This window comes from Ruegeria sp. CK2, assembly GCF_056536585.1.
The window spans coordinates 1-57,671 of the sequence record NZ_JBQFPW010000020.1 but is presented as its reverse complement, the minus strand read 5'-3'; the positions used below and the strand labels follow the sequence as shown (position 1 = coordinate 57,671).

At 55.0% G+C, this 57,671-nt stretch carries 48 protein-coding genes and 4 pseudogenes (1 of these 52 running past the window's edge); 22 read left to right on the top strand and 30 right to left on the bottom strand.

Annotation, left to right across the window (positions count from 1 at the left end):
- On the top strand, positions 1-758 hold the final stretch of the coding sequence (locus ACR0BU_RS22355) for an ABC transporter ATP-binding protein (RefSeq protein ID WP_300072465.1). It extends 1,027 nt beyond the left edge of the window; the window shows 758 of its 1,785 coding nt (coding positions 1,028-1,785); its start codon lies off the left edge, out of view; its stop codon occupies positions 756-758.
- A gap of 308 nt (positions 759-1,066) precedes the next feature.
- Here the strand turns inward: ACR0BU_RS22355 and bhcD are convergent, their stop codons facing one another.
- The 4 genes from bhcD to bhcA all read right to left on the bottom strand — a co-directional run bounded on the left by bhcD (position 1,067) and on the right by bhcA (position 5,427).
- Entirely contained in the window at positions 1,067-2,032 is a 966-nt protein-coding gene (bhcD, locus tag ACR0BU_RS22350; RefSeq protein ID WP_480739054.1) for an iminosuccinate reductase BhcD, read from the bottom strand.
- A gap of 61 nt (positions 2,033-2,093) precedes the next feature.
- On the bottom strand, positions 2,094-3,257 hold the full coding sequence (gene bhcC, locus ACR0BU_RS22345; RefSeq protein ID WP_480739052.1) for a 3-hydroxy-D-aspartate aldolase BhcC: 1,164 nt from the start codon (positions 3,255-3,257) through the stop codon (positions 2,094-2,096).
- A gap of 14 nt (positions 3,258-3,271) precedes the next feature.
- A complete protein-coding gene (bhcB, locus tag ACR0BU_RS22340) occupies positions 3,272-4,222 on the bottom strand; it encodes a beta-hydroxyaspartate dehydratase BhcB (RefSeq protein ID WP_480739050.1) in 951 nt (316 codons plus the stop codon).
- 14 nt (positions 4,223-4,236) lie between these two features.
- Positions 4,237-5,427 (bottom strand): L-aspartate--glyoxylate aminotransferase BhcA, encoded by a 1,191-nt coding sequence (bhcA, locus tag ACR0BU_RS22335; protein ID WP_480739048.1) that lies wholly within the window; start codon positions 5,425-5,427, stop codon positions 4,237-4,239.
- Between the two features lie 181 nt (positions 5,428-5,608).
- Between bhcA and bhcR the strand changes: the two genes are divergently transcribed.
- Complete coding sequence (bhcR, locus tag ACR0BU_RS22330; RefSeq protein WP_480739046.1) at positions 5,609-6,445, top strand: HTH-type transcriptional regulator BhcR; 837 nt, start codon at positions 5,609-5,611, stop codon at positions 6,443-6,445.
- Positions 6,446-6,536: 91 nt separating this feature from the next.
- Here bhcR and ACR0BU_RS22325 read toward each other — a convergent pair whose 3' ends face one another.
- Entirely contained in the window at positions 6,537-6,776 is a 240-nt protein-coding gene (locus ACR0BU_RS22325) for an integrase core domain-containing protein (protein WP_480739074.1), read from the bottom strand.
- Positions 6,777-6,803: 27 nt separating this feature from the next.
- A complete protein-coding gene (locus tag ACR0BU_RS22320; protein ID WP_480739045.1) occupies positions 6,804-7,505 on the bottom strand; it encodes an aldehyde dehydrogenase family protein in 702 nt (233 codons plus the stop codon).
- An 80-nt stretch (positions 7,506-7,585) separates the two neighbouring features.
- On the opposite strand from ACR0BU_RS22320, the gene ACR0BU_RS22315 reads away from it, so the two are divergent.
- Complete coding sequence (locus ACR0BU_RS22315; protein WP_480739043.1) at positions 7,586-7,738, top strand: hypothetical protein; 153 nt, start codon at positions 7,586-7,588, stop codon at positions 7,736-7,738.
- A gap of 318 nt (positions 7,739-8,056) precedes the next feature.
- Here the strand turns inward: ACR0BU_RS22315 and ACR0BU_RS22310 are convergent, their stop codons facing one another.
- The 3 genes from ACR0BU_RS22310 to ACR0BU_RS22300 are packed head-to-tail and all read right to left on the bottom strand — an operon-like array spanning position 8,057 to position 10,066.
- Entirely contained in the window at positions 8,057-8,932 is an 876-nt protein-coding gene (locus ACR0BU_RS22310) for a DMT family transporter (RefSeq protein ID WP_480739041.1), read from the bottom strand.
- Position 8,933: 1 nt separating this feature from the next.
- Entirely contained in the window at positions 8,934-9,056 is a 123-nt protein-coding gene (locus tag ACR0BU_RS22305; protein ID WP_298934574.1) for a hypothetical protein, read from the bottom strand.
- Between the two features lie 47 nt (positions 9,057-9,103).
- Positions 9,104-10,066 carry an EamA family transporter gene (locus tag ACR0BU_RS22300; RefSeq protein WP_480739039.1) on the bottom strand — a complete coding sequence of 321 codons (963 nt, stop codon included), beginning with the start codon at positions 10,064-10,066 and terminating at the stop codon, positions 9,104-9,106.
- Between the two features lie 47 nt (positions 10,067-10,113).
- Between ACR0BU_RS22300 and ACR0BU_RS22295 the strand changes: the two genes are divergently transcribed.
- Positions 10,114-10,617: an Lrp/AsnC family transcriptional regulator gene (locus ACR0BU_RS22295; protein WP_480739038.1), complete on the top strand. Its 504-nt coding sequence runs from the start codon at positions 10,114-10,116 to the stop codon at positions 10,615-10,617.
- 850 nt (positions 10,618-11,467) lie between these two features.
- Positions 11,468-11,761 carry a helix-turn-helix transcriptional regulator gene (locus tag ACR0BU_RS22290; RefSeq protein WP_480739037.1) on the top strand — a complete coding sequence of 98 codons (294 nt, stop codon included), beginning with the start codon at positions 11,468-11,470 and terminating at the stop codon, positions 11,759-11,761.
- 128 nt (positions 11,762-11,889) lie between these two features.
- Here ACR0BU_RS22290 and ACR0BU_RS22285 read toward each other — a convergent pair whose 3' ends face one another.
- Together ACR0BU_RS22285 and ACR0BU_RS22280 are read right to left on the bottom strand one after the other, a co-directional pair.
- Positions 11,890-12,093, bottom strand: a complete 204-nt coding sequence (locus ACR0BU_RS22285; RefSeq protein ID WP_480739035.1) for a hypothetical protein — start codon at positions 12,091-12,093, stop codon at positions 11,890-11,892.
- 407 nt (positions 12,094-12,500) lie between these two features.
- A complete protein-coding gene (locus tag ACR0BU_RS22280) occupies positions 12,501-13,241 on the bottom strand; it encodes a class I SAM-dependent methyltransferase (RefSeq protein ID WP_480739033.1) in 741 nt (246 codons plus the stop codon).
- A 217-nt stretch (positions 13,242-13,458) separates the two neighbouring features.
- Here ACR0BU_RS22280 and ACR0BU_RS22275 point away from each other — a divergent pair, with 217 nt between their 5' ends.
- Positions 13,459-13,824: a VOC family protein gene (locus tag ACR0BU_RS22275; protein ID WP_300072487.1), complete on the top strand. Its 366-nt coding sequence runs from the start codon at positions 13,459-13,461 to the stop codon at positions 13,822-13,824.
- A gap of 431 nt (positions 13,825-14,255) precedes the next feature.
- Here the strand turns inward: ACR0BU_RS22275 and ACR0BU_RS22270 are convergent, their stop codons facing one another.
- Positions 14,256-15,215, bottom strand: coding sequence for an NAD(P)/FAD-dependent oxidoreductase (locus ACR0BU_RS22270; protein ID WP_299084835.1), 960 nt, complete (start codon positions 15,213-15,215; stop codon positions 14,256-14,258).
- A gap of 9 nt (positions 15,216-15,224) precedes the next feature.
- Positions 15,225-17,585, bottom strand: a complete 2,361-nt coding sequence (locus tag ACR0BU_RS22265; protein WP_480739031.1) for a hypothetical protein — start codon at positions 17,583-17,585, stop codon at positions 15,225-15,227.
- Between the two features lie 529 nt (positions 17,586-18,114).
- Here ACR0BU_RS22265 and ACR0BU_RS22260 point away from each other — a divergent pair.
- Positions 18,115-18,291 carry a hypothetical protein gene (locus ACR0BU_RS22260; RefSeq protein WP_480739030.1) on the top strand — a complete coding sequence of 59 codons (177 nt, stop codon included), beginning with the start codon at positions 18,115-18,117 and terminating at the stop codon, positions 18,289-18,291.
- Between the two features lie 204 nt (positions 18,292-18,495).
- On the opposite strand, the gene ACR0BU_RS22255 is transcribed toward ACR0BU_RS22260, so the two are convergent.
- Entirely contained in the window at positions 18,496-19,335 is an 840-nt protein-coding gene (locus tag ACR0BU_RS22255) for a LysR family transcriptional regulator (RefSeq protein ID WP_480739028.1), read from the bottom strand.
- An 81-nt stretch (positions 19,336-19,416) separates the two neighbouring features.
- Here ACR0BU_RS22255 and ACR0BU_RS22250 point away from each other — a divergent pair, with 81 nt between their 5' ends.
- Together ACR0BU_RS22250 and ACR0BU_RS22245 are read left to right on the top strand one after the other, a co-directional pair.
- The gene (locus ACR0BU_RS22250) at positions 19,417-20,403 is read left to right on the top strand and encodes an aldo/keto reductase (protein WP_480739027.1); all 987 of its coding nucleotides are present in this window, start codon (positions 19,417-19,419) and stop codon (positions 20,401-20,403) included.
- A 122-nt stretch (positions 20,404-20,525) separates the two neighbouring features.
- A pseudogene (locus ACR0BU_RS22245) lies at positions 20,526-21,112 on the top strand (IS6 family transposase); the annotation flags it as partial.
- 170 nt (positions 21,113-21,282) lie between these two features.
- On the opposite strand, the gene ACR0BU_RS22240 reads toward ACR0BU_RS22245, so the two are convergent.
- From ACR0BU_RS22240 to ACR0BU_RS22220, 5 genes and pseudogenes are all read right to left on the bottom strand, one after another.
- Positions 21,283-24,483 (bottom strand): endonuclease/exonuclease/phosphatase family protein, encoded by a 3,201-nt coding sequence (locus tag ACR0BU_RS22240; protein ID WP_480739025.1) that lies wholly within the window; start codon positions 24,481-24,483, stop codon positions 21,283-21,285.
- 971 nt (positions 24,484-25,454) lie between these two features.
- Positions 25,455-25,796, bottom strand: a complete 342-nt coding sequence (locus ACR0BU_RS22235) for a hypothetical protein (protein ID WP_480739023.1) — start codon at positions 25,794-25,796, stop codon at positions 25,455-25,457.
- 588 nt (positions 25,797-26,384) lie between these two features.
- Entirely contained in the window at positions 26,385-26,915 is a 531-nt protein-coding gene (locus ACR0BU_RS22230; protein ID WP_480739021.1) for a hypothetical protein, read from the bottom strand.
- Between the two features lie 587 nt (positions 26,916-27,502).
- Positions 27,503-28,590, bottom strand: a pseudogene (locus ACR0BU_RS22225) (tyrosine-type recombinase/integrase); the annotation flags it as partial.
- A 313-nt stretch (positions 28,591-28,903) separates the two neighbouring features.
- A complete protein-coding gene (locus ACR0BU_RS22220) occupies positions 28,904-29,773 on the bottom strand; it encodes a MurR/RpiR family transcriptional regulator (RefSeq protein WP_480739020.1) in 870 nt (289 codons plus the stop codon).
- A gap of 104 nt (positions 29,774-29,877) precedes the next feature.
- Between ACR0BU_RS22220 and ACR0BU_RS22215 the strand changes: the two genes are divergently transcribed.
- The 7 genes from ACR0BU_RS22215 to ACR0BU_RS22185 all read left to right on the top strand — a co-directional run bounded on the left by ACR0BU_RS22215 (position 29,878) and on the right by ACR0BU_RS22185 (position 37,760).
- Entirely contained in the window at positions 29,878-30,663 is a 786-nt protein-coding gene (locus ACR0BU_RS22215) for an N-formylglutamate amidohydrolase (protein WP_480739018.1), read from the top strand.
- Positions 30,664-30,679: 16 nt separating this feature from the next.
- Positions 30,680-31,198, top strand: coding sequence for a TRAP transporter small permease subunit (locus tag ACR0BU_RS22210; protein WP_480739016.1), 519 nt, complete (start codon positions 30,680-30,682; stop codon positions 31,196-31,198).
- Positions 31,198-32,523, top strand: coding sequence for a TRAP transporter large permease (locus tag ACR0BU_RS22205; protein WP_480739014.1), 1,326 nt, complete (start codon positions 31,198-31,200; stop codon positions 32,521-32,523). Before ACR0BU_RS22210 ends, ACR0BU_RS22205 begins: the two co-directional genes overlap by 1 nt.
- A 73-nt stretch (positions 32,524-32,596) precedes the next feature.
- Entirely contained in the window at positions 32,597-33,628 is a 1,032-nt protein-coding gene (locus tag ACR0BU_RS22200) for a TRAP transporter substrate-binding protein (protein ID WP_298934589.1), read from the top strand.
- Positions 33,629-33,719: 91 nt separating this feature from the next.
- Positions 33,720-35,072 carry a glutamine synthetase family protein gene (locus ACR0BU_RS22195; RefSeq protein WP_480739013.1) on the top strand — a complete coding sequence of 451 codons (1,353 nt, stop codon included), beginning with the start codon at positions 33,720-33,722 and terminating at the stop codon, positions 35,070-35,072.
- Positions 35,073-35,164: 92 nt separating this feature from the next.
- Complete coding sequence (locus ACR0BU_RS22190; protein WP_480739011.1) at positions 35,165-36,547, top strand: aldehyde dehydrogenase family protein; 1,383 nt, start codon at positions 35,165-35,167, stop codon at positions 36,545-36,547.
- A gap of 67 nt (positions 36,548-36,614) precedes the next feature.
- Positions 36,615-37,760: an iron-containing alcohol dehydrogenase gene (locus tag ACR0BU_RS22185; protein WP_480739009.1), complete on the top strand. Its 1,146-nt coding sequence runs from the start codon at positions 36,615-36,617 to the stop codon at positions 37,758-37,760.
- A gap of 68 nt (positions 37,761-37,828) precedes the next feature.
- On the opposite strand, the gene ACR0BU_RS22180 is transcribed toward ACR0BU_RS22185, so the two are convergent.
- Both ACR0BU_RS22180 and ACR0BU_RS22175 read right to left on the bottom strand, forming a co-directional pair.
- The gene (locus ACR0BU_RS22180; RefSeq protein WP_300072520.1) at positions 37,829-39,061 is read right to left on the bottom strand and encodes an HlyD family secretion protein; all 1,233 of its coding nucleotides are present in this window, start codon (positions 39,059-39,061) and stop codon (positions 37,829-37,831) included.
- Between the two features lie 3 nt (positions 39,062-39,064).
- Complete coding sequence (locus ACR0BU_RS22175; protein ID WP_480739072.1) at positions 39,065-39,457, bottom strand: hypothetical protein; 393 nt, start codon at positions 39,455-39,457, stop codon at positions 39,065-39,067.
- A gap of 198 nt (positions 39,458-39,655) precedes the next feature.
- On the opposite strand from ACR0BU_RS22175, the gene ACR0BU_RS22170 reads away from it, so the two are divergent.
- Positions 39,656-40,729 carry an NAD(P)/FAD-dependent oxidoreductase gene (locus ACR0BU_RS22170; RefSeq protein WP_480739007.1) on the top strand — a complete coding sequence of 358 codons (1,074 nt, stop codon included), beginning with the start codon at positions 39,656-39,658 and terminating at the stop codon, positions 40,727-40,729.
- A complete protein-coding gene (locus ACR0BU_RS22165; protein WP_480739005.1) occupies positions 40,726-41,376 on the top strand; it encodes a DUF938 domain-containing protein in 651 nt (216 codons plus the stop codon). The genes ACR0BU_RS22170 and ACR0BU_RS22165 overlap by 4 nt, the downstream gene beginning before the upstream one ends.
- A 42-nt stretch (positions 41,377-41,418) precedes the next feature.
- On the opposite strand, the gene ACR0BU_RS22160 is transcribed toward ACR0BU_RS22165, so the two are convergent.
- The 6 genes from ACR0BU_RS22160 to ACR0BU_RS22135 form a co-directional block, all read right to left on the bottom strand.
- Positions 41,419-43,926 (bottom strand): GcvT family protein, encoded by a 2,508-nt coding sequence (locus ACR0BU_RS22160; RefSeq protein ID WP_480739003.1) that lies wholly within the window; start codon positions 43,924-43,926, stop codon positions 41,419-41,421.
- Between the two features lie 142 nt (positions 43,927-44,068).
- Entirely contained in the window at positions 44,069-45,061 is a 993-nt protein-coding gene (locus ACR0BU_RS22155; protein WP_480739002.1) for a hypothetical protein, read from the bottom strand.
- 94 nt (positions 45,062-45,155) lie between these two features.
- Positions 45,156-46,559 (bottom strand): FAD-binding oxidoreductase, encoded by a 1,404-nt coding sequence (locus ACR0BU_RS22150; protein WP_480739000.1) that lies wholly within the window; start codon positions 46,557-46,559, stop codon positions 45,156-45,158.
- Between the two features lie 93 nt (positions 46,560-46,652).
- A complete protein-coding gene (gene ggt, locus ACR0BU_RS22145) occupies positions 46,653-48,446 on the bottom strand; it encodes a gamma-glutamyltransferase (protein ID WP_480738998.1) in 1,794 nt (597 codons plus the stop codon).
- 113 nt (positions 48,447-48,559) lie between these two features.
- Complete coding sequence (locus ACR0BU_RS22140) at positions 48,560-48,961, bottom strand: GFA family protein (RefSeq protein ID WP_480738996.1); 402 nt, start codon at positions 48,959-48,961, stop codon at positions 48,560-48,562.
- A gap of 62 nt (positions 48,962-49,023) precedes the next feature.
- On the bottom strand, positions 49,024-49,383 hold the full coding sequence (locus ACR0BU_RS22135) for a 1-deoxy-D-xylulose-5-phosphate synthase (protein WP_480738994.1): 360 nt from the start codon (positions 49,381-49,383) through the stop codon (positions 49,024-49,026).
- Between the two features lie 858 nt (positions 49,384-50,241).
- On the opposite strand from ACR0BU_RS22135, the gene ACR0BU_RS22130 reads away from it, so the two are divergent.
- The 4 genes from ACR0BU_RS22130 to ACR0BU_RS22115 all read left to right on the top strand — a co-directional run bounded on the left by ACR0BU_RS22130 (position 50,242) and on the right by ACR0BU_RS22115 (position 53,945).
- Positions 50,242-50,577: a hypothetical protein gene (locus ACR0BU_RS22130; protein WP_480738993.1), complete on the top strand. Its 336-nt coding sequence runs from the start codon at positions 50,242-50,244 to the stop codon at positions 50,575-50,577.
- Positions 50,578-50,616: 39 nt separating this feature from the next.
- A complete protein-coding gene (locus ACR0BU_RS22125) occupies positions 50,617-51,450 on the top strand; it encodes a hypothetical protein (protein WP_480738991.1) in 834 nt (277 codons plus the stop codon).
- Positions 51,451-51,954: 504 nt separating this feature from the next.
- A complete protein-coding gene (locus tag ACR0BU_RS22120; RefSeq protein ID WP_299083146.1) occupies positions 51,955-52,470 on the top strand; it encodes a hypothetical protein in 516 nt (171 codons plus the stop codon).
- A 38-nt stretch (positions 52,471-52,508) separates the two neighbouring features.
- The gene (locus tag ACR0BU_RS22115; RefSeq protein WP_480738990.1) at positions 52,509-53,945 is read left to right on the top strand and encodes a hypothetical protein; all 1,437 of its coding nucleotides are present in this window, start codon (positions 52,509-52,511) and stop codon (positions 53,943-53,945) included.
- 312 nt (positions 53,946-54,257) lie between these two features.
- Here the strand turns inward: ACR0BU_RS22115 and ACR0BU_RS22110 are convergent.
- The 3 genes and pseudogenes from ACR0BU_RS22110 to ACR0BU_RS22100 form a co-directional block, all read right to left on the bottom strand.
- Positions 54,258-55,047 (bottom strand): annotated as a pseudogene (locus ACR0BU_RS22110) (arginase family protein).
- Between the two features lie 466 nt (positions 55,048-55,513).
- A complete protein-coding gene (locus ACR0BU_RS22105) occupies positions 55,514-56,074 on the bottom strand; it encodes a CHAP domain-containing protein (protein ID WP_480738988.1) in 561 nt (186 codons plus the stop codon).
- 1,270 nt (positions 56,075-57,344) lie between these two features.
- Positions 57,345-57,671 (bottom strand): annotated as a pseudogene (locus tag ACR0BU_RS22100) (hypothetical protein); the annotation flags it as partial.

Below are 57,671 nucleotides of genomic sequence, written 5' to 3'. Positions count from 1 at the left end.
GTCCGGGTGAGATCAAGTTGCGCGATGTCACCTTTGGTTATCACGGTGCGATCCCGGTTATTGAAAACATGAATTTGACCTTCCAGGCACGCAAAACCACTGCGCTGGTTGGTCAATCCGGCGGTGGTAAGTCGACCGTCTTTGGCTTGCTGATGCGTTTCTACGACCCTGACGAAGGCAGCGTCGAAATTGATGGTCAGGACTTGCGAGATGTGAGTTTCGCGTCATTGCGCCGGAAGATCTCTTATGTGGGTCAGGACACTTTCTTGTTTTCGACCTCAGTGATGGAGAACTTGCGCTGTTCTGCGCCGGATGCAACCGATGAAGAGGTCATCGCAGCAGCCAAAGCGGCCCATGCGCATGACTTCATCACTGACTTGCCTGACGGGTATGATACACAAGTTGGCGAGAACGGGACGTTCCTGTCCGGCGGTCAAAAACAGAGGGTTGCAATCGCCCGTGCCATTCTGCGCAAGGCCGAAATCCTGTTGTTGGACGAGGCAACCAGCGCGCTGGATGCCGAATCGGAAACCCTTGTCAAACAGGCGCTTGATGCGCTGACTCAGGATGTCACGGTGATCGTGATTGCGCACCGACTGTCTACGATCCTGGAGGCAGACAACATCATGGTCGTGCAGGATGGTGCGGTCGTTGAACAGGGAAATCTGGATGAGTTGATGCAGAACAACGGCCGTTTCCGCAACTTGTTCGACCAGCAGTTCAAAAAACACGAAGCCAAGTCAGAAGTAGCGGAATAAGCTCAATACCCGGAATCGCATATCCAGGGGGATCTGTCGCAAACTTTGACCTGAGTGACGCACGATGGAGTTGTGATGGTTTGACTGCGCCAATGCTCAGGAATGCCAATGCTCGGCTTCAAAAGCTTCATCCTACCCGCGGCGACACTCGCAGTGTATCGAAGCGGCAAACATGATCCGCAAGGCCCAACTCGGATCTTCGACAAACGGATTCCGCCAGTTTGCAGCGCTCGCTGGAGAATTGGGCCCAATCAAAGCGTTAGCTTCGAACCACGCCTAAGTTTGCGATGGATTCACTCGACCCGTCTTTAGAATTTGATGTCCATCGCTGTACCGGCAGCGCAGGCGCGCTCGACAACCGTGGCTGCAACGGCCAGATCTTGAAGGCCAACTCCTGTTCCGTCAAAAAGAGTGATCTCTTCCCTTGAAACACGTCCAGGATGCGCCCCGTTGATAACTGCTCCCAGTTCAATGATGTCAATTTCACGAAGCGAGCCATCGGCTACGGCATGCTGAGCTTCGCCGATCGTGATCGATTGCGCGATCTGGTCTGTAAACACACTGACGCGACCCATCAGCGCGGCATCTACCTCTTGTTTTCCCTTGGTATCTGTTCCCATACAGGCGACGTGAGTGCCGGGACGCACAAGGTGCGACGGAACGATAGGATCATGACTCGAGGTAATCGTTACAATGACGTCGGACTGTTCGCAGAGCCCCTCGACGCTGATGCTCTCAAACGGCAACCCAAGCTCATTTGACACTGCTTCCAGAGAAACAAGCTTTTCGGGCGATCGGTTCCAGGCCACGATCTTTTCAAACTTTCTTTGCTCTGCCACCGCGCGCAGTTGGAACGCAGCCTGATGGCCAGCTCCCAAAATGCCCAACACTCTTGCATCCGACCGCGCCAGATGCCCAACCGAAACCGCAGCAGCGGCGGCTGTGCGCAATGCTGTTAAGAGGTTGCCCCCGACGATGGCACTGCATTTTCCGGTATCGGCATCGAATAGAAACACCGTTGATTGGTGATTGGTCAGACCTTTTTCGGCGTTATCGGGCCAATACCCGCCAGATTTTAGGCCCAGGTTCAGCGCATTGCGATCAAAGCCGGACTTAAACCCGTAGAGCGCATCCGCATGGCCGATAGCCTCGCGGATCACCGGGAAGTTATAAGCTGTTTTTGCCGCCATAGAGGCAAAGACCTGCTCAACTGCTTCGAAACAATCGTCTCGACTGATGTGGTCACCAATGATGGCTTCGGGAATGACATACATGACTTTCGCCTTCGATAAAAATGGGGCGAGCAAGCTCGCCCCTCAGTCACAGGGAGATTCTTCAGTAGGCTTTGCCGCGGGCAGAAACCGGCCACAGAGTCTCAACCTTTCCGTCGCGCACACCGACATACCAGTCATGCACATTGGCAGTCGGATCGCAGTGACCGGGAACAAGCCGCAGTTTGTCACCAACGGCCAAGGCAGCATTCGGGTCTGCAATCACGCCATGCTCATCAGAGCATTTGATGTATTCAACATCGTAGCGCCCAAAAACAATAGGCAAACCGCTATCAACTGATTGCACCTTCAGGCCAGCATCAACAATGGCTTTATCGGTTTTTGCGTGGCTCATCACTTGGGTTAGGATAAAGAACGCATTCTCCCACTCGCTCTGGTCGATCCGATTGCCGTCCTTATCGAGAATTCGGCCGTAATCGGCATCCATGAAAGCGTAAGAGCCACATTGCAGCTCGTTGTAAACACCTGAGTTACTTTCAAAATAATAAGAGCCAGTACCGCCACCCGACACCAGTTCGCAGCCAATCCCTTCGGCTTTCAAACCATCAACAGCGTCCTGAACCATTGCGATGGCCAAATCGAGTTTCTCTTTTCGGGCTTCGTATGTGTCCATGTGCTGCATGGCGCCTTGATAGGCTTGGATACCCGTGAACTTTACGTTTTCAGCCGCCACTATTGCCTTGGCGATTTCGACAACGGCAGACGTTGTAGTGACCCCGCAACGCCCCGCGCCACAATCGATTTCCACGAAGATTTCCAGTTCAGTACCATGTTTTTTCGCTGCAGCAGAAAGGTCAGCAACGTTGGCTAGATCGTCAACGCAAACGATGATCCGCGACCCCAGTTTCGGCAGTTTTGCCAGGCGGTCGATTTTCTGCAGATCACGCACTTGATTTGAAACCAACACATCCTTGATGCCGCCGCGCACAAAGACTTCGGCCTCGCTGACCTTTTGGCAACATACGCCGATCGCACCACCAAGGCTTTCCTGGAGCTTGGCGACTTCAACCGACTTGTGCATTTTCCCATGCACCCGATGGCGCATCCCGTGTGCCTTGGCATAGTCACCCATCTTCTTGATGTTGCGTTCCAGCGCGCCGAGGTCGAGGACCAAACACGGTGTTTGGATGTCAGCCTCATCCATTCCAGGTAATGCCGGAACATCGAAACCCACTTCAAGATCGTCAAATTTTACAGGAACATTCATCGGTTTTGCCTCTTTCATTGGATCCAGGGAAGTTTGTCGAGATCGACATTGCCGCCAGTGATGATGACTCCCACGCGCTTACCTTTGAAAGCGTCGGGGTTTTTTAGAATTGTTGCCATCGGCACGGCACTCGACGGCTCCATGACCACCCTCAGGTGCTTCCAAATGAGCTTCATCGCATCGACAATTTCAGGGTCAGATGCTGTGAAGATCTCGGACACATGGTTGGATACGAAGTGCCAAGTCAAATCTTTCAATGGCACCAAAAGCCCATCAGCAATGGTCTTCGGTGCATCATCAGCGATGATGTGACCGGCTTTGAAACTGCGGTAAGCATCGTCTGCCTGATCTGGCTCGGCCGCGATGACCTGGCACTCGGGCGCCAGCGTCGCAAGTGTCAAGCAAGTACCTGAGATCATACCTCCGCCGCCAATCGGAGCCACAACGAAATCGAGCCCATCGCTTTGCTCCATCAGTTCTCGCGAACAGGTCCCCTGCCCGGCGATAACACGTGGATCATTGTAGGGGTGCACGAAATCACCGCCAGTTTCAGCTTGCACCCTGGCAAAGGTTTCTTCGCGCGATGTAGTTGAAGGTTCGCATTCAGTAATGTTTCCACCGTAGCGGCGAACAGTATCTTTTTTGGCCTGAGGCGCAGTTCGGGGCATCACAACATTACACGGAATACCGCGCAGCTTTGCCGCATAGCTCAGACAGGAAGCATGATTGCCCGAGGAATGCGTCGCCACACCCTTTTCGGCCTGCTCGTCGTCCAAACCGAAAACCGCATTTGTTGCACCGCGTACCTTAAAAGCACCCGGCTCTTGAAAGTTCTCGCATTTGAAGAAAATCTCTGCCCCGGTCAACTCGTTCAGATAATCTGAGCTCCGTACTGGCGTGCGACGAATATGCGGCTCGATCCTTCTATGAGCGGCAAGCATGTCTTCATAGGTAGGGATATACATCACCTTCGTCTCCGCTACGCTGCTTTGCACACATCTGCCGCCGGGTTTGAACGGAAGTATTCTTGAGCCGCGGCCACACCAGATCCAAGACGGACATCAAGTCCCAAATCCGCCATGCACATCTCTGCGGTCGCGATCCCGCTCAAGGTCATCACGTCCGTCAGGCTCCCCAGATGCCCGATCCGAAATACCTTACCTGCAACCTCACCGAGGCCCACACCGAAAGCCACGCCATAGGTATCCGCAGCATGGGTCACAATATCTGTCGCGTTGAACCCGTCCGGGGTGAGGATCGCGCTCACCGTGTCGGAATAGATATCAGGCGATGTCGCACAGAGCTCCAGGCCCCACGCCTTCACAGCATATCGCACGCCTTCGGCAATACGATGATGGCGCGCGAATACGTTATCCAACCCCTCGTCTAAGAGCATGCCGCATGCCTCATTGAGGCCATTAATTAACCCAACGGGCGGTGTGTAAGGAAAGGCACTGGCGGCATAACCGTTGGCCATATCATGGATGTCGAAAAATGAGCGTGGCGACTTCGCGGACTTTGTCGCCTCCATCGCCTTGGCGCTGAAGCCGACGATGGCCAGACCAGCCGACAACATAAAACCTTTTTGTGATCCGGTCACGGCAACGTCCACGCGCCAATCATCAAATTGAAAATCCATCGATGCGATCGAACTCACCCCATCGACAAGCAGCAAGGCTGGATGACCCGCGGCATCCAAGGACCGACGCACGCCAGCGATGTCAGATTTCACACCGGTGGCGGTTTCATTGTGGGTGGCCAGCACTGCTTTGATTTCGTGCGCTTTGTCTGCGGCAAGAATCTCCTCGTAGCGATCTACAGGCACGCCCTCTCCCCAAGGCGTTTCGACAATCTGAACATCCAGCCCGTGGCGCTTGCACATATCGATCCAGCGATGAGAGAACATACCGTTGCGCGCCGCTAAAACCTTGTCACCCCCAGACAAGGTGTTGGTCAGCGCGGTTTCCCAACCACCAGTGCCGGACGACGGGAAGAAAAATACTTCTGCGTCTCGGCTTTTCAGCACGCGTTGGACACCCTTTCTCGCCGGGTGAAGCATTTGACCAAACAAGGGTGACCGATGGTCTATCGTCGGCATGTCGCACGCTTTGCGCAGCTTTTCGGGGATGTTGGTCGGCCCCGGAATGAACACAGGATTCTGAAAACTCATTGAGTGCCTCGTTTGCGATGATTCTGGCTCTAGTATTGTGTGCGAGGCGCAAACTGGCAATTTTTTTGAAAAATATTTTCAAAACTGAAAGAAAGTATATTTATCTTTTTTTATAATGTGTTATATTTTTTCAATCCCATTACGACTATTGAAAAATTATCAAAATAGGAAAACCTGGGGAATGCCATCAGAAAAGCGTAAACGCGGGCGACCGAAAAGCTTCACCGACAAGCCAGAACAGAATACGAACCAGTCAATCGATAGAGCGATAGACATCCTTGAATCCCTTGCCTCGCAACCAGGGCTTTCGCTGTCGGATTTGGCCCAACGTTTGGACATGTCACCTGCCACGACCTACCGGACACTAAATACGCTTGAAAAGCGTCGTCTCGTAGACCTGGAACCAGAAAACCAGACGTGGCATGTCGGACCAGAACTGTTTCGTTTGGGTTCGGCGTTCCTCTATCGCAGCTCACTCGTAGAGCGCGCTCGTCCGATCATGCGCGGCTTGATGGAAGCCACCGGGGAAACCGCTAATATCGGCATAGAACGTGAAGGCCAGATCATCTTCTTAAGTCAGGTTGAAACACAGTCAAATATTCGTGCCTTTTTTCAACCTGGCACACGCACGCCACTTCACGCTTCTGGGATCGGAAAAGCGTTATTATCCTGCTATGATCGCGCGCGGATCGACCAGCTCCTTCCCAATGCGAGACTGGAGCAATTTACTATGAAAACGCTGTTTGACAAAGAAAAGCTGTTGGCTGAACTCGACCATAGCCGCCGCCGCGGATGGGCATTGGATGATGAAGAAAGAACTCATGGAATGCGCTGTGTCGCTGCCCCGATCATAGATTTTTTCGACGAGGCGGTCGGAGGCATATCTGTATCGGGGCCTGCGGATCGTATGCCCGACGAAAGGCTTGCTGAGATTGGCAATATTGTCCGAGGCGCTGCAAAGGAGTTGTCACATAGGTTGGGTGCGTCTGGTGCGAAAGTAGACGGCGAAGATGATTAGTCTTCGCCAATTGTAGCTTCGGTTTCAAGGGCGCTGCGCAAGTATACGGGCTGAGAAAGGCTCCGGAAAATGCACATAGCGGTTTACATATCTATAGGGATCTCAAGCGCCCTAGTTTCATGTTTCTGCCTTTTGTCTTGTCGGGTTCAACCAGTATAGTTTGGCTGCGGCCTGTGTAGACATCAGCGGGTGTCAGATTTGTGAAGCTCTCATGGCGGCGTTGATGGTTGTAGTAACCGACGAAGGCAACAACATGTGCTTCGGGATCGCCGGTCAGGAAGCCGTTCTCCAACGAGATGCGGTTCTTAAGTGTGTGATGCCAGCGCTCGATCTCTTCCCGCGTGAAATATGTTGGCCGTCAACCGGTCGCCGTCTGCACCCAAATGGTCTTTGTTTGCAGGTATTGCTCAAGCGCTTCCGTCCCATTGTCACGGGCGAGCGACCCGGATTGCTTGTAACCTCCAAACGGGGTCTTGATGTCGCCCTCGGAAAACCCATTGACCGAAACCGTGCCACAAGGCAGCGAGCGAGCCATGTGAAGGGCCCGGTCGATGTCTTGGGTGAAGACGGTTGCGTGCAAACCATAATCTGTGTCACTGGCAACGGTCAAAGCTTCCTCGGCAGTTTTCATGGGCATGATGCCCAGAACGGGTCCAAAAATCTCTTCGCGCGCGATTTTCATTTCCGGAGTAACACCCTGAAAAACCGTTGGTTCGACAAAGTAACCGGGAAGATCGCTGTCCCCGCCCATCGTCATCTGTGCGCCATCCGCGACGCCGCTTTGGATGTAGTTCATCACCAATTCTTTGTGATCCTTGCTGATCATCGAGCCGATGTCAGTGACCGGGTTTAGCGGATCGCCCAATGTGAAACCTTTCACCCGCTCGATGATGCGACCGGTAAACTCCTCAACCAAAGGTGCAGCGATCAGCTGGCGCATATTGGCAGAGCAATTCTGACCACCATTCCAGAAGGCAGACATGGCAGCATGTTCGATCAAGTCGTCGTTAAGTCTCGCATCCTCCAGCACGATGAACGGGCTTTCAAACGATTGCGCCAAAGGGGCTTGCTCTGGTCCCGGTCATTGTCGCGATGGGACAGTTTGGCTACGACCACCTCATTGCCCCTAAGCATCGCCTGGTGGAGTATCTTGACCGCGAAACCAAACAGTCGGTGCGCGTCGGATTTGTCCGCGAAGACGGGACGGTGCGACAGCTTCAAGATCTGGAGATTCGCGTCACACCCTCTGCCCATACCTCTGGATACAAGGCACCGCCCAGCCGCAAGCGTTAGTGACCATCGGCAAGCAACTCCGTCGCGTTGAAAAGAAAGTATGCAGCGAAGGCCTTTGGCCATGGTGCCCAGCAGACGCCACGCGCAAGACTTGGAATGGCAACTTCTTCTTCCTCTGCCCACCTTCCAAATACTCCGTTTGTGCTGATGCAGCTAGTATCGGGAATGCGGGCTGCGATTGCGGAATTCAGAAACAGTGCTAAAGGTCGGCTCTGGGCCGCCACAATTCCAGCTTTCGAGTGGAGCAAAGAGGTTTCTGCACCGCCTCGGGTGTCCGCTCAAAGCCCATAGCCAAAAAGTCCTGCACCGAAACGAACTTCAGCTTCTGGTTTTCAGACAGATGACCATCGTCGCCAATACAATGACAGCACACACGATGGCGGTCAGCGTGATCTGTTCTCCGAGAAAGAGCGCGGACCATCCGAGTGCGGTTAATGGTAAGAGAAGATTGATTTGGCCAATGCGGGCGATGCCGCCTAGCGCAAGCCCGCCATACCAGAGCACCGACGCCAGAAACATGCTGACCACTCCAAGATAGGCCAGTGACACCCAGCTTGCTGCCGAGATGGTCGAGGTATCGATTTGGCTGATCCGTGGCAACAGTGGGAGTATTGCGAAAGGGGTCAGGAAAAGCATCGACCAACTCAGCGTAACACTGCCGCTGAGTTCGCGCGACACGCGCCCGCCTTCGACATAGGCGATGCCCAAGCTCAGCATCCCCAGAAATAGCCAACCATCGGGAAGGGTCAGATGGCCGCCTCCGGCGTCGTAGGCGAAGTAGAGAACCGCACAGAACCCCGTCAAACATGCGATCCAGAACACGGGCGGCGGCCTCTCTCCCGTGCGCAGCACGGCGATGATCGCTGTTACAGCGGGTGCAAGACCTGTGACGACAGCCCCGTGCACGGCTGGCACGCTTTCAAGGGCCATCGCGAGAAAGAATGGATACCCAATCGCCAGACCCAATCCTATGACGAGGATTGGCACGAGGAAACGGCGTTCCGGTGGTTCGCATTGACCTGTGAGAATAAGGAACGCCGCGCCCAGACCGCCTGCCATGACAATCCGGGCGCAGGTGATGTCGAGAGGGGTGAAATCAACGACGGCGACGCGGGTCGCCACCAATGTGCCGCTGAAACCCAGCATTCCTAGGATGCCAAGAACGACTCCGGCTGATCGGTTCGGCATTGACATGCTAATGTCCAAAGCCTTCCGGCGTGATGACCTTGTGGGCGCTTGGGGTCACCTGAAACGCGTCACTATCGAGCTGGCTGAGAGTGCAGGGAAGCCGCAAAACCCACAACAGAAGCGAATACATGATTGTTCTCCTTTGAGACGTAAAAAGCTAGCCCGACACGTGGCCGGTTAGGCTCCATCCTCTTGAGCAGAGGTGGGAACCGGCATCGGCGCAGGCTTGTGGACGCCCACGCCGATCATCACAAGCGCCACGCCAAGCACGTCGATGGCGCTTGGAATCTGACGCAGGACGATAACGCCGATGATCGTGGCAGTCGCGGGCAACAGGGTCAGCAGAAGCGCGAAGCTGGCGCGTGGCAAACGGGCCATGGCCAGTTGGTCGCAAACATACGGTACGACTGACGAACAAATACCGACGCCGATCCCGGCGAGGACCAACAAGGGGACACCGAAGGCGTCGAGCGCCTGCAAGAAGCCGATAGGCATCACAAAGATGAATGCCGCCGTCATTGCTGCACCCAGGCGTTCCACACCGCCCGATGCACCACCTTCGGAAATCTTGTGGCCAAGGACAATGTAAAGGACGAACAGGGAGCCATTCAGCATTGCCCAGAACAAGCCTAGAAGGTCGGACGTGAGGTCTGGTCCTTCTGCTGCCAGAAGAGACGGCACGTCGATTACGAGGGCCACACCGATGATGGCAAATGCAAAGGCAAGATAGTTGCGCCCCGTACGCAGACCCCAAAGGGCGATCCCGATCGTGCCAACGAACTCGATGGCGGAAACCAGGGAGATCGGCAGCCGGTCGAGCGCCAAATAGAAAGAGCTGTTCATCACCGCAAGACAGCCACCAAGCGCGAGAAAAAGAAGACACTCACGGGGCGTTGATTTCTTGAAAGTGCGCCACGGCTTCGTGATGGGGGCGAAAATCAGAGCCGCAGACGCGATGCGGAACCAGGCCACGCCAAGCACGCCGATAAGGGGGAACAACAGAACCGCGAATGCAGGGCCGAGATAGTGGAAAACGGCAGAGACGCCGAACCATGCGTGAGGGGGAACGGCCTCGGACAGGCGGGACATGGTTCCGGGGGCTTTGGTGAGGGCCGGTTTTATAGAGGCTTGATCTGGCATAACATCACAATGCAAGGTGAGGGCGGCACTCGATATGGAGATCAGAAATGTCTTTCGAAGAATTAAGCTCAAGAAAGAAGGATATCGTGACCGAAAACCTTCGGTCTGAAGAAACTGGCCTCGACAATATCGACGCTGCGATTCTCCGGGCGCTTTGCGTGGATGCACGCATCCCGCGTGCCGAGTTGTCCCGCCGTGTGGGCCTCTCGGCCCCAAGCGTCGCTGACCGGGTGCGGCGTCTCGAAGATGTCGGCATCATCACCGGATATGGCGCACGCATCGATCCTGCCCATCTCGGTTATGGCCTGACGATCCTAATCCGTGCGCGTCCCCTACCAGGCGAAATGCAGAACATGATCGAAGCTATTCAGAAGACGCCCCAGATCGTAGCCTGTGACCGCGTGTCGGGAGAAGATTGCTTTGTCGCCCGCGCACATGTTCGCGACGTTGCTGAAATGGAAGCGGTTATTGACCAGATCGTACCATTTGGTGCAACGAACTCTTCAATCGTTCAGTCTTCACCAGTGGAAGAACGGTTGGTGCAACTCTGAGTCCAAAGCGGACACTAGTGCTGCTGCCCTTCTAAATCCAACGTGGTGGCCACCTTTCAATGAACGCGGCCACTCTCTCTTGCTTCATCGGTTTACCAGACTGTCGCTAGTCGCTCGATCTTGTCCTCTATGAGCTCGCCCGTGATCGCAGAGCCCAATAAACGGGCTAGCGTCTTCGCTTCGCCGACCGCACCCGTTGCCGCGGTAAGGAACGGGTTACTTGACTCTCTGTGGCTACGTGAAGCCGAGCCTCATCAATTACTTCCGCAACAAGGCCAATTTCACCTGGCTCTTTCGCGCTTATGACCTTCGCCGACATGAACAATCTTAGCGCCATACCTTCTCCTAAACGCGCAATCCGTAATGCAGCTCACATAACACCTGACATGCATATAAGGCTCCTGTCAGCTGCAATGACTGGTTCGAACCCCGCAAGGCTGTCTTCAACAGTGCGGTTGATGTTTCTTTGACAGAAGCCTTCGGAGGCGGATACGAAATGGCGACTTCATACATAGATTACGACTGCTACGCCTCAAATCCCCCCAGGTTGGGCTTCAGGAGTAAGTATTTTATTCGCTGCCACCTGTCGACGCCTGAAAGGACTTCCTATGCATCGGCCAGTTGCGGCACCCAGTGAGTGCGCTATACGGCAAGACCGCAATGTAGCCGTCTTTCGTGGCGTAGAATTTTCGATACTTGGGCATGATCTGCGGGTATCCTATTGGCGCTTTAGCGGGCGGAACGTCTCGCCCGCAAGGTGCTCTACCATGATGAAAGAAATGAGCCCTTCGAACATGGGCGCCTCGATAAGACAGCCCTGGCCGGTTCTGAGTTTCTGGAGGACCCCGCCATGACCGCCATGGCGCGTTGCAGTCTGTGTTCTGTTTGTCAGAGACGAGCTGATCTTTTTGAAGACACAAAGCGACGCGATGCCGAGGATCGTCAGAGCATTGCGAAGTCGGTTTTCGGTGTTTCCGAAGCGCAGATGTTGCTGGCTCGTCGTATCGCAAAAGGGGATAATCTGACTACCGCCTCAGAAACGCCCAGCATCAACATCGCTAGAACGCATCTTTCTCGAATCTATGCAAAGACTGGCATCAACTCTCAAACCTCCTTAGTCCGGAAATTGCTTAGCGTTGGCTGAATTCAGTTTCTCCGAACATCGAACGGACATCTCGATGTTCTCTGTAAACAGCAAGGTTGGTCCACATGCCGGATATTGTGCGATTGTTAAGAGCAAGGGCAGCGTGCTGCCCTTGCTTGGTCGGCTGCTCAGAACGGGAACCGATGGCGCAGAGGTGGTGGTCGCTCAATCTCTGGTGGGAGTCCGACGTCCTTCCTCAGGTAATCCGGCAGCTCAGATATCCTGCGCAGAACGGGCCGCTCTCCGTCGGGTCGCCGGGCCAAAATAGCCACCAGCCGCAGCAAGAGGCCACTTGATCGGTTGACGGGGATATAAAGTGATACGCTTGGCATTGTTCTCTCCATGAATGATGGAAAGCCGCCACATGAGGAAAACACAAAAAAGGCCGCTCACGAGGCGGCCTTCAGATCGGAAACCTGTCAGACCGCTTTAACGGGCTACTGCGCCTGTCGCGCGAAGCATTGATGTCTGACGATTCATCATATCCGATATCTCCTGTATCAGGGTTTCCAGTTCCGCAATCTACCAGACAGATTGCTTCGGTTCAACAACCCTTACATGTATTGGTCGAATTTCGCCGGATTGCGAACTCACGCCCATTTGCAGCGAACCAGCACTTTGTCCTGGTTGTCTCCATATACAACGCCTGGATACGGTGCTTCCGTCTGCCGCGCCACCTCTGAGGTCGGCTCAGAGCCGAGATGCACCGATGTTGAAATTTGCATCAACGTCCGCAATCTTAGAATTGAACGATAGGCTTTGTGCCCGCAACACTGGTTGCGCAGCCGAAAAAATGGCTTCTTGATGTCACCTCAAGGCCTGCCGCCTTGAGAGCGTCGGCCATCGCGTCACAGTCACCGAAATTGCGCGTATAAGTTCCGATCATGCTGAAGTCATTCGCGCCTCTGAGGAAATAGCGCTCTACTGTGGGAAGCACCTTGTCCAGATAGAAGCGGTAAAGCGGCCGCAATGCCCAGCCCTTTGGATCGGACGCTTCTATCAACGCAAAGCCGCCGCCAGGTTTCAAAATCCGCGCGATCTGCTTCGCCAATTCGGTCTGCTGCTCGGGGTTGAACGTTTTGAGGCCGAACGTGGATACTAGCAGGTCCGCGTGATTTGCTGGCAGGTCGGTTTGTAAGGCGTCGGCCTCAATATGCGTGATCCGATCGGCATACTCACCATGCAGGCGATCAACAGCCTCGAGATGCATACGATGGGAGATGTCTAGAGCGCAAACCGTATCCAGGTCTGGGAAACGGCGTAGCAGATACGGCCAAACCTCGCCAGTTCCAGCCATCAAATCGACAATGACGGGCCGGGGGTTTGACGCAGCGATCAAACGCGCGACGCATTGATGCCTCCACAACGCGACAAACCCAAAAGAGCTAACGGAACTCCACCTTCGATAGCTTGAAGAGCAGCGGTCAAAAAGATCCGCTACGAACTCGGGGTCATAGATATCAGTGTTTTGGTCGTTCATGGTCGGACCGCAGTTGCAGTGTTCGAAATGAGCAAGCTACCGAACTCTTGGTCATCTTGAAAGCGGTCATTCGTGCCGATGCAGCGAAAGCCCTGTTCGACAGGTCGCAATGCAGCATCAGGATAGCGTGTTGAGCGAGAACAAAGCGCCGCAGCTTATCAAATGCCACGGATTGAAGTAGCCTTCCATTGCAGTATAATCGGGTTTGAATTTGACAATGGAAAAAGTACTGGGATTTGGAGGGTTTTTCTTTAGGGCAGAGGATCCTAACGCTTTAGCGAGATGGTACTGCGACAACCTGGGCATTGATCTTGTGCCCAATGACTATGAAACGCCGTGCTGGACACAGGAAGCAGGTGAGACCGTATTCGCCCCGTTCGAAAAGGTAACAGAGTATTTCGGGAACCAAGAAAAGGCATTCATGCTGAATTTTCGTGTTCGCGACATCGAGAAAATGATCGCACAGCTCGAGTCCAAGGGTGTTGAGGTCCGCCGAGATCCGGATTCGCCTTATCCGAACGGCAAGTTCGCGTGGCTCAATGATCCGGAAGGAAATCCAATCGAGCTTTGGGAACCCGCCTAGCCTGTGGTTGGAAGCTTGCGGGAAGTGCCTCGGCGTTGAAAATTTCGATTCTACGAACTGACGTTCTGGAAGGCATACAGAGGGGGTGTTCTTGGCAGTTTGGTCAGAACGCAATCGTTCATTCTTATGCAAATGGGCTAAACTCAGAACCACTACGACCCAACGCGGGCTTTACAGCCATCCAACTCTTTCGGGTATGCGCGGCTGGGTCTTGACCACGCATTACTGGCTGTTTGCGAAGTTTGTCCGCGGCTCTCGGGTCACTTTGAACTCGAACTGTTTGCAACGCCTATCGGCAAGCTCCTCTATCTTTCATGTGGGTTTGAGACGCTTGAAAGCGTTGAAATTCAATCCGAAGACAATGTGCGTTTTGAAGACTTTAGAAAGCAAAAAACACTCAACAACGCGTTGAAAATGCTACTTCGGCACTCTTAGGCCGTTGTTTTCAAGAGATGAAGAGGTGCTTTTTGCAGTCGTCGCAATTGCTCAGCATCATATTCAAACCAGATCTGAAGCCAACGGTTAAAGCTTTCCGCAGCCACATCCGGTGGCAGTTTGATGTCTTCAACTCCACGGATCAGGTGGGCTGCCATGATCCCCGACATCAAGGCACGCAAGACTCCATGGCCGTTGCGAGGGTCGAGGCGGCAGGCCGCATCGCCGATGCGGAAGACGTGGTCACCTGCCGGTTGGGCAGAGGCTTTCCATGTCCCGTCCATGATCTTTGCATCTGTGCGCGTGTTGAGGATACGGGTGGTGCGACCCTCAACCCAGGCGGTTTGGCCATCGCCCAAGGGAGCTTGCCAGTGCCACTGATCCGGCCGGACATGCAATGTGGGATGAGTGTCTTCGGGAGCGGTATCTTCATAACCGAAATGCAACCAGATTTGCGGTGAGTGGTCGATCATCCGCGTTGCCAGCTGGCGGTCAAGCCAGCCCCCAACGCCAGTTGCATCGATCAGCCAGCGCGCGTCAATTTCGGCGTTAGCGGTCCACACCCGGTGAATACCAACGGTTCTTTGATATCCGATCGCAGGGGAGGACATGACAAGCTCTCCGTCAAGGGCAAGGTAACGGTTGCACAGCACTTGGGTTAGGTGAGGTTTACGAATCTGAAAACCGCGCCAACCTTGGCCGTATGATTGGAAGGTCTTGACCCCAATACGGTCGATCGTAATGCCCGCATGGCGGCCTAGCGACTGGGCCCGCAATGCATCGCCGACGCCGAGTTGGTCAAAGATCGCTTCGATGCCTGGATGAAATGTTTCGCCGGGACCACGAGCGGGATGGGGCGCGCGCTCCAATATGGTGACGCGCGCGCCAGCTTGGCGCAGGGCAATACCAGCTGCCAGCCCAGAGGGGCCAGCACCTATTATCAAAACGTCCTGCATTAATACGCCCTAGACCAACAGCTGCTGATGTGGCTCCCAAGGGCCATCGGCAGTTTGAACGGCGATTTGATTCAGCGCATCGACAACAATCTGATGTTCGAGCGCAATCAACTCATGTCTCAACCAACGCGTCGGATCATTGGGGTCTTGTTTAAGCGCTTCGGTCGCAGTGACCAGAACCATGTGGAACTTGCAAACTTGGTCGTCAAACACCAACCCCGTGGCAGCTTCGGCGGCTGGAATCTCGGCGTCGCCATCGCGACCATGGCGAAAGGACATCATCCTATAGCTGTTGTAGACGGGCCGTAGGTCATCGCCGATCTGGTGCAAATCACCAATCAGGCGATACATCCGAGCAGTAGACATAATGCGGAACTGATAGTCTTGTTGCGAGACTTTCATCGTTTCGACCATCGTAAAGCGGTTGTTCAGTGCGTTGGGGATGTAATCGACGTGATCGAAATTATCAGTCTCAAAGAAAGCTTCGCCGTTTGCCTCAATACGGCGTGGACCCAGAATGCCATCCCAGGCAGGTGCGCCTTCGAGCCCAATCTCTCGATCTGTCAACGGCGCAACGACGCGGCCACCAGCGCTGCGAGAGCTGTCAGGCGCAACGCCAGGCCAATATGCGGATAGGGCGGCACAAAGCTTGGCGTCTTCGGGGAAGGGGCTGCCTAGGCCATAGGCGGCAAGGTGCAGGACGTTTTCAGCCAACCCTGGATCAAATGTAACGTCAGTGCTGACATCCCAACCGGGTTGATAGATGCCAGCGGCACCATCAGGAAGGTACGATGCGCGTTGTACTTCCTCCGCCGACCCAAATGATTGCCCACTGCCAACAGACCCCTGAAGCCCTACCAATGCGCTAGGCGTAGTGTTTTCAGGGCGAATGTCGGCACCATAGGCGCGCAGCGTAATGTTCGCGGCAGAGCGTTGGTCGGCCAGTGTCAACGGGGCGCGATTCCAGATGGCGCTGAAGCGCGAGGGTACTTGTGTTTCCCACCAATCCAGCAGCACGGACTGATCTACGTATGGGTAAAAATCGGGCGCGGCGAGAACCGAATAGGCGGGGACCATCCGCGATAGATCGCCGTCTAATCCGCCGATGCGCGCGTCGATCCAGCCATCACCTGCAAAATCTGTGTAATGCGCCGCCACATAGTTGCGCACACCGTCTACACGCGCCTGTTGCACGACCTCAGCTACGCGGCGTTTTTCGTTGAGGTTTTGCAATGTTCCGTCGTTGCGGATGCGGTGGCGCACGTGCATCCATTCTGGCGCAGGATGTGCGCGGCCACTGGCCGCGATGTTGAAACTGGGGGCCAAGCCATTGCCAGGCATTGCGGGTACGCGCGTACCAATATGGATACCATTGCGCAAAGTTGGCTCGATCATGCTGGGGCGCGCCATTGGAGAAAGCACACCGGGGCCTACTTCCGGTCCTGCCAGGAACTCAGCGAGGTCAGAGCCAATGAGGAATGGCTCGCCGTCCGTTTCTGGCGGTTCAAAACCGGACTCGAAACCTATCGTCCCGACAGCGCCCATGTTGTGTTCATGGATGCGCTTGAGCTTTTCATTCACATGATGGGCCGCAAGCTGCACATCGAGGTCTTTGCCGACCAAACAGTCCGGGCCAGAGAACAGCTTATGCACCGGAACCCAGAAATCCATGTCTTCATCCGCGCCAGGAACAGCTTGGCGGCCCAGTCGCAACCCTCGGTTCATTTTGAAGGGGCCGAAATCGCTGTCGTCGCCTTTCAACTGCACGGACAGATAGGCGGCATAGCGACAAGCCAAGGCGCGGAAGGCAAAGGTGTCATCGGCGGAATCGCGCGGCAGATAGGCGCGCGCTTGGCCGTCCCATAGCGGATCGAGCGTACCTACGCGCGCAACGCCGGTACGAGAGAAGACCATATCCGCGTGATTGCCATGCACGGTTTTGGCGGCCTGACGGTATTCGCGGGCGAAGACGACCACGGCCACGTTTTGACCCACATCGATCCGCGCCAGCAAAGCGTCGAGAGATTGTGGCACAAGCCCAAAGACAACGTTCTCAATCAGATCGAGATCGGCGGGCGTTGGAAAAGAGGTGAAGCTATTGCCATCAATGTCGCGCGCTACGTTTGGTGAAGTGAGGGCGTGAAACAGGATGCTTTGTGCCGGACGGCCCGGCTCGATCAAGCGGCGGGCATCGGGAGCGATATCTCCAAACCCATCAATCAGCGCCAGTTCCAGCGCAGATAGGTGCGTTGGCGCTAGCAGATCGTCCCGCAAGGTCGGAGAATTGGGATCAAGATTTAGGTGGGCGAAAAGTGGCTGCCAGCCCCCACCGGAAAGGCGCGAAAGGCATGTGCGAAGATCATCAAGCATATACTCAAACCTAATTGCATAAATTTAATAGGTGATAATGTACCATAAATTGTTGTGTGGACGAAGTGGGCCCGGTGCCTAGATCTCCAATGGCTGGTTCGATCCTCCATCGACGTGTCGATCAATTTCTCAAGGATCGCCGTATTCGCGCTCTGTTGAGTTACGCCTCGCCCGATCTCGCGGTTGCCGCAAGCGGCAGCTTCGACGGATCGCTCCGCAGTATCGCAATCGCATCGCCCAACATCCGGAAAGGACTACACCCAACTATCTGACAACAATTGCGCCCGTTCTTTGTCCAAGTTTGACAGATGCTCCGTAGTTTGAGACTCTCTCAGCATTCGCAAAGGAGATTCTAGCAATGGACCAGCATACTTTCTGATCCCGCCGCGCGCTGACCTGGAATGGCAGAATGCGCATTGAAACACTCCTGCGGAGGACTCTGACAATGGACAATCGACGCTAACCCCTTGCGGGCGTTCACGGTCGTGCATCTGCGCGACTTCAGCTGCCTTTTGTCATGAGGTGCATCATGCCCTTCAAACCACCAAAAACCACCCTCGGACGGACCCTTCCTGCTGTGGAGGATACGCCGAAATCTGCTAAGCTAGAGACGATCAAAGCCAAGCCGCCGCGCAACCTGCGTGTGAAGACCCCGCCGCGGGCGGCCAAACGGATGGAAATTCCCGGCAAAGCGAGGGGTCGTTAGAAACTGGTGCGGGGCGTGTCATGCGCCCCGCGTTGTGACCGGTATGATCTACCTAGTAGCACGAGAAGTCCCGCGAGCGGAATTTGAAACCAAGCATCAGCGTTGCGATTTTTGCGACTGCAGCGGGAGTACTTGCTGGATAGCGGCTTGGGGTCGTCATCATTGGCGGGACAGGAATCGACGACCTTGGGTGCCGGAGTTAATTCAGGCATCCAATTGCCCGTTCCGGCTGGCTTCCATCAGTATCGCGTGGGTGCGATCAATGACGTGTCGTACCTCTGGGAGAAATCGGTCGTCGTGGTGGGACACAAGCCACTGGTCATGTTCTAGATCAACAATCAGAGGCGATACCGGCTTGAGCCTTCGCTGTGCATTTCCGATAAAAGTTGGCAGAACAGCCCGAGCCATTCCCGCATTTGCGAGATCAAGGGCATTTTGCGGCGCGGTCACTTCAATGGCGTCGTGACCTTGCGAATGCTCCCGCAACCAATTTGCGGATGGTGTATTGGACAATACCCGCGCCCATGTCGAAACACTCTCGTCTACGGCATAGACGGCAAACCGGACCCGCCCGATTTTGCGGCCAGCCAAGCCGATCTCTTCTGGCCGATGGTTTCGAATACCAATCGCTGCTTCCCGGTGCCCAATTTTCAGCACGTCTTCAGAGGAAATGAAACGCAGTCGCACCGGTATTGATCCGCAGAGCTTCCCGACAGCGCCAACCAAAACCCGTGTGACCCAGGTTCCAGCCGAAATCTTAACCAAGGGTGGCGCAGTTGCGAGACTGCTTTCGGTGACAGGCAAGACACGCGCCTCGATACTTGCGACCTTTTCCAGCAACGCTTGCCCGTCCTTAGTCAGGTCATAGCCTCGCGGTCTGCGCCGAAACAACTCGATCCCTAAATTACGCTCAAGCTCGATCATACGTCGGCCCAGTGTGGGTGCACTCTTGCCGGTTTGTTCTGCTGCCGGACCGAGCCCACCTGCTCTGGCAACTGCGAGGAAAAGCCGGAGGTTGTCCCAGTCAAAGTCACGTTCATTCATGAAACGATGCTTACATTATGTGTTGTTGATGAAAAGATGGAGATGGCGTTTTTTCTGAGAGGTCACATAGGAGATCCACTGATGAAATTTCTCGAAAACGAAATCTACCCACTTGGCATGGGATGCTGGCCAATCGGCGGCAAGATGTATTGGGGCGAACAATCTCTAGGATATACCCGGTCAGACGACGATGTTTCGATTCGGACGATCCACGCTGCTTTGGATGGCGGTATCACTCTATTTGATACGGCTGCTGCGTACGGTGCCGGGCATTCGGAACGGCTATTGGGTGAAGCGTTGAAGCGTCGACCCGATGCCTTGGTTGTCACAAAGATCGGTGTGGGAATCGATGAGGCGAGCAAACAGATCTCATTCGAGCCCTTCTCCCCCGATCAGGTTTCTCCCGCCGTTGAGGTATGCTTGTCGCGGCTGAAACGTGATCGGATCGATCTTTTGCTGTTGCACGTAAATGATATGCCAGTTGCCAAGGCAGACGCCATATTCAATGAAATGGATCGGTTGACAGACGCCGGGAAAATACGCGCCTACGGCTGGAGCACCGACTATTCGAAAAGTGCATCGGCCGTTTCATCAAGAGATAACTTCAAGGCGGTTGAATACGTGATGAACGTGTTCTTCGATGCGCCTCGCATGCAGACAGCGGTGCAAGAAGAAGGGCTGTTCTCCCTTATACGCTCACCTCTCGCGATGGGTCTGCTTTCCGGAAAGTACGATCAGAACTCTGTCATGGCATCGGATGACGTGCGCGCATCCAGCGAAGAGTGGATGGAATACTACAAGGATGGCAGGGCAAACCCTGACTTCATTCAAGAACTCGATGCGGTTCGAGACTTGCTGACCTCAAATGGCAGAACACTTGTGCAAGGGGCTCTCGGATGGATATGGGGCCAATCTGAAACGTATGTTCCGATCCCGGGCGCGCGGACAGAAAAGCAAATCGATGGTATTGCAGAAGCACTAACCTTCGGCGCTCTGCCGGCAGAAACAATGAACGAAATTGAAAACCTGGTTAAGCGCATCCCCCACGAACCAGACCGCCCGAGATAGCCTATGGCATTACTCAAAAAAGATGCGCCGCAAGGGATGTGTCGCAAACTTTTTATCTGGATTGACGAGCACGCAGCTTCCGACGTTTGTTCTCAGCGTATAGTTCTTTAACAGGCCTCCGTATGGTTTCTTTGAAAGGCAGCCACTTTGCCAAGGATGCGGTGTTACACGCTGTGTACTTCTATTTGCGGTAGGTAGTGTCGTATCGGGATTGGACGAGATCATGGCCGATCGCGGTGTGCAGGTCGACCCCGCCACCTTGAATAGGTGGGTAGCCAAGTACTCGCCGCTGATCACGTCGCGAGCGCAGTCTAAAAAGCGGCCAACGTCGAAGTCTTGGGGTATGGATGAAACCTATCTAAGTGTTCGCGGCAAATGGATGTATCTCTATCGAGCCGCCGAAAAGGCAGGAAACACCCTTGATTTCAGGCTGTCTGAGCGCAGGAACGGTCCGGCGGCAACCAGGTTCTTTGCCAAAGCGCTGTCCACGAATGGGTTTCCGGGAAAGGCCGTGATCGACAAGAGCGGAGCCAATGCGGCAGGTACTTGGGAAGTGAACAAGACCCTGAAGCGGTTTGGCGGCCCCGCCAAAATTCAAACAGTCAGGCCCAAGTTTCTGAATAACATGACTGAGCAGGATCATCGGCTCAAAAAGCGGCGATTTCCCTGCGCTATGACCTCAGGTTTCAGGCTATTTGCCGGGCTCGCTGGATAGGTGCGTCCAGTAGGTCGCCGCCTCTGGCCGTTCCAAAAGTTTGCGACACATCCGGTCATACTGGCTAACTCAATCCGTTCGAGGTCTCCGGCGTTCGCGATGCGGTTAAATCTGCCGACAGTGTGCCACACGGTAGTACCGGATTGACCCCGTGTGGCATTGCCCTATGCAATGAGGTTGTGATCGATCACCTCGAACGCAAATTCGTCGACTGTAAACATGGTGTCATCTATTGCTGATAGCTCTACGGCATCAAAGGTCGTGCGCCCCAGCGATCCCGAGAAGTCACCGTCGTCAGCATCCGCCACCGTGGTGCCGACAAGAACACCGTCGTCATAGAAAGCAACTTCGACTTCACCGCTGCCGTGACTGTCGCCAAAACTAAAGATGAACTCCACCGCTTCCAGACCAGTGTCTTCCAGCGCTATCCTGAGGCTTTCGTCACCGTCAACCGACGCGGCATCGCGGCGGAATAACGAGTCGTCAAGTGAGAACACACCAATCGCCCCATGTTTGATCGCGACAAGTTCAAAATCGGTCGGATCGACAGCGTCCACTTTGATACCCACATCCGAAAACTTGAGGCTGTTGCGCACCGGACCAAGCCGGTCGACATCCACAACTTCGCCGTCAATGCTTTCAAAGGCCTTTGTTTTGAACCAGCGACCCGCTTGGAACTCAACCGCCAAGCTCTGAGTCTGTGGTATGAACAGGCTTGTCACCATGGGATCGTGATCCGAGGCGCGTCCGCTGGTTGCGGCGAACTCTGTATTGACGTGGACGATGTCAACCAGTGCTCCGGAATGCAGATCCTCGGACACCAGAATATGGTCCAACGACTGGCTGTTGCCCTGAAACTCAAAGCTATAACGTTCGTCTTCCAGGATATCGTTTGTCAGGTTGACGAGGTCGGTATTGGCCTCAAGGTCGGCCACGGGTGAGACAAATTCGAACTCGTTGAAGTCACCCAACACAACCGCATTGGCGCCATCACCCAGTCCATTGGCGAAATCCTGAACGGCCTGGCTCTGGGCTTGGCGCTCATCCAGACTGCCGTTCACATCAACGTCTTCCTGACGGGCGGCAAAGTCCTGCTCGGTCCCCAGAATGGGCGCGGACCCACCTTTGGATGAAAAGTGATTGTTGACCACCGTGACGGTTTCACCGTTGAAAACAAAATCCGCGACCAACGGCAAACGTGCGCCCTCAAAGGCCTCGCCTTCACCTTGCCCACCGATGGTCTGCACGGATCCTTCCACTAACGAGACACGATCCGGATTGTAGAGAAAGGCGGTGCGGATATTGCCGCCGGGCTGACCCCCGGATGTTCCGTCCCCGATAAAGGTGTTGTCGATCACCTCATAAGCCGGACCACCAGCCGCGAGGATCGCCGCTGCCAGTTCCGCCAGAGTTTCCGCCGCCGAGACGGTTCCGTCATCATCCGAACCCGAGTTGTCCTGAACCTCTTGCAGACCAACTATATCGGGGCTGTTGAGGTTGTTGGTGATCTGCTCGGCAATGGCTGCAAACCGACCATCGGCAACGTCCTGATCGCCGTCACTATCATTGGGGTCGAGATTAAGCACGTTGTATGTTGCAATCGTCAACTCGTTGGCGGAACCGGCAAGGGTGGTCGTTTCCTGTTCCAATCCGGCTGGCTGGATGTTCGGTGTAAAATCCTCGGTCGGGAGAATTTCAAAGTTTCCGAAACTATAGCTCACCACACCGGTGACGTCGCCAAGGAGATCGCCGACATTCACCGTGGGAAAGTCGAAATCGAAAATCCCACTGTCTTCGTCAATCTGGATTTTCTCCGGATTGAAATCGTCTGGCGAAATATTGAGCGTGCCACGCTGCGAAAGACCCGTCGCGCCACTCCCCTGATCGGCAACCGCAAAGATCTCGCCAAACCGGCTGGTCCCACTGACAGCTTGCAGATCGGTTGCAGTCACGCGCATCCCTTCCAGGCTTTCGAAGAAATCGATGCCGTCCTGGGTTGGATCGAATGAAGCAAACGCATCATCGTCGATACTTTGATTGGGCACTGCCCGCTCACCCGGATCATTGCCGATCAGAACCGCTTCGGGCAGCGCATTGCCCGATGACTGCACCTCAAGGTTGAAAACATTGGTCAGTTGGGTGGTCGGCAGGTTGCCACTGCCTGTGCCGCCGGGAAAGAACTCGGCAACTGTTCCGCCCACGGAAATAGCATCACCCAAGGTGACGTTCGGGCTTGATCCGGTGAACACGAAAATCGCATCGGAGGTCGCATCATTGCCGTCACCTTCCGAATCCTGAAGATAGAACCCGTTGGAATCTACCGCAGTGACGATGCCGATGGTTGAAACCATATCGCCCAGAACGTTTGATGGGCCGGCAGGCAAGTCCTCGAAGAATTCGGCAACCGTTTGCCCATCTGCCAAAACAAATTCCGACACATGGCCTGCGCCCTGGATTTCATAGATCGACACGATTTCGATGTCGCTGGCCGAGATGGACACCTCGACAACAGGTGCCAAAATTCCGTCGAAGGCGGGGTCGTCAGAGGTGACGGTGTGCTGAATGTCCTCGACCTCGGCTGCTTCGGGCAGATCGTCATCGACGGCCGTGACTGTGACTTGTTGAGGCTGGTCAAAATTGGCCGCATCAAACACAAGCTCGGTCGGCACAACGTCCAGATCAGCCCCTGCGGCTATGGTGATCGTGACGGGCTGCTCGGGCGCGACAGACAACGTGACTTCATATGAATCCGCCATAACCCCTTCATCGGCTGCCAAATTCAGATCATTTATGACGACCGATGGCGAGGGCGCGGCATCCGTGACCGTAAAACCCGTAGGCTCGATATCTTCAATCCTGGAATTGTCGGTCGTCCAGTTGGCGGGATCGTTAAGTACGGCCTGCAATTCAGCTTTGGTACCGCTAAGCGGGCCGCTATAAACGCCATTGTCGGTTTCGGGTACAGCAATTGCGCTGGTTCCGATCGCCAGCCCGGAAGGCAGTGCAGAGGTGTTGGAAGAGGTTGCGTCAGCCTCATAGCCGTTTCCATTGAAGTGAACTGATGCGACAAAAGAAGGTGCGGCGTCATCACCTTGATAGGCGTGAATCTGATCGCCGCTGGCCGAGAAATTTGGCCCAGTAAATGCAGGGTTTATCACTGTACCCGCAGCGATGTTTGCCGATGCCGTCCAGACGAATACCCCCTCGGTGTTGCGGAACCCACCAGCTGCGAACCAACCGTTATCTGTGAATTTGATCTCGGTCCCCGCCTCAATGTCCGTCAAAGCAACAAATGTGAATTCGTCAGGATTGTCCGAATTGAACCCTGTAAACGCAATATCACCCGCAACCAATGTAGTAACCATGTGAGCCTCGCTTTTTTGATCTGGTGAAAGAACGGCGAGCCGGTACGCGACTCGCCACAGCACAACCCACGGTAGCTCAACCTGGAGATGTTAGTTAATTGGTTGTACGTAACCGGCCCAATACGGCGAAGCTTTGCCGTCTGAGAATACGGCATCGTTTTTGATCCGTGCTCGGTCGTTCAACCCTATTCCATCCGAGGGCAGTACCATCCGCATTTACCCGGCATTCAACTGGTATCGCAAAGTGAGTCTGCCAACAAATCTGATCTGGGTACGATCGCCGCAGGGCTGACTAAGCCCTCGTCTAGCTGATTTGTTCGAATTGTTGCATACGGCCCATAGCGACCGATGCTGTGGTTTGTAGGTAATGTCCGATATCACGCTCCCAAGAGCATTTGTTCGGGCACATGATTTCTAAGTTTGTTGCAATTTGTCCAAAAGAGATGTGTTAAACTTCGTATCATGAATACTTGGACTGCACTAAAGAAGCTTGAAAGTGAAAACGGGGCACGCAACGTGGAGATATGTGTGAACCCTGACGGCAAGCTGTTTCGTTTTTACGAAAATGCTTGGATTAAAGTTGGCTAGGAAGAGCTGCTTTTTCACCCCGAAGGAGGCTACTGGACGTGTCCGAAAATGTCCGGCTACTACGCCAGTATCAAAGAGTGCGAAGCCGCGGCTCGTAGCGATATCGTATGGCTTGCTGACAACCGTTCTTGAAGCCTTGAACTAGAACAGCCAACTGCGCAGCGGTCGCGAATTGGCGCTTTGCCCGCATAGCCAACACTCAAGCAAACCGCGGAGACCATCCACTCTCCGCCCGTTACTGTGCCAATCTCCGTACCCCCCTTGAACTTCCTTGCGGAAGAATCTGGTTACCCCCGCCGGTCCCTTGGCTTAAAGCCTGTAACTTTTGACACCCCCCTCTCAAGGATTTGGCACAGCAAAGCGGTGGCGCTGTGTAGCCTGCCTTAGCTTAGCTCTTTGCCCTTCGTCGCCGTGACCCAGTTGAAGAACGCAAGGTAGCGGTCTGCGTCTTCGTTTTTAGGAAAGCGCGTCGGCAACATGTAGGGCCCTGCTTTTCTGAGCAATTGCAGAAGCTCGAAGACATCGCCCGGCCAATGGTTTTCAAGCCAGAGCTTCCAACTCTCCAAAGCACCGCTTTCAAGATCGGCAATCGGAACATATGGCATCGGACGGCCAACCAAGTTGGTGTTTTTTATGTTCTTTCCTTCGTTCTTATAAGAGGTGACGGCTGTGTCACTGTTGAGCGACAGCAATGCCGACAGGCTGTCACCCTTTAAGTCGAGCATACATATCTGATGCGCCCAGTGTGCATTCCGAACTTTGACCCGACGCAGGTACCCTGCCTATTCTAGCATCTTGATGTGGCGCTGCACTGTTCTCTTATCGACACAGGCGCTTTGCCAGTGTGGCGTTTTTGGCCAACAGCGACCGGTGTCTTTGTTCACATACGTATCGCACAAACAACTGGCCATTTGCTTTGCACCGCGTGACAGGTTGGCATCTTCATTGACCAGTCTTTTCCAAACGAAACGCAGCTTGCCGAACGCAGGGGTGTTCTGAGGCTTTGCCATCTGAACCCACCTACACAGTGTTTTCTTCGATCCAGGCATGAATATCTGCCAGCTTATAGCGGACTAGGCGGCCGACACGCACAAAACAGGGGCCACTACCCCGAAGCGCGCTCAGCTCCAAAAATCGTTTAGATATCCCAAAACGCTCTTCAACCTCGACTCGCGTCAACAGCCGGTCTCTTTCAGTTTCGCTCGTCCTCATCTCACTTCTCCTGCTACGCTGATACTGCGAGCAGTGTCGCAAGACCGAACTCGAAAGTCGTGTCCGTACAAATCAGCGAAAGTAATAAGAAATCGGAGAAACTATTTTAGATTTGTAATCAATGGTTTATGCATCCAAACCCGTCTTGTCTGTGCCGCCAGCCTCTTGATTGTTCCATCGACACCATGATTGGCAATCTCTATACCGTGAATGGCAATTAGCTTCCTCGCCGCTGCGGTAGCACTGTTTACGTTTCCTTCGCGAAGCATCTGAGCCCCTCCTTCAACAAAAGGTGCATCTAGTTTCTCAAAACCAGTTCCCTTCGGACGCCCGCGCGGCCTCGCCTTGAGCGTTTGTTCTTCGCTTGTTGCAACGCGATTGGCCGTTTCTTCCTGGCCTTTAGACTTGGATGCAGCAACTAGCATACAATCTGCCAACTGCTCTGCACCGATGAGCATCCGGGTCCCCTGCCCCGGATATGGATCAGAATATGGGTAGTTTTCTAATCCAAGCTCACTTTCCGCTTTGTCGAAGCCGTGAAGATAGGTCGCCCTGTCGATTTCATAGTGACCACCAGTGCCAAACCCCGTACGGGGCATCATCGGAACATATGCGCCTGCATCTGTTGGCATGAACCCAATCCAATGACCATGCGCGTGCCCGTCTTGCAAATGCCTCCAAAAGAGCTGACGACATTCGTACTCTGCTCTCGCATAAGGTCGCAGCACTTGCGACAGATACGCCTCGCTCAAAAACTCCCGATCTGGGATAGGTAATCCGGGGCACAAATGCGCGCCGCGACGCGCTGGCCCCTTGCTTCCGGTTTCAGGAGGAGAGTCGTACCGGCTTTCGTGGCGGTAATCTATTTCGCGCCATTCGAGAAACATGCGCTGAGTATTCTCTTGGTGTAGCTTTGCCGCTGCGCCAACCTGGCCTTCAACCTCCGGGCTACACAGAGAAGTAAGCCCGCGATGCCACTGCAAGCCCCGGTCATCCAGGGCCGACGCTAAGCGCCCATTCGGACAAATCCTGCGATGATGTCCTGAAAGGCGGCAAGATCGATCTTCGGGCCATCCAAGGCGCTTTTTGCGTAGGTTCGTAAGATCATTTCAAAGGGCCCCCTTTTTGCGGTGTGGTGTCCCTTGCTTGTCCGTTCTCAATGGTTTCCATGGGTCGATCTTTCTACCATGTGACGCGGAAGTAACCTCCCCCTTATCAATCAAATAGCTGTCCGCTCCCGCTCAATGCGAAAGCTCAGTTCATCGCACAGAGTATTCATAGCTGGTCTGAGCGCGTCGAGCGACGGCTTGACATAGCGTTGTCCGGTGATCGAAAGCGGCGTGTGGTTGAGCAATCGGCCTACTATCTCTTCCAATATCCCGGCCTCCATTGCGATTGTTGCAAATGTCCTACGATGGGCATGGCTGGACCATTGCATTAGCTCAGGTCCCTTCAGATGGCCAGTGGGAGAATTGGGCGACGGAAACACCCATTGACGATGCAAACCGTGCAAGGGGGCCAGAATCTCGTGGTGTATCTGTAAGATGGGAAGATCAAAGCTGCGACCATTCTTTGTCATCGGCAAATGGATGTGATCTTCCTGGATCTGCTTCCATTCCAATGTCAGCGCCTCGGTCTTGCTAAAGCCTGTGAACAAAAGCAACTCATAGAAAACCTTGTGGGTGGGGTTATAAAGATCGTCCACTGCCTGACGCCAGATGCGTAAATCTTCGATGATCGCTCCTTCTGGCTTTTCTTCATACCATTCGATGGCCATCGTCGGGCTTTCTGGCAAATCATGGATACGACGCGCATGGTTCCAGACGGTCCGAAAGTACTTCAGCTTGTGATTTGCAGAAGATGGCGTTGCCGCCATCGATCTGTGACGCTCAACGACCACCGGCTTGGTTATCTCATCCAAAGGCACGCGCAGCCAATCCTTCAATGAAGCTCGAACTGCTGTCGCACGCTTGATCCGTGGGCCTCAGACCGAAGCTTCGGACGGGCGAGATAGGTTTCCATGGCTGTCTCAAGCGTCGGCGCTCCAATCTGGATACGCTTGCCCGCTCCCCTGCCCCAGTCAGGCGCATACCCCAGAGCTGTCTGTCGTGTAGTATCTGCAGAGATCATCGGCCAGCGCGCTATCAACACACGCCGCGTTTGACCCCCAACGTCTCTTTGGAAATACCAGGTCTTTGACTGTTTCCCGACGAAGAGAACAAGCCCTTTTATCTCGCCATCCCAGTGCTTAGCAGTGCCCTATTTTGTCTGGGGAACTTTGCGTGCGAATGTCTCTGTTAGCTTTGGCGTTTTATGGGTCTTTTGTCGGAAATGGTATGATAGAAGTTGCTACCATGTGGTACTAGGTGCAAAATATTATTCAATTAAATAAAAGGTATAGCAACCACACGACACTCAATGAAACTAATCATCATTGCTTGGAAGGCTAAGGTCTTATCATTAAGCTATACCCGCTCTTGGTTTGGGCTGGCTAAGTCATGTGCTCGGGGACGTCGAGCAGGAAGTCGGAAAGACTCGTCTTCAAATCCAAGCCCCGAGAACCGTTTTCTTTTCCGTTTCTACCAATTGCGATCCCAGCATTAGGCACGCGGGCACAGTCCTATTCCTGGCTGCGAAATATGCGCGTCGAAGAGAAAAAGCGCTCCAACTCCTCGATCCTCTCCTTGCTTTCCTCCCAACGCGCCTCTTGCACTTCAGCGATCAGAGTTTCCGAGATCAGTTGCAAGGCAATGGTCGAATCCCAACTGGACGGCGCTTCGACCAAGGCATGAAACGTATAGTCCGCGGTCTTGCCAATCGGAGAGCCCCACTGATCTGTAAACAGTACAACCGTCACCCCACGGCCGGAGGCAACTTGTGCCAGTTTTTCCAGATGTGCCTCGTAGCGGCGAATATCGAATATCACCAGAACCGAGGTTTCCCCCATGTCCAGTAGATATTGTGGCCAGACATTCGCGGAATTGCCCAACATCGTCACGTTCGGGCGAATGATTTGCATGTGGTTGTACAGATAGTCTGCATTTGACCGGGTGATCCGTCCGCCCACCACATACAAAGGGCGTTCCGTGTTGGCCAGCAGCTGTGCAACAGCATTGAACATCTCTTTATCAAGGCGTTCCAGCGTATGACGCATGTTGGTCCAGACCGCCTGCGCAAATCGTGTTATCGGATGCTCTGCTTCGTCGTCTGCCCAGTCATCGCGTTTCGAGATTGGCTTCTTGATCTGGGCCGCGACCTCTTCGCGCAGCGCGTCCTGCATGTCAGGGAATCCGTCAAACCCAAGTTTGCGGGCCATTCGGATGACAGTAGGTGTCGACACCTGAGCTGCAGCAGCCAATTTGGTGATCGATTGCAACCCCGCCATGGGATAGTCCTGCAAAAGGATCGAAGCCAATTGACGTTCTGACCGCGTCAGACCGTCCAGTTCATCCTGTATCCGCTGTTTGACAATTTTGGCGACGGTGGCCATCGGCACCCTCATTTTTTTCTATTCGTTACAGAATATTTGAGATTGTAATTTTGTCTACAGTAATTTTCTTGACAGCCAAGTTTCTACTGTAGCAAATGCTACGTATGCATGAAGAAACCGAGTCACCTTTGCTTCAGCCGACCGAAGCGCCTGCCGCGCGCGTTTTGAATGCACGTGGCCACGCATCAGCCGTTTTGGTCTGCGAACATGCCAGTCGATTTATTCCGGCGGCACTTGGTGGCTTGGGGCTGGACGATAACGCTGCGCGATCTCATGCTGCTTGGGATATTGGTGCACTGGAGCTTTCCGTGGAGTTGATGGGCGCCTTGGATGCGCCGCTGGTTCATTCCCGCGTCAGTCGTCTTGTCTATGACTGCAATCGCCCGCCGAGCCGCGACGACGCCATGCCGAGCACCAGTGAGGTTTTTGCTGTGCCGGGCAACATGGGCTTAACCGAAGCGCAACGTGCACAAAGGGTTCGCGAATTCTATGAGCCATTTCGACGCTTGCTTGCCTATACTTTAGACGCGCGGCCAGAGCCGCCTGTACTGATCACGATCCACAGTTTCACACCGGTCTATAAGGGTGAAACGCGGTTGGTCGAATTGGGCATTTTGCATGATAACGACGACAGAGCCGCCGAAGTCATGCTGCGGCATGCTCAGGGGTCAGGTCTGCAGGTGGCACGAAACGAGCCCTATTCTGCCGCCGACGGCGTCACCCACACGTTGCGTGAACATGCCATCAAACGTGGGCTTCCCAATGTCATGATCGAGATTCGAAACGACCTGATCGATACGCCAACAGGCATCAACCACGTTTCAGGGCAGCTGACACCGATCCTGCAAGCCGTGGTCAACGAATTTTCGCACGCTGAGGCGAAGCTATGAAATCTGGGGGATCGGAATGAGTTTCATGCGGGGATATGTGGCGGTCATTGACCGCATGAACCGCTGGATCGGCCGGATCGTCATGTATGGCATTTTCGTCATGATGGGCATCCTGCTTTGGTCTTCGATCTCTAAGACTTTCTTTCTGCCCTCACTCTGGACGCTGGAAGTGGCACAATTTGCGATGGTGGCGTACTACATCCTTGGCGGCCCCTACTCGATCCAAATGGGATCCAACGTCCGCATGGATCTGCTATATAGTGAGTGGTCCGACCGACGTAGGGCGTGGACCGATGCCATCACCGTGTTCTTTCTGATCATCTATCTCGGCGTCATGATCTATGGCGGGTACGATTCACTCAGCTATTCGCTGCAATATGGCGAACGCAGCCCAACCGCATGGCGCCCGTACCTTTGGCCGATCAAGGTGATCATGGTGGTTGGTCTGTTCCTGATGTTGTTGCAGGCGATTTCCGAACTTTTCAAAGATATTCTGCGCCTTCGCGGCGAAGACATGCCGCGTGAGGTAATCTGATGTCCTACGAGCTGATCGCCATCCTGATGTTTTCGACGATGATGCTGATGCTGCTGACCGGGCAGCGGGTCTTTGGGGCAATCGGGTTTGTTGCCGTCATCGCGGCCCTTTTTCTTTGGGGTGACCGGGGCGGGTATGACCTTGGGTTTGCTGCTGCGATGAAGTTGATGAAATGGTATCCGCTGCTGACGCTGCCGATGTTCATTTTCATGGGCTATGTCCTGGCCGAGTCCAAAATCGCGGATGATCTGTACAAGATGTTCCACGTCTGGATGGGTGGCCTGAACGGTGGCTTGGCCATTGGCACGATCGGGCTGATGGTACTCATTTCAGCGATGAACGGACTGAGCGTTGCCGGTATGGCGATTGGCGCGACCATCGCGTTGCCAGAACTTCTTAAACGCGGATACGACAAAAGAATGGTGACCGGGGTCATACAGGCCGGGTCCTCTTTAGGTATTCTTGTACCGCCCTCTGTGGTTTTGGTTCTCTACGCGATGATCGCGCGGCAACCGGTCGGACAGTTGTGGCTGGCTGGCATCTTGCCAGGGTTGATGATGGCGACGATGTTCATCCTGTACATCATAATCCGCTGCCGCATTAACCCGGCCTTGGGTCCTGCCCTTCCGAAGGAAGAACGCGACGTACCGATGGCAGAAAAGCTGCGTCTGTTACAGGCGGGTCTGCTGCCACTCGGGATTTTTGCAGCAATGATGGTGCCGTTTGTCAACGGCTGGACCTCACTGGTGGAAAGCTCGGCCATCGGCGCGCTGACTGCCTTTGCGGCGGCTGTTCTCAAGGGGCGTATGACGCGCGAAGTGTTCGAAACTTCGGTGCGCTCGACGCTTGGCATCACCTGCATGTTCATGTGGATCATTCTGGCTGCGCTGGCCTTTGGTGCCGTGTTTGATGGCTTGGGCGCTGTGCGCGCCATCGAGAACCTGTTTACCGAACGCCTGGGCCTGAACCCGTGGGTGATCCTGATCCTGATGCAGCTGAGCTTTATCCTGATGGGCACGTTTCTGGACGATACAGCCATGCTAGTCATCGTCGCGCCACTTTATGTGCCACTTGTCGGCGAGCTGGGATTCGATCTGATTTGGTACGGCGTGCTGTACACGATCACGACGCAGATCGCGTATATGACACCGCCATTTGGTTATAACCTCTTCCTGATGCGCGCCATGGCGCCACCAGAAATTTCGCTGCGCGACATCTATGGCTCGATCCTGCCCTTTGTTCTGGTGATGACGCTGGCGCTGGCGATCATCATGACCTTCCCGCAGATCGCATTGTGGTTGCCGGATTACATTTACAACAAATGACCCCGGATCAAACCGGGGCAAAGCAAGGGGGGATACCCTTCCGCAAATTGAAACTGACCAACGGAGAGAGAGAATGACGAACAGACGTACATTTCTAAAAGGGGCCGCTGCAGCACCTGCGGCTGCCTTGGCCACGCCCGCTTTGGCACAATCGACGATCACATGGCGGATGCAGACCTATGCTGGACCAGCGCTAGCCGAACACGTCATCGATCCGGCGATCAAGATGTTCAACGACATCGCCGGTGACCGAATGCAGATCGAGCTGTTCTATGCGGACCAACTGGTACCCACTGGCGAGTTGTTCCGCGCAATGCAACGCGGCACGATTGATGCGGTGCAATCAGACGACGACTCGATGGCGTCCCCGACCGAAGTGACTGTGTTTGGCGGATACTTCCCCTTCGCATCCCGCTATTCTTTGGACGTGCCAGTTCTGTTCAACCAGTATGGCCTGAATGAGATTTGGGACGAGCAATATTCGGCAGTCGGCGTAAAACACATCTCGGCCGGTGCGTGGGACCCATGCCACTTTGCAACCAAAGACCCGATCAACTCGCTTGCCGATCTGCAAGGTAAACGTATTTTTACCTTCCCGACTGCAGGTCGCTTCCTGACACAGTTCGGCGTTGTGCCGGTCACTCTGCCCTGGGAGGACATCGAAGTCGCGGTGCAAACCGGCGAGTTGGACGGCATCGCATGGTCAGGCATCACCGAAGACTATACAGTTGGCTGGGCAGATGTGACCAACTACTTCCTGACCAACAACGTGTCGGGCGCCTGGGCGGGTCACTTTTTTGCCAACATGGATCGCTGGAATGAACTGCCGGAAGATCTGAAGACGCTGTTCAGGGTCTGCACCGACCAATCGCACTATTATCGCCAGTGGTGGTATTGGGGCGGCGAGGCCTCGCTGCGCGTGAACGGCGACAAGCTGAAGCTGACCACAATCCCGGATGAAGAATGGGCGACCGTCGAAGACGCTGCTGTCAAATTCTGGGATGAGATCGCAGCCGAATCTGAGACCAAGGCTAAAGTTGTCGAGATCTTCAAGCAATACAACGCCGATATGCAAAAGGCAGGCCGGCCTTATCGCTACGGCTAGGATATCGCCAACACGACCTGCCCCACCTTCGGGGCGGGTCAAACAGAACGAACAGCCGACGAGTTGACGTCGGCAAGGATAAAGGTGGCACATGCTCACGTTCGAACATCTCAAGACTCAGGTGTCTGAGGGGATTGTAGACACAGTTCTGGTCTGCATGGTTGATATGCAGGGGCGCTTGATGGGTAAGCGGTTTCATGCAGGTCATTTTGTGGCTGGCGCATGGGAAGAGACCCACTGCTGCAATTATCTGCTGGCCACCGACCTGGAGATGGGAACGCCTGACGGCTATGCCTCGACCAGTTGGGAACGAGGGTATGGCGATTATGTCATGAAGCCCGATCTCGACACCCTACGCCCGGTACCATGGCTTGAGGGCACGGTCATGGTAATGTGCGATGTATTGGACCATCACACGCATGAAGAAGTCCCGCATGCGCCTCGGTCGATCCTGAAACGCCAAGTCAATCGTCTAAAAGCCATGGGCTATGATGCGATGACCGCGACCGAGTTGGAGTTTTTCCTGTTCGAGAAAAGCTTTGATCAGATCCGCAATGAAGGCTTCCGCAATCTGGAACCGATCTCGGGCTACAATGAGGATTACCATATCCTGCAGACCACCAAAGAAGAACATGTGATGCGTCCGATCCGGAACCATCTATGGGATGCGGGCATTCCGGTGGAAAACTCCAAAGGTGAGGCCGAAACCGGGCAGGAAGAGCTAAATATCAAATACGCACACGCGATGGACACGGCCGAGTATCACTCGATCGCCAAAAACGCAGTGAAAGAGATTGCCTGGCAGCATGGCCACGCCGCAACGTTCCTGCCGAAATGGCATCATGACAAGGTGGGCAGTTCGTCCCATGTGCATCAGTCGCTTTGGGCAGATGGCAAGCCTGCATTCTATGACGCCGATGATGATCTGGGCATGTCGGCGCTGATGAAAAGCTACATGGCCGGTTTGCTGAAATACGCACCAGACTATACGGCGTTCATGGCACCCTACATCAACAGCTATAAACGCTTCATGAAAGGCACCTTCGCACCGACCCGGATCATCTGGTCCGTGGACAACCGGACGGCAGGGTTCCGTCTGTGCGGCGATGGCACAAAAGCGGTTCGGGTGGAATGTCGAATTCCAGGCTCGGACATGAACCCCTATCTGGCGATGGCCGGGATGCTGGCGGCCGGGATTGCAGGGATCGAAGAAGGGCTGGAGCTGCAGCCACCGACCACGGGCGATGTCTATCAGGGCGAGACGGGTATGATCCCGGGCAACCTGCGCGCAGCGCGAGATGCGCTGCATGGTTCGGCGATGTTGCGTACGGCCATGGGGGACGAAGTGGTCGATCACTATGCGCGCGCGGCCGAAGTTGAGATCGAGGAATTCGAGCGTGTGGTGACGGATTGGGAAATTGCCCGCGGGTTTGAGCGGGCCTGAGCTTGGGAGCGAGGGGCCAGCCCCTCGCGCACCCCGGGATATTTATGACCAGATGAAGCAGGGTTCTGTTTCAGTTTGAATATGGAGAGACCATGGGTCAGATGTTGAGATGCATCTCACCGATCGACGGATCGGTTTTTGCAGAGCGTGAGGTCTTATCACGAGATGCAGCGTTTGAGGTTGCGGCGCGTTCTCGGGTCGCGCAACGGAACTGGATGGCGCGGCCGCTGCAGGAACGCATTGATCTTGTAATGGCGGGTGTCGCTGCTATTGGGGCAATGAACGACGAAATCGTTCCAGAACTGGCCCATATGATGGGACGTCCTGTTCGGTACGGTGGTGAGTTCGGCGGCTTCACTGAGCGTGCCAGCCACATGGCAGAGATTGCTGAGGCTTCGCTGGCGGATATCGCAGTGGGCGAGGACGAGACCTTTAAACGTTACATTAAGCGTATTCCCCACGGCGTGGTTTTTGTCGTGGCACCGTGGAATTACCCTTACATGACGGCGATCAACACCGTGGCACCTGCGCTGATTGCCGGGAACACAGTTGTTCTGAAACATGCCACGCAAACGCTGTTGGTGGGCGAGCGTATGGCGCAAGCCTTTCATTCGGCGGGTGTGCCGGAGGATGTGTTTCAAAACATGTTTCTGTCTCATGACATGACCAATGATCTGATCGCAGGCAACGCGTTTGACTTTGTGAACTTCACTGGATCAGTCGGTGGTGGTCAGGCGATGGAGCGCGCCGCCGCAGGCACCTTCACCGGGGTCGGGACCGAATTGGGTGGCAAGGACCCGGGCTATGTCATGGAGAATGCCGATCTGGATGCGGCGGTCGGCACGTTGATCGACGGGGCGATGTTCAACTCGGGCCAGTGTTGTTGTGGGATCGAACGGATCTATGTGCATGCGAGCTTGTATGATGACTTTGTCACCAGGGCTGGTGCGATTGTGAAAGGATACAAGCTGGGCAATCCGCTAGACAGCAACACGACGATCGGCCCGATGGCCAATGTGCGCTTTGCCGATGAGGTGCGGGCGCAGATTTCTGAGGCCATCGCGGCAGGTGCAGTCGCACATATCGAGACGTTCCCCGAGGATGACGGCGGCGCCTATCTGACGCCGCAAATCCTGACCAACGTGACCCACGATATGCGAGTGATGCGGGATGAGAGCTTTGGGCCGGTGGTTGGCATCATGAAGGTAGCCTCGGATGAAGAGGCCATCGCATTGATGAATGACAGCGAGTTTGGCCTGACTGCCAGCCTGTGGACCAGCGACGTGGATCGTGCGGCGTATGTTGGTGAAGCAATCGAGACCGGCACTGTGTTCATGAACCGAGCCGACTATCTGGATCCCGGTCTGTGCTGGACCGGCTGCAAGAACACAGGGCGTGGCGGTGGCTTGTCCGCGATCGGCTATCACAATCTGACACGTCCCAAATCCTACCACTTGAAAAAGGTCACCAACTAAGAGCGACCTGCCTGCCACGGAAAGACCCCCTCGCCAGGGCAGGCCTTAATGATGAAGGAAATCTGACATGACACTTGTTGGAAATTGGTCCTATCCCACCGCGATTAAGTTCGGTGCAGGACGTATCAAGGAGCTACCCGAGGCTTGTGCAGCGGCAGGGATGAAGAGCCCCCTGCTGGTGACCGACAAAGGGCTGGCCGATCTGCCGATCACTTTGACGACACTGGATATCCTGGAAGTTGCGGGTTTGGGCCGGGGCTTGTTCAGCGATGTGGACCCTAACCCCAATGAAAAGAACCTCGAGACTGGCGTTGCAGCGTACAATGAGGGCGGCCATGACGGCGTGATCGCCTTTGGAGGCGGCTCGGGCCTGGATCTGGGCAAGATGGTCGCCTTTATGGCGGGACAGAATCGACCAGTCTGGGACTTTGAAGATATCGGGGATTGGTGGACCCGCGCAGATGCAGATGTGATTGCTCCGATCATTGCTGTGCCAACCACTGCAGGAACCGGATCCGAAGTCGGTCGCGCCAGTGTCATCACCAATTCCGCGACCCATGCCAAGAAAATCATTTTTCACCCCAAGGTGTTACCCACGGTCGTGATCTGTGATCCTGAACTGACCGTAGGCATGCCGAGATTCATCACCGCAGGCACCGGGTTGGACGCGTTTGCCCACTGCGTCGAGGCGTTCTCGAGCCCGCATTATCACCCGATGAGTCAGGGTATTGCGCTGGAAGGCATGCGTTTGGTCAAAGAATACCTGCCGCGCGCTTATGCCGACGGCACCGATATCGAAGCGCGCGCGCAGATGATGAGTGCAGCAGCTATGGGCGCTACCGCTTTTCAAAAGGGTCTTGGCGCGATCCATGCGATGAGCCACCCTGTCGGGGCTGTATTCAACACCCATCACGGCACAACCAATGCCGTTTGCATGCCATCAGTGTTGGAATTCAACGCTCCTGTTATTGCGGGCAGGTTCGACACAGTGGCCGCATATCTGGGAATAGAGGGCGGCTTTGACGGGTTCCGAGCCTTTGCACAAGATCTCAACGACAATCTAGGCATCCCCCGGCGATTGTCGGACCTGGGCGTCACCGAAACCTCGATCCCAGAGCTCGTACAGGGCGCATTGGTCGACCCGTCTTGCGGCGGCAACCCGATTGAACTGACGGAAGACAACCTGACCGCACTGTTCAAAGCGGCGCTGTAGAGACGTAGGTCGCCAATACCACCACAATTCAAACCCGACCCCGGCTGCAAAGCTGGGGTCGGATTGCGTTAGTGTCCGGTCAATACAAGCGTATTCACAGGCATAAGGATCAAACGCAGGCGCAGCCCCGCCGCATGGACAACGCCAATTGTGTCGACCACATGCAGGAAGGCGGATTCCCAAAAGCCAAGGTCCTCGTGTTCGAGCCTTTCGTGGTTATCGGTGTAGACATTTGCCAAGCAATTGCTGCCCGGAGGAATGTCCTCGGCCATGCTTTTGTACAAAGGTTCCATATACACAAGGATCGAGCCAGGCACCTTGTTGGCCTGTACATCACGCAATTCATCCGATGGCCGAATTTGTCCTGACGGGATCACGTCCTGTACCTCGACCACAACCATAGGGATGACGGTGAAAGGCTTGGTCATGCAGCCCAATTCGCCAATCATTCCGGGTTTGATAACCTGCGCAGAGAGCTGGTTAAATGCAGCCTGAAATCTGTTGTGCCCAGAGGATGACGGCACCAGAATACCCGCGGGGCGCAGCAACGGGCTGACGTAATCCCCCACTTGCAACCCGAACTGTTCGATCCGCCCAGTCACACCAGCGCTGATGACCGTCTTGTCAAGCTCAGTCAGGGCGGCATCCAGCTGCGCGTTTGCGCTCGCCAGTTGCGCCGGGATCAGTTCTTCGATCTGCTGAACCACGGCAGCCCGCTTTGATTCAGAGGCTACGACCTGCGCCTCACGTTCAGCTACGAGGTTTTCAAGCCGGTCGATTTCAGCCAAACGCACCGCGCTCGACCCCTCATCGCGCAGCGTGGTGTTGCGCTCCAGATCCTCTAGCGATTGCGCCAGCGCGGCACGCGCCCCGGCGATCCCGGCATCTGCTTCGGCCAGATCTGTTTCAGCCACTTTCAACGAGGCCTGAACCTGCGCGATCTGAGCATGTGCGGATTCGACCTGTGCGGTCTGGGTGAAATCCTCGATCCGGAAAATCGGCTGTCCTGCGGTTACCAATTCGTTGTTGCGAACATAAACCTCGGACACCCGCCCACCCAGTTGCGGTAGGATCGTGACAGTGCGGAAATACGACGCCGCGGTTTTGGATGCCGGATGAAAGTAAAACAGCGTGGTGATCACTGTCAGCGCCAGAATGGCACAGGTGGTCAACCCCCATCGCAATTCATACCACATGGTAAACAGGGTGATTTCATGCCCGATCCGTTTGCCCTGAACATAGCGGCGGAACAGATAGTCTGGCAGCACGGTAATCAGCGCGCACATCATTGTTTCAAGCATATCTTACTGCTCCTGCGGCGCGGTGGGTTCGGAGTATTCTGCCGCCGTATCCTCGACCACCGGGTCGGGTGTACGTTGCGGGGCTAAGGATCGGATCGCATCGGCAATCGATCGCAACGGCGCGGCAAAATCAGGGAACTGGAAACCGGCCACAAGAATAGCAGCCACCCAGAACAGCCCGTTGTGGGTAAACAACGCCAGCAGCGCCAGAATGCCCACCAGCTGGAATTGCGGGTGATTGGATTCATGTGCGATTTTTTCCGGAATCGAATGCAGGGTGAAATACGCCACACCGATCAAAATAATCAATGCAACAGTGAAAACGACCATGAATGTGAATAGAAAATCACTTCCGTCCGCTTGGACCACGTAGGATGGAATGTGTCCTGTGGCCATTGGGTGCAGTTCTGCGGTGCTCACCCTATCCTCCTGCTAATGCTTTCTCCTTGTTTGGATGGGTTGCTAGTCAAATTCAAGCCTGCTTATAGTTTCCGAGGCGCGTAGTAGGTCCTTCCAAACCTAGCAAGGTCCAACTACGCATCTCACCTGCCGCTAGGAACACCGGAGCAGAACCAGTTGGTATTGAAGTAAAAAATGATTGATTTTCTGATTGTCGGCGGCGGCATCGCCGGACTAAGCGCTGGCGCGCGCCTGTCAGAGCATGGGTCTGTAACAGTTCTCGAAGCCGAAGACGTATTGGGCTATCACGCCTCGGGTCGGTCTGCGGCCCTGTTCGAAGAAAGCTATGGCCCGTCTTCAGTCGTTGCGCTTAACAAAGCTGGGGCGCAGTATTTGCGATCCGAAAACGGCGGATACCTGACACCGCGCGGGTTGATGCTGGTCGGTGCAAACCATCAGTCGGAAGTCTTCGAGGCCGATTGTGCAGACCTGAACATGCAACGCCTGTCAGTGGATCAAGCCCTCTCGCGGATTCCGATCCTTAACAGGGATATCGTCGGATTTGCCGCTATCAGCGAGGGTGCTTTCGACATTGATACAGACCGACTGCTGCAGGATTTCGCACGGGTCATACGCCGAAACGGCGGCGCTGTTCTGACCAAATGTGAAGTGACCCGGATACAAAAAGCCGCCCATTGGACGGTCGAAGCCGGACAGGTGTTCGAAGCCCGTCATCTGATCAACGCAGCAGGAGCTTGGGTCGATGAAATCGCGGCGTTGGCAGGTGTACCACCCATCGGCATAACACCTCGCCGCCGATCAATGGCCCGCATCCCTGCCCCGGGCGGGCACGACGTTTCGACTTGGCCTATGATGCTGGGCACTGGTGAGACATGGTATGCAAAACCGGACGCTGGCAAACTGCTGGTTTCACCATCCGAGGCCGATCCGGTTACACCGCATGACGCCTTTGCCGACGATATGGTACTGGCGGAAGGTCTTGCCAGATACGAGAAACTTATGACCGAACAGGTGACACGCGTGGAAAGCAATTGGGCTGGATTGCGTAGTTTCGCCCCCGACGGCACTCTGGTGCTTGGCCCTGATCCCGCGGAGCCCTCGTTTGTCTGGTCAGCGGGACAAGGGGGGTACGGATTTCAAACTGCACCCGCGGCGTCTCAGCTTTTGGCCGATCTGGTCACAGGGAACCAGCCGCAGATTGATCAGCGTTTCATCTCGCTCCTTACTCCGGAACGGTTAAACAGATGATCAAACGCACCCTTCCCCCTTCAGCTAGCGTCGCGTCCGCAGCAGATGACGGCAAAATGGTTGCACCGGCCGCAACCCGGAATACAGGTGCTTTATGTGAGCTAATAAGCGCCCATGCCCCACAGCGGGGCAGAGCGCTTGAGATCGCAAGCGGCACAGGCCAACACGTTTGTGCTTTTGCTGAACATCGACCTGATCTGACTTGGCAACCCACAGAAATCGATCCTGATCGCCGCGCCAGCATCGACGCTTATGCAAGTATCCTGCCCAATGTGGCTGCAGCAGCCGATCTGAACGCCACTTCACCGGGATGGCAGTCACGGGTTTCGCAGCAGGACCTGATCATATTGGTCAACCTGTTGCATCTGATTGGCTGGGAGGAAACGGAAGTCCTTGCCGCTGAAGTCGCCAAGGCGCTGGCACCGGGTGGCCGTTTCATCTTGTACGGCCCCTTCAAACGCGCAGGGCAACTCACCAGCGAAGGCGACAAACGGTTTCATGATGCTCTGACCCAGCAAGACCCTGAGATCGGGTACAAGAACGATAACGACATCACTGAGTTGTTCTTGTCTTGCAGTCTGGAACTGCTCGACATCATCGAAATGCCTGCCAACAATTTGGCTTTTATCGCAAAAAAGCCCGCCTAAGCGGGCTTTGACTTGCTTGTGTTGGATGCAACCCAAGGCAAACTAGCCGTCCTTACGGATGACCTCGTTTTTCGGATCGTAGGGGCTGTCGCAGGTCACGACCGCATCCCACAGCTTGTCCTGCATTTTAACCTTCAACTTGGTGCCTTCGACGGCCAGATCAGGCGTGACGTAACCCATGCCGATGGACTTCTCAAAAGCCACCGAATAGCCACCCGATGTCAAACGGCCCACACGCTCACCTTCTGGAGTGTAGAGCACCTCGCGGCCCCACGGGTCGGCATCGTCCGGCCCGTCGATCAACAAAGTGCAACACTTCACGCGCACGCCGGTTTCGACCATCTTGTCCTTGCCGTGGAATTCTTTGTTCAGATCGACAAAGCGCGGCAGGTCGGCCTCCAACGGGTTTGCATCGCGACCCAATTCGGTACCGAATGCGCGATAGGACTTCTCCTGGCGTAGCCAGTTCTGCGCGCGGGCGCCAACCAGCTTCATGCCGTGCTTCTCGCCCGCTTTCTCAAGCAGGTCGAACAGGTAGTTCTGCATCTCCATCGGGTGATGCAATTCCCAACCCAATTCACCGGTATAGGCCACACGGATCGCGTTGACAGGGCACATGCCCAGTTCGATCTGACGGGCCGACAGCCAGGGGAAGCGTTTATTTGACAGCGCGGTTTCGGGATCGGCGTCTTTGATGACCTCTTTCAGAACATCACGCGATTTGGGACCGGCGATGGCAAACACGCCCCACTGGGTGGTCACGTCCTGGATTTCGACATAGCCGAACTCATCCATCTTGTCTTCGGCCGCCTTACGCAGGAAGTCAGCATCGTATTCGGTCCATGCGCCGGCAGAGACGATGTAGTAGCTGTTCTCACCGGTGCGAACGATGGTGTATTCGGTGCGCGTGGTGCCATGTGCAGTTAGCGCATAAGTCAGGTTGATACGGCCAACCTTGGGTAGTTTGTTGCAGGTGAACCAATCCAGGAATTGGGTCGCACCGGGGCCTTTGATGACATGCTTGGTGAACGCGGTCGCGTCGATCAGACCGACACCTTCACGGATCGCTTTGGCCTCTTCGACGGCATATTGCCACCAGCCACCGCGACGGAAAGATCGCGCGTCATGGTCGAAGTTTTCCGGCGCATCAAGCGGTCCGTAGTAGTTCGGTCGTTCCCAACCGTTCACCCATCCGAATTGCGCGCCGCGTGCCTTCTGGCGATCGAACGCAGGAGCGGTCCGCAGAGGCCGCGCTGCCGGTCGCTCTTCGTCGGGGTGGTGCAGGATGTAGACATGGTCGTAGCACTCTTCGTTCTTGCGGGCCGCGAATTCGGTGGTCATCCAGTTGCTGGAATACCGTTTGGGGTCCAGCGAGGCCATGTCGATCTCCGCTTCTCCATCGACCATCATCTGCGCCAGATAATAGCCGGTGCCACCTGCTGCGGTGATCCCGAATGAGAAACCCTCGGCCAGCCACATATTGCGCAGTCCGGGAGCGGGGCCAACCAGCGGGTTGCCGTCTGGCGTGTAGCAGATCGGGCCGTTGAAATCGTCCTTCAGACCGCTTTCTTCGCAGGACGGAACGCGGTGTATCATGGCCATATACTGCTCTTCGATCCGCTCTAGATCCAGCGGGAACAGATCAGCGCGGAAACTGTCAGGCACACCATATTCAAAGCAGGCTGGCGCATTCTTTTCATAGACACCCAGAATCCAACCGCCGCGCTCTTCACGTACGTAAGACTGCGCATCGGCGTCACGAACCACCGGGTGTTCCGCGCCACCATTGGCGCGGTACTCGACCAGCGCCGGGTCTTTGTCCATGACAATGAACTGATGCTCGACGGGGATCGCAGGCATCTTGATGCCCAGCATTTTGGCAGTGCGCTGCGCGTGGTTACCCGAGGCCGTCACGACATGCTCAGCCGTGATCACAACCTGCTCGTCGCCGGGCACAAGATTACCGCCCTGCTCGACCATCTTGGTGCAAGTGACTTCCCAATGGGTGCCGTTCCAATGAAAGGCGTCGGCCTGCACCTTACGCACAATGTCGGCACCATGCTGGCGCGCGCCCTTGGCCATCGCCTGTGTCACATCCGCCGGGTTAATGTAGCCATCGGTGTTGTGATATATCGCGCCCTTCAGGTCTTCGGTATTGATCAGCGGCCAGCGCGCCTTGATCTCATCCGGTGTCAGCCATTCGTAGGGCACGCCGCACGTCTCAGCCGTTGAGGCGTACAGCATGTATTCGTCCATACGCTCTTGCGTCTGCGCCATACGCAGGTTGCCAACAACGGCAAAACCGGCGTTCAGGCCGGTTTCTTCTTCCAACTGCTTGTAGAAATCGACCGAGTATTTGTGGATGTGGGTCGTCGCATAGGACATGTTGAACAACGGCAGCAGACCCGCCGCGTGCCATGTCGAGCCAGAGGTCAACTCATCCCTTTCGATCAGCATCACGTCATCCCAGCCCGCTTTTGCCAGGTGATAGGCAATCGAAGTTCCGATGGCGCCGCCGCCAACAACCAGTGCTTTGACTTGGGTTTTCATAACCGGGCGTCTCCCCTTGAATTCAGCTGACACCATATGGCGCAGTTGCGAAGGCAATCGCGACATTCATCCGACCAGTGATATGAAAAAAACGACCCACATATCAAATGCGGGTCGTAAATCAGCCTTACTTGAGCGTGTATCAGTCGTCGGAGCGGCAAAGCTTTCTTGTTCCAACTGTCTTGCAGGTCAGCTTGCCGCCTTCTGTCGCGGGCGCTTGTTGAGACCTGTCATTCTCCATAATCAGAATTAATGCGCTCCGATAAGTCGTCTGTATAAGGGCGTCATAGTCGGGAACGTCGTCACCAGTTGCGTCCAATGTCGCGCCCGGGGCGATATTTTCGACAAACGAGTTGATAAGCTGCGCCGCCTCATCCGAGTTCAAGTTGCGTTCCTTCGCGGACTCGGCCCGCAATTGAACCATCGCCCTGCGCAGCTCCATCATCTGCGCCGCCAGCGCGACCTCATTTTCCGGTTGAACTTGCACATCTGTCCCGACGGTTGGGACCGGCATATTCAATATCTCATTCAAGCCGTCATAGTTTATCGCACCCAGCAAGGCCCGCACCGAGGCGTCCGATGCGACCGCCCGCACCCTGATTTGTATTTCGTCGTCAAAACCGATCCAACCATCAAACACCCTGAAGGCTGACGCCTCTTGCCAGGATGGAAACTCCATCTCTGCGAAACCAACGCCACCCGAAACAGCAAAGCCCTCATACTCCTGCTGATACGCTATTTCACCCGCTGAAACCTCGGCCATTCCACTCAAAACACCTTTGGATTTTAGCAGGTCATTTCGAAAGGCTTCGATCCAAATGATCTCGTCATCCTTGGCGTAGATCCATCCACGCGGCGCTGCTTGTGTCGCTTCCGGTCCCGAAGTTCCCGTCCACAGCGGTGCGTTGTCCCCCTCAGCCAGAGCGCGGCGAGACCAGCCATCCGGGGCATCTGGCAAGAATGCTCTGGTTTCGGCGGCGATCACCTCATCTCCGAACACTCGGGACGAGACAGAGTTGAGGTAGCTTTTTAGGCTAAGCCCGCCTTCCGACTTCTTGTACTGCTGGTGATAATCCAGCCCTGAGATGACAAGGCCACAAATGGCCGCCAGTCCAGCAAGATACTTAGCGCTCATAGATTCCCATCCGTAGTGGTTTGGACCGAAATCAACTTAGAAAACGGTCGTTTTGAAGGCGCAAAACGGACAGGAGTTGGAAACCGTCTTTCATTCAGTCAGACAGGATTTTTCCGGGGTTCATAATGTTGTCGGGATCCAGTGCCGCCTTAATCGCTGCCATGTACTGTGTGGCTGCCCCAAGTTCCTTGATCAGATAGGGGCGTTTCCCCTGCCCGATGCCGTGTTCGCCGGTGCATGTGCCTTCCATCGAAATGGCCAGATCGTTTAGCCATCCCACAAACTCATTGGCCTTGGCGATTTCATCTGCATTTTCCATATCGATAAGCGGCAGTGTGTGGAAGTTTCCGTCACCCACATGCCCCACAATCGGAGCGACCAGCCCCAGTTCCGTTGCCTTGTCCTGAGCGGCGCCGACGGCTTCGGCCAGCCGAGAGATCGGCACGCAGACATCCGTAGACATCCCATGCGCGCCAGGGCGCAACTGAAGACTGGCCCAATACATGTCGTGGCGCGCCTGCCAAAGCTTGTTTCGTTCTTTTGTCGAGGACGTGGCCGCAAAATCCGCGCCCCCAAATTCCTGTGCAATCTGACCAAAGGTCTCCGCTTGTTCCGCGGCACCAGACTCGGATCCGTGAAATTCAAGCAGCAGCAGAGGTGTTTCAGGCAATGTCAGACCAGAATAGGCATTGGCAGCCTTGACCGACATTTCATCCAACAACTCGATACGTGCCACTGGAATCCCATACTGGATTGTCATCATCACGGCCTGACATGCGGCATCAACGGTCGGGAAAGAACACCGTGCTGAACTGATCGCCTCAGGGATACCGTGCAGGCGCAAGGTCAACTCGGTGATTATGCCCAGCGTTCCTTCGGCGCCGATCATCAACCGGGCCAGATCGTATCCGGCCGAGGATTTTCTGGCGCGGCGCCCGGTTCGGATAACCTGCCCGTCCGGCATAACCGCTTCAAGGCTGAGCACATTGTCTTTCATGGTTCCGTAACGCACAGCATTGGTGCCGGACGCCCGGGTCGCCGCCATGCCACCCAACGATGCATTGGCGCCGGGATCGATGGGAAAGAACAGGCCCTGATCACGCAGGTGTGTGTTCAGATCCTCACGCGTGACGCCGGGCTGTACCACACAGTCCAGATCTTCAGAATGCACGGCAAGAACCTGATTCATTTCGGTCAGATCAACCGATATTCCTCCCGCTGGCGCATTTACATGTCCTTCAAGCGATGTGCCTGTGCCAAAGGCGATAACCGGCACCTTATGGGCAGCACAGGTTTTGACAATATCTGACACTTCTTCGGTCGTGTGCGCAAAAACCACGGCGTCAGGTCTTTGGTTTTCTATCCACGTGGTAGTGTGGCCATGCTGTTCCCGAATTGCGGCACCGGTCTGCAACCGGTCACCGAAACGTTGCTTCAGAATACCAATTGCAGTTTCGATCCCGGACTCGTTTCGCGGCAAATCAGTCGCTTGCACCATGATGATCCCCCCTTGCCCGCATGGATGGCGGGCCTTTAAATGCATGACCAAAAGGCCCGCTGCGTTGGGGCAATACCCACAAGTTGGGGTGTCTTACTCGCCCAGCGCGATTCCTTCGCGCCTTGGATCTGCACCACCGCTCAACCCTTCCCCGATTTCGATGGCGTGCAGACCAGAGGTCAAGTCGCGCGGATTCACCTCGAAACCGATCTCGATCAGGGCGTCCGCATATCCTTCCGCGGCGGTGCCAAGTTCCACATCATAGGTCCCAAACCGATTCACAAGATGCGGCAGCGATACAGCTTGCTGGACATCCATATCCCAATCCGCCCAAGCGATGATTGACTTGGCGACATAGCCGATGATGCGGCTTCCACCCGGTGACCCGATGGCCAGAACCGGCGCACCGTCCCGCATCACGATAGTCGGGCTCATAGACGACCGCGGGCGTTTGCCCGGCTCAAGCCGATTGGCAATAGGCACACCGTCGCGATGTGTTCTAAACGAGAAATCGGTCATCTCGTTGTTTAGCAAGAACCCGTTGGTCATCAGGCGCGAACCGAACCCGTTTTCTATGGTCGTCGTCATCGACAACACGTTGCCATAGGCATCCACGATCGAGATATGCGAGGTCGATGGCAGCTCAAGCGAAGCATCGTCTGCCCAGTTCAGCGCATGATCGAATTCAGGATTGCCGGGGGTCACTTCGGCCAGCGCGCCTTCAGCATTCATCAATTCTGCCCGCCCGGACAGGTAGTCCGGATCAACCAGACCCGCGGTTGGCATGGGCACAAAGTCGCTGTCGGCCATGTAACGCCCCCGGTCCGCAAAGGCGAGGCGAGATGCTTCACCGATCAGCCGCCAAGTTTCGGCATTTTCAGGCCCCATCACGGCCAGATCATAGCTGTTCAGCATGCCGAGTATCTGCCCGACGGTCAGCGCACCGGACGACGGCGGACCCATGCCACAGACGTCGTAGATGCGATAAGCGGCGCAGACGGCGTCGCGTTCGATGATCTGGTACAGCGCCAGATCCGTCCCCGACAGAACACCGGGATTGCCGGGTGCGGTTCGAACCGTAGTAACAATTCCAGACGCAATCTCTCCCCCATAGAACCCGGCGGATCCATCGGCAGCCAGTGTGCGCAAGGTTTCCGCGTAATCCGGGTTCACCAGCCGCTGGCCCTGCTGTAGCGGTTCACCGCCGGGCAGGAAATACGCGGCTGTTGCAGGGAAGCGCGACAGCCTCTCTGCGTCGTTTTCAACCAGGCTGGCTAGCCGAGGTGAAACCAGAAAACCTTCGTCAGCCAGTCGGATGCCATCGGAGAACAGACTTGGCCACGGGGACCGACCCCACCGGCGATGCGCCTCTTCCAACAGCGCAGGTGTGCCAGGTGTGCCGACGGACAAACCGCCAACAACAGCATCGAAGAAAGCCAGCGGTTCGCCATCATCGTCCTGAAACAGGGTCGGGGTCGCAGCCAAAGGCGCGGTTTCGCGTCCATCCAACGTGGTCAGTTGCCCGCTGGTCGCGTCGTACCAGACAAGGAATGCGCCACCGCCCAAGCCAGAAGACTGCGGTTCGACCAATCCAAGCACAACCTGGACAGCGACCATCGCATCCGCAGCCGACCCCCCTGCCCGCAAAACCTTAGCCCCGGCTTCGACCGCCAATGGGTTGGCCGCCGCCACCATCCAGTCATCGGATACGACAGGAACACCTGCTGCCTTTGCCTCGAGCGCTGCAATGACTTCTTCCGTCACCGCATGAACCTGCCCCTCTGATGCACCTTCAGGTGAGACCGCATCCGCAGTTTCCTGGCCCAAAACGGGTGCCGCAAAGGCAATGGCAGAAAGTAGTAGTCCTGAAAGTCGACCAATATGCATCCTAATCCTCCGATTCAATCTTTGGGTTCAACGATGTACGGGAACCGTCTGTTGGACAATCTCAACTAGGAGACGAAGAGTTCCATGGCGAAATCTCGCCGTGCGGATAAGCGTTACTGTTCCTGTTCTTCGCTGCGCCCGGTTGCATCGCGGTCTCGTTCATACTGCTTCATAAAGGCGAACGCGGGCAACCACGACTCTCGTCTGACAGTCCAAATTTCGTAAGTCGGCCTCAGTTGGTTGGGCGCGTCAAGACATCCAAGGTGTATTTCGACTTCGGCCCCGGTTCGGGCAAACACAGACGATCCGCATGTGGGACAAAAATACCGCCCGGCATAACTGTGCGAGGTTCCGGTGATTTCCACAGCACCCTCGGGAAACACCGCAGCCGCATAAAACACCGCGCCATGATGTTTGCGACAATCAAGGCAGTGACAAAGCCCTACGCGATACGGTTGCCCCGTTGCTTTGGCCCGCAGTTTGCCACAGCGGCATCCACCTTCGAACGTATTCAATCAATAGCTCCTTATTGTGAACATTCGAGTGTCTGCGATGAGCCCAAACCGACATCGCCATCCTAACGGATCAGTGCTTCATACTCATCGCGCACATCATCATCAATCACGACCCCTTGATTGCCTCCATAGAGCCTGTCGTTTTGATCTTTGCGTGGTCCGGAAATCCAATAGAAATCGCCGGTTTCAGTTTCGAAATAATTCGCTTTGAAACCTGCACCTTTAAGGCTCTGAAAGCGGAGCCCTTTGTAATAAAGGGTTTTGCCCGATTTTGAGAGGTAAACGCGCCCGACGACTGCATCTCCCTCAAGCCCATCGGACTTGGCCTCAATGTACATAATTCGCGACCGAGACAGCCGGAACTCCTTTGGAAGCGCAGCATCCTGATCCAGTTTCTGTTTCCAATGATCGGCGTGTCGCATCGAGCCACTCCGTTCCTTGATTGCGGTCGTAGCGCATATAGCAACAAATCTGAACGGCAGCAAAGTCCGCGTTGCTGACCTTGATGCCGCCTGAATCGACTCGATGGTCTACCGAAACCATCAGATGACCGCTTTGAGCCCAAACTTACATACGAGCACTAACGCAGACTGCGTTCTCTCTTTCGCCCATTTCGGCTATCGTATCGTCTGGGAACGTTTGTCTGTTCACTATTAACAAACAAAAGCGCTTTTAGGCCTTGGCTAGCGGGCATTTCGTTGATTTGCTCGACGACACAGGCCCTGGGAACCTTGCTTTCGTTGTTCACAAGAAAGCTGCATTCTAATAGCCGATTTGAAATGTACGCCCCTACGAACTTTCTGTCGTTGGCTGACCACCTTGGGTTTTCCGACTTTTTTTCAATGGCGTAATTGTACCAACGCTTGGCCGCCAAGGGCTCTCCGCAAAACAGGCAAGCGTCCGCGAGCAAGATTAGCCCCCTTACATCATCGCCGGCTTTCGAAACTAGAGCGGTCGCTAGATTGCGGCCTTTCAGGAATTGGCCAGAACTCAATGCCTGCCTAACTCTAACCAACGATATGTGGGTATACAGTTCTTTGAACACAGTTTACGTCTCAGCGAGCTAGCAAAGTTGCGAAATCACCTTTTGGTAGAGTACCAACTTCCTGCTCCAAAACCAACGACAGCTTTAGTCCGCAAAGCGGGCGTTCGAACTGTGGTCCAAGCATTATCGTTAACCAAACGCTTACTAACGCGGATGCGGACACGCTGATTAGGGTGACGATCGAAAAACTTCAGGTGGGCGGAATGACCGCTGCCAAGATTTTTGCCAGCTTGTTTTGATCCCTCTGCGGGAATTGCAGCAGGACATCACGAAGCCTCTTTTTATCCTCGTCGATGCGCTAGACGAAGGCCTGGGTGTCCACGGAGGCACCTCCATTTCGGACCTGCTATTTGCCCTGGGAACAGTGCCATCGAACTTGAAAAACATCATCACGTCACGCGACACCGGCGACCTCGTGCAGCTCTCGCAGAGACAGGGTGCGAAGATCGCGGATATCTCCAATGCCGAGACAGCGATACGAGATTTAATAAACCAAGAACTGAAGCTATCGAAGAAATCCGGGGCGAAGGACACCACGAAAGCCATGATCCGGCCGGTCCGGTACGTATAGAAGGGAAACTTCCTAGTAGCGCGCTTTGCCAGTGAGTGGGTGCAGGAGCGAGGCGCCGACAGCGCCGCATGGTCCTCCGAAGAAATGCCGTCGGGCCTTGGCAGTTTCTATCTGGATTCGCTGAACCGATCGATCCGGGTTGATCCCTCTGATTGGGGCAATTTCGCAGTTCCGGTGCTCGGCCTTTGGAGTGTCGCACACCGCCCGCTGACCATTGACGAGTTGGCAACCATCAGTGGGCTGGAACGGTATCACGTGCAGATGGTCGTGGAAATCTATCGCCAGTTTCTGAATGTCGATAGCGGGTCAAGCAAGCGCGAAAAGCAACTTCGTTTTTTCCATGCTAGCTTTCCGGAATTCCTTCAAAACGAAGGTTTGTCGGGCCGATCTTTCCTACCTGCGACGGACCAACACCTACGCATATACGAGAGGCTTGAAGAGGCGCTCGAAAGTGGCAGCTGGTTGGACGTGAGCCCATACCTTGTGTTGCACGCCATTCCGCACACGCTTGAGGCCTTTGGAGACAAGTGTGAGCCATTTCTGGAAAAGATCGTATCGCATGACTTTCTGATGGCGCGGGTGGCGCAAGACCCGCATGATTTGCGCCTTCTTCAGGATCTCAGCACATGTATCGCGATGTCGCGCGACCGAGCAGATGTCAAAGCGACGATCGAATGGGCATCAATCCGAGCGCTCATCCTACAATCCTATATCGACCAGATTCACTCTGATGCTCTTACAGTGCTTGCCGCAAGCGGTGAGCACCAGGAGGCAGTCCGGCTGCTACTGGTGCAAATGTTGGACCTGGGGCTGGATGGGTCAGGAAGCATGGAGTCGTCGCGGCCGGATGCGTTTTTTCGGATCTGGGGTTGATCGCACAGGCGCAGGATATCGACAGGATACTCGCCGATTTGCCTGAGACGATCCGCCGAGATTCGCCGCATTCGATCATAAATAGCCTAGCAACACGCGATGCACATGGCGCTGCAGAGATTCTTGGCAAATTCCGTGGCGATAAAGAACAGCCATACTACCTCAGCGACGACTCTGTCCGCGCCTTCTCAAATCACCCCGAGACACGACATGTGTCCAATGCTGCCGCGAATGTCGGAGAAAAATACGAGGCCGAAAAGGCTTTCGGACGGGCGGCATACGATCTTCAGAGCGCATTAGCTGATCTTGCTGACGTAAGTGGTTTCACCCAGGATTGCGGCGGCACGCGCATGTACCTCCAACCCAAGGACCTAGCTTACCAGGCAGCTGCCTGGTATGTGCAGCAAAATCCCCCGAACGCAAAGACTGTGCCCGACCTATTCCGCGAAAAACTTGCGACTGACCCCTCAATTTTTGCTGTGGCGCTCGCACTGGAAGTCGCGATTGCAGACCCCGCGCGCGGGCGTCGAAGCTCTCAACTCCATCGAACTTGGCACAAATAGCTGGTTGCGTTTCACGGCGGCGACGTTGATGCATGCGGCCATAGAAGATGAAACAGTACGTTCGAAGCTTGCAGCCCGTATGGTCCCAGGATCGAACACGGAAATGTCCCACATGCTGGTTCGGTCGCTTGTGGCGCTCACGGATGCGTTCGATACGCTCAGGCTTCGGAGCTCGTCTTGTTCCAATGAGAACTTCCAACGCATTTTCCGGTGGGTATTTAACAACCTCAAAGATGCCGACGCCATCGAATTCAAGTACCAGGCCGCCGAAAGCCTTGGCCGGGCGGCGGGGAATCTGGCGCCCATTATGGCTTCAGAGTTTTATGATTTTCAAAGGAGTATTGGTCTTCGCACAGTTTGTTATCAAATGTTTGCTCTGGACTGGCTGAAGGTTTCGCTTCGCGATCACTTGGCGATTACCTTAAGTTTTCGGCCACTGGCAAATTCAAGGAAATAAATACCCACGCCGCTAAGGTCGGCGCTGCGCAGGTCCGCGTGGCTCGCGATCCGCGCTCGGCCATCGGGGTATTAGACTCGGTTGATCCTCGGTATTCCCGCACACGCGGTGCGATTGCCCGCAAGGTTGCGATCGGAATGGCGCAAGCAGGTGATGTCGAAGCTGCTACAAGAATTCAGTCAAAAGTGAGCATGCTGCACGAAAACGCCATCTATCTTGCGTTTTTGCGATCTCTTGATGCTCCACCAGCCCCAGCTGAAACGAATTGGCCCATGCCGGTGCAATTGTTAAAGTCCTCGCCGCATGACGCACGCATCGTGGACGAAGGGTTTGTCAACGATGTTGTCGCAGAAATGCGCAGCCTGCCCGACAATATCGGCACAAATATGAATGGTATCCACATTTTTAGAAGGGATGTGGTTGGCCTAGCTGCGGAAACAGTGGGAACGGTCAATCCCGTTGACGACTATGTTCTAAGGCACGAAACCTTGCATATGCTGGGGCTCGAAACTCTGGCGCGCAGGGTCTTGGATGCAAGTGAAGTTTTGCCGTTCCCGGAAACAGCCGCAGAATTCATGACCAACATGAGCAACCGGATCGACAGATTTCACAATCTTGGCACCAAGCTACGTGTCATTGCGAGCTTTGCGATCCATCTGAATGAGGACGATGCAAAAACTTACGTCAATCTGGTGTCCGGTCTCGATGAATTTGATCACAGCATTATTCAATTGCTGATTGATGTGCGCCGCGCACCAAATCAGGCGTTGGAGGAGTTGCGGGATTGGGATCCGAGCAAATTTGCCACGATGATGGCCGCGCCAACAGCGGTGAGCTACATCTCGAATGCAGACCCGTTGGGGGCGCTCCGGTCAGTTCACGCCTTCCACGTCGAACTCGCAGCCAAAATGTTAGATGCCATTGTAGAAACTTGCCCATTAGACGATTGGAAAGGCATTGTTGATGCAATTATTCAATGGAAGCGTGCGGGCGGAATTCCCGGCCCGCGCCGTATTACACTGGCGGAAGATGCAATCCGGTATTTGGTGCGACGTACGGCACGGCGTGAACCGGTCGCATCCGTTAGCGTTGCTAGCGAACTGGAATATGTAGCGAATGTCGCGATGAAAGAGGTTGTGATTTCCGCATGCTGGTGCGCGGAAATGGCAGATGACGCGTTTATTGCTCTCTGCGACAGTGCTGCGCAGATTAGAGATGACGACTATCGAGAGGAAGTGTTCCGACATTTGCTATTCGCGGCTGCTGGACACCCTATGGACAACGGGGCATTGCGGCTCTGCCAGGCGGTTGCAGCATTCTCAGGTGATAGCAACAGCACATACATTAACAGCGTCGAGGCAGTATTGGCCGCATGGCGCGGTGAGTCCTCGGCCTTCGATGACGAAGTTCGAGAACTCAGCAAGTTGCTTAAAGGACTGTTTGCCGACCAAAGAACAGAAACGAACGCGCGCTAGCGCTGAGGTTGTGTCGTAAAACTCCGGAAAGGTTGGGATCAGCCTTTGCTTTGAGGCAGCTATCCAGCGAGCCCGGCAAATAGCCTAAAACCTGAGGTCGCGGCGCTGGGGAATGCGGCTTCGGGCTCTTGCTCACTTCCCGAATACCTGCCGCATCGAATACGCTTTTGAAAGCTACTCTTGAAGCGCTCAATAGGTCTATGAAAACTCATATGAAAAGTTCTATCCTTGATATGAGAGCCTTCTTGGGAGAAGGTGAGAGGTGTAAACAATTGATATATATACTAGTTACCCAGCATAAACCTAAAGTCTTCATCGGTTTTTGGAGCAGATTATCGTGGACACACCAACCCAGGCAGTTCCGCCGCTCGGATCGATAGGAGGGGATACCTTCACGAAATCCGCACCTGCGATTTCACCCCTGCCAGACCGCGCACAAGCTGCTGAGCCTCGCGCGTCGAGAAGCCACCAATTTCCGACGTGCCTGTCCCGGGGCAAATGACGGATCGATGCAATCGATATCAAAGCTGACATATGTGCTGGTATAGTCAACGTTGCGGCGCGCCTCCGACATCACGTCGTCAATCCACCTGTCCAGAACCTCTTCCATCGTGATGATACGGACACCCTGCCCCAGCCCCCATTCGACGTCTGCCCCGTCGCATGTTGTGCCTCGAATGCCAATCTGAATGACCCGCGTGGGATTCAGCAGCCCCTCTTCAATCGCCCTACGGAACGGGGTGCCATGGGTTATCTTGCAGCCACCAAAATACTCATCAAACAGGTCTGTATGAGCGTCCAAGTGGATCACGCTCAACGGGCTTTTCTCAGAGAGCGCCCGTAAGATGGGGAGCGAAATCAGATTTTCGCCGCCGCCGGTCATCGGTTTGATTCCAAGATCACACAGCTGGCGCGGACCGTGCCGGCCGCCTAGCCGATTCGTCATCCCGCCATCCCGGGGCACCCCAACAATACCGATGTCGACCTGATGGATGCGTTCTTCATCCACTCCGATTGCCAGCAAACACATGAATGTCGGGTGCCCGGTAAATCTCGGGAACTCTGATGCCGAGACAGGCCGAAATGATAATTGCTCATTCATCGCAGGTTTTCCTCCTTGCTTTTCCATTCGTCTTCTAAACTGGCATCAGGATCGCCGCCGTTCGCCAGTCTGGTTTGCAGCCAATTTCTGAGCATGAGGATTGAACAGAGTACGCCCCGGGACAAACGAGAGGAACTCATACCTGCAGTGGAAGAAAGGACCTTTCCAGCAGTACTCTAGCGCTTGCGGTACTACATTGCGGCGAACCCCATGCCCCAGCTTTCTTCGATGAATTCCGGGACTATATCCGCAGAAAAGGCGACACTCCTGACCGCAGCCAGGCGCTTGCCGACCCTTTCAAACCAATTTGCCAAGTTTGGAAAATCAGTCAGATCCTGACCATCGCGCTCGTGTACCGACGTTCGGCTTCCCTGCGCGAACGGTTAGTGTCCGCGCTTCACGACCGAAGCGGGAAACGACTGTGGCGCATTCCGATTCCTCTCGGCAGATGCCAATAGGAATTGGATTACCCGTCAGCTTTCGGATAGATGAACCCGTTCACTGGGTAGAAGTTGCCATACTGGCCCGGCAGGGTTTCGACCCGGACCAAAGTCCAATCATTGTGTTTGGATACGTCCCTGACGCCCATTTTCAACGATACCTTGTTGCGGTGCCAGTTGGCGTGATTCACGACGACTTCCCGATCCGTGACAATATCGGACACCACTGCCACATGGCCCAGAGGCATCCCGCTGGTTGCTCGAAACGACATCACCGCACCGACAACTGGTTCATTGCCCCGTTCAAAATTACTGCGCGCCTTTCTCCACCAATCCTTAGCGTTGCCACGAATTTGGATGCCGCTGAGGTTTCGTGCGTAGGGCACACACCAGACCCTTTGCCCCCGGGCCTGCTTTTGCGAGACTTCGCGCATTGCCATTAACTGACGTTCCGGATCCAGATACCCATCGATTGGGTTCTCGGCGCAGGCAGAGATAAGACTAAGAAGCCCCATCGCAATCGCGGTTCGGGCGGCGCCGGACACGCGTGGCCAAGTCGTATTTGTTTTGTGGGCGCTGTTTTTCAAGACACTTCATTGCCGGTTCGAGGACTAATGAACTTTTACAGTGATTTGATTGAGAAGGAGAAGAGGTCTATCAATTCCCCAGCAAGATATTGCCAGTTCCCTGTGCCGTTATTAACACAATGGCTGAGATAGAAGACGCATATGCCCTCTCAGTGAAGAACGCTGCGCTTGAACAGGGGGTCAGCAATAGGCCCAGAGCAGCTGCCAGACGCGTCGCAGTACCTGCCGATAATCCGGGTTGGCGGATTTGCGAGGGCGACCCAAACCCGCCTTTGGCCATCGCTTGTTGATGCCACTCTACGGCCAGTCAAACCTCACTATCGCTGCGGGGCGGAACCGAGAGCTGGCTGTGATCAGCCCCCCCTTGAGTGGTCGCGCAAGACTGGAAGGGTTCGCGCTAAACCCTTCGAGGCTGCAGAAGTTTCGCAATTCAAAGCTGCAGAGACGTAATGGGGATGCGACGCGCCAACTCATGACCCCCTCAAAAAAATCGCTAACACCTTCAAAGCGCGTCGCGGTCGCCGGTTAACTAGTAAGAATGTTTGAATTGAGGCAATTTTGTAAGTGAATTACACTTTTTTGATTGACGTTGCGGAAGCTTAATTTCGAATCTCGTTGGTAAATCCGGGAATTGCGGGCGGCGCAGGCTCCGCCGGACTGTCCGGTCTGCGGCAGCAAGGAATACTGGCGCTTAAGCGATACGATCCATTCCCGGATCGTATCGGGTGAATTGCATGATGATCGACATTCTGCGAAGCGACCTAGTAGCCTGGATAAACCCGAATAACGTTGCAGCGGATCAGATCGTAGTGGGGGAGATGACTATCGTGCGCGATGGCGTTGACAAGTGGACCTGTTTCCACTGTCCCGTTAGTCCTGACGTCAGACACTTCGGACTCGAGAAGTAAGGCTCTAGACGCCATCTGCGCATCGGCAATCCAAAAAGACCATACAAAGTCATGACCTTCTTTTTCTGCGGTGGATTTCGCCGCCGAAAGAACTTCACGAGGCCTGACCTTTGGCCAATAACAGCGTTATGTCGGCTAATGACGCCGGAAAACACGTTTCGTCCGTTCCATCTGTCGTTGTGTAAAAGCCATAAGCAGTCCAGAGATCACGATGATGACGATACCTGCCCAAGCCAGCGGATTGGTCGCTGTACCCCACAGAAGGAATGCCCAGAAACAGGCGAATATTAGGAACGAATACTCGAACACCGCTACTACTGCTGGGGAGCCGATCCGGTAAGCTTGAGCAATCAATGTCACCGCTACGACGGCACCGGAAGCCGCCCGCTTGGTTCAACCCAAGGCGCGGAGACAAATTCCTCACCCGGCCACAGGGTCACGACACCCAGCATGACCACGCCAGCAATTCCAATGGACAGGAAGATACCTATTGCGAGTGTGATCGGGTTTTCATCCGCACACCAATGCCGCGTCAGCATCATTCCCAAGCCATAAGAGAATCCCGCCGCCAGAGGCATGAGGGACTGTGCCGTGGGGTTGAGCCTCCCCAACTGAACTGGTCCATCGTTATGTTTAGGAAACGGAGGACCAGGAATGGCAAACACGAGACCGAAGCCCGAAGAGATTGT

Coding starts and splice junctions, on each gene's coding strand:
- bhcD (WP_480739054.1), bottom strand. CDS start 2,032: ATGTATGTCATTCCCGAAGCCATCATTGGTGACCACATCAGTCGAGAC.
- bhcC (WP_480739052.1), bottom strand. CDS start 3,257: ATGAATGTTCCTGTAAAATTTGACGATCTTGAAGTGGGTTTCGATGTT.
- bhcB (WP_480739050.1), bottom strand. CDS start 4,222: ATGTATATCCCTACCTATGAAGACATGCTTGCCGCTCATAGAAGGATC.
- bhcA (WP_480739048.1), bottom strand. CDS start 5,427: ATGAGTTTTCAGAATCCTGTGTTCATTCCGGGGCCGACCAACATCCCC.
- bhcR (WP_480739046.1), top strand. CDS start 5,609: ATGCCATCAGAAAAGCGTAAACGCGGGCGACCGAAAAGCTTCACCGAC.
- ACR0BU_RS22310 (WP_480739041.1), bottom strand. CDS start 8,932: ATGTCAATGCCGAACCGATCAGCCGGAGTCGTTCTTGGCATCCTAGGA.
- ACR0BU_RS22305 (WP_298934574.1), bottom strand. CDS start 9,056: ATGTATTCGCTTCTGTTGTGGGTTTTGCGGCTTCCCTGCACTCTCAGC.
- ACR0BU_RS22300 (WP_480739039.1), bottom strand. CDS start 10,066: ATGCCAGATCAAGCCTCTATAAAACCGGCCCTCACCAAAGCCCCCGGA.
- ACR0BU_RS22295 (WP_480739038.1), top strand. CDS start 10,114: ATGTCTTTCGAAGAATTAAGCTCAAGAAAGAAGGATATCGTGACCGAA.
- ACR0BU_RS22290 (WP_480739037.1), top strand. CDS start 11,468: ATGACCGCCATGGCGCGTTGCAGTCTGTGTTCTGTTTGTCAGAGACGA.
- ACR0BU_RS22285 (WP_480739035.1), bottom strand. CDS start 12,093: ATGCCAAGCGTATCACTTTATATCCCCGTCAACCGATCAAGTGGCCTC.
- ACR0BU_RS22280 (WP_480739033.1), bottom strand. CDS start 13,241: ATGAACGACCAAAACACTGATATCTATGACCCCGAGTTCGTAGCGGAT.
- ACR0BU_RS22275 (WP_300072487.1), top strand. CDS start 13,459: ATGGAAAAAGTACTGGGATTTGGAGGGTTTTTCTTTAGGGCAGAGGAT.
- ACR0BU_RS22270 (WP_299084835.1), bottom strand. CDS start 15,215: ATGCAGGACGTTTTGATAATAGGTGCTGGCCCCTCTGGGCTGGCAGCT.
- ACR0BU_RS22265 (WP_480739031.1), bottom strand. CDS start 17,585: ATGCTTGATGATCTTCGCACATGCCTTTCGCGCCTTTCCGGTGGGGGC.
- ACR0BU_RS22260 (WP_480739030.1), top strand. CDS start 18,115: ATGCCCTTCAAACCACCAAAAACCACCCTCGGACGGACCCTTCCTGCT.
- ACR0BU_RS22255 (WP_480739028.1), bottom strand. CDS start 19,335: ATGAATGAACGTGACTTTGACTGGGACAACCTCCGGCTTTTCCTCGCA.
- ACR0BU_RS22250 (WP_480739027.1), top strand. CDS start 19,417: ATGAAATTTCTCGAAAACGAAATCTACCCACTTGGCATGGGATGCTGG.
- ACR0BU_RS22240 (WP_480739025.1), bottom strand. CDS start 24,483: ATGGTTACTACATTGGTTGCGGGTGATATTGCGTTTACAGGGTTCAAT.
- ACR0BU_RS22235 (WP_480739023.1), bottom strand. CDS start 25,796: ATGCTCGACTTAAAGGGTGACAGCCTGTCGGCATTGCTGTCGCTCAAC.
- ACR0BU_RS22230 (WP_480739021.1), bottom strand. CDS start 26,915: ATGCCAACAGATGCAGGCGCATATGTTCCGATGATGCCCCGTACGGGG.
- ACR0BU_RS22220 (WP_480739020.1), bottom strand. CDS start 29,773: ATGGCCACCGTCGCCAAAATTGTCAAACAGCGGATACAGGATGAACTG.
- ACR0BU_RS22215 (WP_480739018.1), top strand. CDS start 29,878: ATGCATGAAGAAACCGAGTCACCTTTGCTTCAGCCGACCGAAGCGCCT.
- ACR0BU_RS22210 (WP_480739016.1), top strand. CDS start 30,680: ATGAGTTTCATGCGGGGATATGTGGCGGTCATTGACCGCATGAACCGC.
- ACR0BU_RS22205 (WP_480739014.1), top strand. CDS start 31,198: ATGTCCTACGAGCTGATCGCCATCCTGATGTTTTCGACGATGATGCTG.
- ACR0BU_RS22200 (WP_298934589.1), top strand. CDS start 32,597: ATGACGAACAGACGTACATTTCTAAAAGGGGCCGCTGCAGCACCTGCG.
- ACR0BU_RS22195 (WP_480739013.1), top strand. CDS start 33,720: ATGCTCACGTTCGAACATCTCAAGACTCAGGTGTCTGAGGGGATTGTA.
- ACR0BU_RS22190 (WP_480739011.1), top strand. CDS start 35,165: ATGGGTCAGATGTTGAGATGCATCTCACCGATCGACGGATCGGTTTTT.
- ACR0BU_RS22185 (WP_480739009.1), top strand. CDS start 36,615: ATGACACTTGTTGGAAATTGGTCCTATCCCACCGCGATTAAGTTCGGT.
- ACR0BU_RS22180 (WP_300072520.1), bottom strand. CDS start 39,061: ATGCTTGAAACAATGATGTGCGCGCTGATTACCGTGCTGCCAGACTAT.
- ACR0BU_RS22175 (WP_480739072.1), bottom strand. CDS start 39,457: ATGGCCACAGGACACATTCCATCCTACGTGGTCCAAGCGGACGGAAGT.
- ACR0BU_RS22170 (WP_480739007.1), top strand. CDS start 39,656: ATGATTGATTTTCTGATTGTCGGCGGCGGCATCGCCGGACTAAGCGCT.
- ACR0BU_RS22165 (WP_480739005.1), top strand. CDS start 40,726: ATGATCAAACGCACCCTTCCCCCTTCAGCTAGCGTCGCGTCCGCAGCA.
- ACR0BU_RS22160 (WP_480739003.1), bottom strand. CDS start 43,926: ATGAAAACCCAAGTCAAAGCACTGGTTGTTGGCGGCGGCGCCATCGGA.
- ACR0BU_RS22155 (WP_480739002.1), bottom strand. CDS start 45,061: ATGAGCGCTAAGTATCTTGCTGGACTGGCGGCCATTTGTGGCCTTGTC.
- ACR0BU_RS22150 (WP_480739000.1), bottom strand. CDS start 46,559: ATGGTGCAAGCGACTGATTTGCCGCGAAACGAGTCCGGGATCGAAACT.
- ggt (WP_480738998.1), bottom strand. CDS start 48,446: ATGCATATTGGTCGACTTTCAGGACTACTACTTTCTGCCATTGCCTTT.
- ACR0BU_RS22135 (WP_480738994.1), bottom strand. CDS start 49,383: ATGCGACACGCCGATCATTGGAAACAGAAACTGGATCAGGATGCTGCG.